We start from the raw sequence: 55,973 nt of genomic DNA, 5'->3' as shown, positions 1-55,973 counted from the left end.
AGCAGCAAATCACGCATTGCTTCCGGTTGGGAAATTGGAACGATCGTGGCGACTTCACGAATTCGCCCAATGTCTTCATCGCGGTAAAGCAGGCGCCGGTCATCGAGCGCCGCCACGCGTTGCCCCCGCCAATCTCTCAGATCATAACAGCGGGCAAATACATTCTCGGCACGCGCCTTGGCGACGCTTGTATGACTGCTTTCCGCCGGAAGAGTAAAAATCGCCGTCTCCAACCCCGACGAATGAACAAGAAAGTCGACAGGAACGATGACATCGCCCCTCCCAATTATCTTAGCGTTTTGCTCATAGTCCAATGAAACATCTTCAATTATGCTTTCAACTTCTTCTTGGAAGCTTCCTTGACTTGCAATTCTATGAGTGAAAATCAGGTCAGCCACTCGAATGCATGCCTGCCCCAATCGGATCACCCCTATCGCCAACTCCTGTGGTGTAACGTTGCAGGAAAGCACTCCCTTTGAATGCGCGATGCCATGCGTTTCCAAAATATCCAACGTCAAGCGCCTGCGCCGGGCTGAACGCAGAGGCCGAATGTCCATCTGGTCGAGCCAGAGGAATGTATTACCGAAGTCTGTTAAGGTCATCGGCATCACTTTCGACAACAGGCACGTCCGGTCTGCGATAAAAACGTCCACCGACGAGCCATCCGGATAGCGAAATGCAGTCGAAATCCGAATATGACCTTTTGGAAGCATGTCGATCTCCTCGACAAGCGGGCAGGATTTGAAGAAGTCCTTTACTTCGGTCAACTCCATCATCTTCCCAGCCCTCCTCACATTCCAGCCAAGTCGGGTGGCAGGATCAACGAGCCATCATGAACTATGTGGGCCATCCGGCAAAACGCGTCAAACACCTCTTTCAGGGAACGACCATCGAGGTCGCCGCGATCTACAACGTCCTGTTTCAGGTTATGCCGCGGACAATCCGGGTGATGCAGAGAGTGCTTGTGGCTTCTGCCTGCCGGCTTGTGGGGGCGGCTGTCGACCTCCAGCCTGCAGATCGGGCCGACGCCCGGAATTTTTACGTTTAAAGTCTTCGCCCCTGTTTCGGCGACCAACTGCACATTGAGGCGCGCTTCCACACCATCGGCATTGATGATCGGAATGTCCCGTGCTTCCCAGGCAACGGAAATTTCGCTGCGTCGTTCCAGACGGATGTCTCCGACGATCCGCTTTCCACGCATATCCCGAAGACGCTCGAATTCGGTGCGATCCATAGGAATCCTGTTTCGGCACATCCGTTCAGACGTGGACCAAGCCGAAAGAGGTACATCAAAAATGATGTTTGGACGACCGCTTTTATCGCATTTTCATGCGTAAAGATGTTTGCAAGGCAGCCGGGATTTTACGGCAGAGAAGTGGCGTCCCCGACGGGAGTCGAACCCGTGTCGCCGCCGTGAAAGGGCGGTGTCCTAGGCCTCTAGACGACGGGGACGTTGTACCTTCAAGCCCGCGCTCACAAAACTCATCCAGCGCGTGGATGGCGTCCCCAAGGGGAGTCGAACCCCTGTTACCGCCGTGAGAGGGCGGTGTCCTAGGCCTCTAGACGATGGGGACGGCGTCCCCAAGGGGAGTCGAACCCCTGTTACCGCCGTGAGAGGGCGGTGTCCTAGGCCTCTAGACGATGGGGACGTCATCGGCGTGGGCGGGTTTCTAACCAAGCCAGCCCCGCCGATCAAGCCTTTTCTTAGAGTCGGCGCAAAATATCCAGCAATCCGTCCACCACGGCCGCCGGCGTGTCGAACGCCGTCACGAACCGCGCCGTGCCGTCGTCCCAGCGGTAGAAGCCGTAGCCCGCCGCCTCCAGCGCCTCCGCATAGGCCGCCGGCAGGCGGACGAACAGCTCGTTGGCCTCCACCGGATGGGCCAGTTCGACGCCGGGCAGCGCCATCAGCCCGGCGGCCAGCCGGTCGGCCATGGCGTTGGCGTGGGCGGCCAGACGCAGCCACAGCCCGTCCTCCAGCCAGGCGTCGAGCTGCGCCGACAGGAAGCGCATCTTCGACACCAGATGGCCGCCGCGCTTGCGGCCGAAGCCGAAATCCTCGGCCATCGCCGGGTTGAAGAACACCACCGCCTCGGCGGCGAGGCAGCCGCCCTTGGTGCCGCCCAGCGTCAGCACGTCGACCCCGGCGCGCCACGTCACCTCGGCCGGCTTGCAGCCCAGCCGGGCGATGGCGTTGGCGAAGCGGGCGCCGTCCATATGCACGGCCATGCCGTTGGCATGGGCGGCCTCGACCAGCGCCTCGACCTCCGCCGGGGTATAGACGGTGCCGGCCTCCGTCGCCTGGGTCAGGCTGAGGGCGGCGGGCTGGACGCGGTGGACGACGCCGACGCCGGCCTTGGCGATGTGCCGCTGCACCGCGTCCGGCGTCAGCTTGCCGTGCGCGCCGGCCAGCGGGACCAGCTTGGCGCCGCCGGTGAAGAACTCCGGCGCGCCGCATTCGTCGATGGCGATGTGCGCCTCGTCATGGCACAGCACCGCGCCATAGGGCGGCACCAGCGCCGACAGCGCCAGCGAATTGGCCGCCGTGCCGGTGGCGACGGGGAAGACGGCGACCTCGGTCTCGAAGATCGCGCACAGCCGCTCGGTCACCCGCGCGGTCCAGGGATCGTTGCCATAGGGCGAGGCGGTGCCGGAGGACGCGGCGGCCAGCGCCGTCATCACCTGCGGGGCGGCACCGGCGACGTTGTCGCTGCGGAAATCATGCATCATCTGTGTCCGGATAGGGGGAAACGCTCACTTGCCGGCGGTAACCGTCGCGGTGACGGCGCCGTTGCGCGGGTCGATCAGATACAGGCGGTCCGGCCCCTGCGGCAGGGTCACCTTGAACAGGACGCGGTTGCCGGCCACCAGCATCTCGCCGATGCGGGCGCCGGCCGGAACGTCCAGCGTCACCTCGGCGGGGCGCTCGGCCGGAACGGGCGCCGGGGCGGTGGCGGTCAGCGAGGCGCGGTTGGGGTCCGACATCCGCTTGTACAGCTCCACCCCCAGAAAGGTGAAGCCGGCGAGGATGAGAACGCCCATGATGACGATGAGTGCCTTGAGGATCTGCACGGTTTGGGGTCCACTCCCGGACGATTGAAACAGGACGCGATGCGCGAAGCCGATGCCAGCCGATATGCCAGATGACCTGTCCGACGATTTGCCCGACGATTTGCTCGATGCGGACGACGACGCCGGCTCCCCCGCCGACACCGCCCCCCGGCTGCTCGCCTGCACCATCCCCGACGAGGCGGCGGGCCAGCGGCTGGACAAGGCGTTGGCAGCGGGCCTGCCGGACCTGTCGCGGTCGCGCGTGCAGGCCCTGCTGGAACAGGGCTGCGTGCGCGGCGACGGCCGGACGATAACGGACGCGTCCCTGAGGGTCAAACCCGGCCAGACCTTCGAGGTGCAGGTTCCCGGCGCGGAGGCCGCCGAACCGGTGGCGCAGGACATCCCGCTCGACGTGGTCTACGAGGATGCCGACGTGCTGGTGATCGACAAGCCGGCCGGCCTCGTGGTGCATCCCGCCGCCGGCAATCCCGACGGCACGCTGGTCAACGCCCTGCTGGCCCATTGCGGCGACAGCCTGTCCGGCATCGGCGGGGTGCGGCGGCCCGGCATCGTCCACCGGCTGGACAAGGACACCAGCGGCCTGATGGTGGTGGCCAAGAACGACCGCGCCCACCATGGCCTGTCGGACCAGTTCGCCGACCGCACGCTCAGCCGCACCTATCTGGCGCTGGTCTGGGGCGTGCCCAACCCGACCCACGGCCGGATCGAGGGCAACATCGGCCGCAGCAGCGCCGACCGCAAGAAGATGGCGGTGGTCACCGGCGGCGGGAAGCCGGCCGGAACCAAGTACCGGGTGGTGAAGAGCTTCGGCATGGCGGCCTCGCTGGTCGAATGCGTGCTGGAGACCGGGCGCACCCACCAGATCCGCGTCCACCTGACCCACATCGGCCATCCGCTGGTCGGCGATCCGCTCTATGGCCGCGGGCGGTCGGGGCGGCCGGGCGGCAAATTCGCCTCGCTGCTTCATGAGCCGGTGCGGTCCAGCCTTGTCGGGTTTCCGCGCCAGGCGCTGCATGCCGCGGCCCTGACCTTCCGTCATCCGGTTAGTGGCGAAATTGTGGCATTCCACTCCTCAATTCCGGCGGACATTCATGAACTAATTGTCACCCTTGAGTCGGTTTAAAACGGTACACCGGAAAATGTTTCTTGGTTAGACTCGGCGTCAATGGCGAGGTTCCTCCGCCCGCTCATTGCGAGGGGCCTATGGAACCCGCGCTGAAGAACGGCGGCGGCCCCTGAAATCCTTCGGATGGGAACGCCGGCTGGCAGGAAAGGGGTTTTACCATGGCGACGGCATCCAACCTTCCGGCGATCGGGTCCGAGAGCAATCTGTCCCGCTATCTCCAGGAGATCCGCAAGTTCCCGATGCTGGAGCCGCAGCAGGAATACATGCTGGCCAAGAGCTGGCAGCAGCATGAGGATTCCGGCGCCGCCCACCAGCTCGTCACCAGCCACCTGCGGCTGGTGGCCAAGATCGCCATGGGCTACCGCGGCTACGGCCTGCCGTTGTCGGAGCTGATCTCCGAAGGCAATGTCGGCATGATGCAGGCGGTGAAGCGGTTCGACCCCGACCGCGGCTTCCGGCTGGCGACCTACGCCATGTGGTGGATTCGCGCGGCGATCCAGGAATACATCCTGCACAGCTGGTCGCTGGTCAAGATGGGCACCACCGCCGCGCAGAAGAAGCTGTTCTTCAACCTGCGCCGGCTGAAGGGCCAGATGCAGGCCATCGAGGAGGGCGACCTGTCGCCCGAGCAGGTCCAGGCCATCGCCACCAAGCTGGACGTGCCGGAGCAGGACGTCGTCAACATGAACCGGCGGCTGGCCAGCCCCGACCATTCGCTGAACGCGCCCCTGCGGGCCGAGAGCGAGGGCGAATGGCAGGATTTCCTGGTCGACGAGACCGCCAGCCAGGAAATCACGCTGGCCGACCGCGAGGAGCTGGGCAAGCGCCGCAAGCTGCTGGCGAACGCCATGACCGCGCTCAACGACCGCGAACGCGACATCCTGACCGAACGCCGCCTGCGCGAGGCGCCGACGACGCTGGAGGACCTGTCGCAGAAATACGGCATCAGCCGCGAGCGCGTCCGCCAGATCGAGGTCCGCGCCTTCGAAAAGCTGCAAAAGGCGATCAAGGCCGCCGCGGTGGAGCAGAAGATGGAGAGCGAGGCGTAAGGCGGGACCGGACCGCAGACGGCTCGAGATACCGGAAATGCAGGTTACACAGGACACACAGGTCACGCTCGCGGTCGTCGAGCCGCACGACCTGCCGGCCTTCAAGGCCGACATGGAGGCCTCCTTCGCGGTCGCCGTCATCGAGGCGTTCGGCTCCCTTCCGGAGGGCTCCATCCCCTCCGGCGACGAACTCGACGAGTCGATGGGCGCGCCGGGCACCGAGCTTCTGCATATCCTGTGCAGGGACGAACGGGTCGGCGGCGCCGTCGTCGTGATCGACGAGGCGACGCACTGCAACTCCCTCGACCTCTTATTCCTGTCCCCGACGCAGCATGGCCGGGGATTGGGCTTCAAGGCCTGGGTGGCGATGGAGCGTCGCTATCCCCGGACGCGGGTCTGGCAGACGCACACCCCCTATTTCGAGAAGCGCAACATCCACTTCTACGTCAACAAGTGCGGCTTCAAGATCGTCGAGTTCTTCAGCGACCGCCACCCGGACCCGCATTCCCCCGGCCCTTCCGGCCTGCCCGGCGGCGGCGAAATGTTCCGCTTCGAAAAGATCATGTGAGACCGGCCTGACGCCTTTACAGCCGCCACCGGCCCGGACATAGTTGCACGATACAACCATGTCCGGAACCGCCATGGCTGCCCAGCCCTCCGTCTCCGCCCCCCTCGCCAACAGGGATGCCGTCCTGCCGATCCGCGACGCGTCGCGCCGGATCGTGCGCGAACTCGGCTTCATGAAGCCGACCCTTGCGGGAACGGAGCTGCCGGCTTCGGCGGTGCATGCGCTGATCGAGATCGGCAACCGCGGCGGCCTGACCGCGACGGACCTGTGCGACCGGCTGAATCTGGAGAAATCGAGCGTCAGCCGGATGCTGCGCAAGCTCATCGACGGCGGGGATCTGGCGGAGGAAAACAGCGATACGGATGGACGGGCGAAACGGCTCACCCTGACCGCCCAGGGGAGGCGGACGCTGGCCGCCATCGACGCCTTCGCCCATGAACAGGTCGGCGGCGCCCTGGCCTGCCTGCCTGCCGCCGACCATGCCATGGTGGTGGAGGGGCTGCGGCTGTACGCGGATGCCCTGCATGCCCGCCGGGCCACACCGGGCAACGAATCGAAGGCGGCGGCTCCCCTGGCGGTGCGCCCGGCCTTGCGCATCGAACCTGGCTACCAGCCCGGACTGATTGGCCGGGCCGTGGATATGCATGCGCAGTTCTATGCGCGCGCCCATGGCTTCGGCGCCGTCTTCGAAAGCAGGGTCGCCGCCGGGCTGGCGGAATTCCTGCCGCGGCTCGACCGCCCCTGCAACGCCGTGTGGACGGCGCTGGACGGCGACCGCATCGTCGGCACCATCGCCATCGACGGCGAGGACCTGTCCGGCCCCGCGCCAGCTCCCCGCATTGCCCATCTGCGCTGGTTCATCGTCGAGGATGGGCGGCGCGGCGGTGGGCTGGGCCGGCGGCTGCTCGATGAAGCGGTGGCCTTCGCCGACCGCGCCGGCTTCGCCGAAACCCGGCTCTGGACCTTCCGCGGGCTGGACGCCGCCCGGCGCCTCTATGAAGCCGCCGGCTTCGTCCTTGCCGCCGAATCGCCGGGCAGCCAGTGGGGCACCGAGGTGACCGAGCAATCCTTCGTCAGGCCCCGCCAGACCTGACGCCCCCTCACGCCTTCACATAGACCCAGGCATCCGCCCCCGACCGCAGCCGGACCATGACACGCCTGTAATCCGCGACCTCGTAGGAATCGGCAGCGGCCAGTTCTTGCCTGGTAACCTCGAACAGGGTCCCGGCGACCTCGTCGGCCGGATCGCCGCTTTCACTGACCACGGGGTGGAAGCGCTTGCCGCTGGTGCGGATCACCTCGGGATCGGTGATCTCCAGCATGTCGCAGCGATAGCCCGGCATGGCGTCCGCCCGCCCGGCGAGCAGCCGGCCGAAGGACGCCAGTTGCACATTCTCCTGCTGCAAAGTGCCGTAGGAGAACAGAAGGACTCCATCGTCAGCCATCGACGCCCCTCCCCGCTTCCGAGCCGACCCGCAGCAGGTTGCCGTCGGGATCGATGTGGGCGAACTCCCGCAGGCCATAGGGCGTGTCGGACACCGCCGTCAGCCGGCCGCCGGCGTTTGCCGCCGTCCACGCCGCGTGCAGGGCGTCGGCGTCGCTGACATAGAGATAGCAGGCGACGACCGAGCGTTCGGGATCGAGGTCCGGAACGCGGGTCAGATGCAGGCCGACCCCGCTCCAATCGAGGAAGCCGTAGACGGGATCCGCGGCGGCCTCGTCATAGGCGGTCACCGTGAAGCCGAGGCTCCAGTAGTGGGCGAGTGCCGCACGCACGTCGCGCACCGGCAGGATCGGCGCCACACGGTTGAACTGGACAGTCATCTTATCCTCACACCCGGATCGAGCCTTCGAGATACAGCACCGCCTGCCCGCCGATCTTCACCCGGTCGCCGGCCAGTTCGCACAGCAGCTCGCCGCCGCGGGCCGAGACCTGACGGGCCTTCAGCACCGTCTTGCCCAGCCGCTCCGCCCAATAGGGCGTCAGCATGCAGTGGGTGGAGCCGGTGACCGGGTCCTCCGGAATGCCCTGGGCCGGGGCGAACAGCCGCGACACGAAATCGACCCCGTCCTCTCCCGAGGCATCGCCGGGGGCAGTGACGCAGACCGCCCACATGTCCAGCTTCGACAGCAGCGCCATGTCCGGCGTCAGCGCCCGCACCGCGTCGGCCGACTCGTAGACCACCAGATAGTCGCGCCCGCTCAGGATCGCGACCGGGGCCGGTCCGCCCAGCGCCGCCAGCAGGGTGGGGTCGGGGCTCTCCGCCGGCTGGGGCGGGCGGTTGGGGAAGTCCAGCGTGTAGCGGTCGCCGTCGCGGGTGACCGTCAGCGTGCCGGCCTGCCGGGTGGCGAAGTCCATGCGCGCGCGGCCCGGCTCCAGGATGGTGGAGATGACGAAGGCGGTCGCCAGCGTGGCATGGCCGCACAGTTCGACCTCCACCGCCGGGGTGAACCAGCGCAGTTCGAACTCCGTGCCGCTGCGGATGAAGAAGGCGGTCTCCGCCAGATTGTTCTCCGCCGCGATGGCCTGGAGCTGCGCATCGGGCAGCCAGGACTCCAGCGGCACCACCGCCGCCGGGTTGCCGGCGAAGACGCGGTCGGTGAAGGCATCGACCTGATAGATGGGCAGGCGCATGGCTTTCCCGGTCATGAATGGGGATCCCTTACGTCTTGGGGGAACTCGGTTCCCGGAAAGAGGAGGAAACTCAGCCCGCTACCAGCGCGGCGAAGCGGGCGAGGTCGACGTTGCCGCCGGTGACGACGATGCCGACACGCTTGCCACGCACGTCAAACTTGCCGGACATCACCGCGGCGGCGGCGAGGCAGCCGGTCGGCTCGACCATCATCTTCATCCGGCTGGCGAAGAAGCGCATCGACTCGACCAGCTGGTCGTCGGTGACGGTCACGATGTCGTCAACCAGCCGCTGGATCACCGGGAAGGTCAGCTGGCCGACCGCACGGCTCTGGGCGCCGTCGGCGATGGTCTTGGGCGCCTCGATGCGGACGATGGCGCCGCTGCGCAGGCTCTGCTGGGCGTCGTTGCCGGCTTCCGGCTCGACCCCGACGACGCGGCAGCCGGGGTTCAGCGTCTTGGCGGCGATGACGCAGCCGGACAGCAGCCCGCCGCCGCCGGTCGGCACCACCAGCAGGTCGAGCGGCCCGCCTGTCCGTCCCGCCTCCTCGATCAGCTCCTTGGCGACGGTGCCCTGGCCGGCCATCACATGCGGATGGTCGAAGGGCGGGATCAGCACGCCGCCCCGCTCCTCCAGCACGCGGGCGACGGCGGCGTCAGGCGGCTCGGCATAGCGGTCGTACAGCACCACGTCGGCGCCATAGCCGCGCGTCGCCGCCAGCTTGGCCGCCGGGGCGTCCTCAGGCATGACGATGGTGGACTTCACCTTCAGCATCGACGCCGCCAGCGCCAGCGCCTGGGCATGGTTGCCCGACGAATAGGCGACGACACCCAGCGCGCGCTGCACCGGGGTGAAGCGCGACACCGCATTGTAGGCGCCGCGGATCTTGAAGGCGCCGGTGCGCTGGAAATTCTCGCACTTGAACAGCAGCTCGCCGCCGGTCAGCGTGTCGGCGGTGCGGCTGGTCAGCACCGGCGTGCGATGGGCGACGCCGGCGATCCGCTCCGCCGCTCCCGCCACGTCGGCATAGGAGATGGCGAGGCCGGCAGTGTCGATTGTGCTGTCGGCCACGGCGCTGTTGCTCATGATATCGGGCATGGCGGCGGTGCTCCCCCTCCCCCCGGTGTCTTCGTCCGGGGTCTTATTCCAGATCGGTGAACAGGAAGGCCTGCTCGTGCCGCTTCAGCCCGGCCTGCTCGTAGAAGCTGATGGCCTTGGGTGCGGACAGCAGCAGGCACATGGTGCCCGGTCCCACCGCGTCGCGGGTGCGGCGCATCAGTTCCTTGCCGATGCCGTGCCCCTGCAGGGCACGGTCGACGGCGAGATCGGACAGGTAGCAGCAATAGACGAAGTCGGTGATCGAACGGGCGACGCCGACCAGCCGGCCTTCGTGCCTTGCGGTGATGATCAGGCCGGCGTTGCGCAGCATCGCCTCCACCCGGGGGCGGTCGCCCACGGGCCGGCGTTCCGCCAGCCCGGAGCGTTCCAGAACGTCGATGAACGCGTCCGCGCTCAGCTCCGGTTCGACCGCATAGTCGATTTGAACGGATTGTCCCTGAATGGATTTGCCGGCCATCGTCTCATCCCCGCCAGAACGGCTTCGACACCTCCTGCTCCGCCTCGGACCGGCTGATTCCGATGTCCTTCAGCAGATAGTCGTCGAGCCCCATCAATGCCTGACGTTGTTTGCGCCGTTCCATCGCGGAAAACAACACGTCGAGCAACCGCCAGAGGGGACGGCGGGCGACACGGGTGACGCGGTTGGCGGCCGGAACGGCGCTCTGAGCTGCCGTGTAAAGGCCGGAACTGCGGGTCACATCGGTCTGGCGCATCGGATCCTCCATAATCTGGCGCACAACGCTCGAACAATCGAGACAATCAGGATTATGGAGACGAAATCAGCGGGGTCAAATGGAACATTGTCACCATTACATTTCCGATATCGGATGTATCTTTTCGGCCACAGGCCGGCATGGGTGTCCCGCGACATGATTAATGAGACAACGACAGAGATAGTGAGACAACGCGACAGAATTAATGAGACTCCTGGGTTTTGAACGCGCTCGCGACCGTCGGGCGGAACGCAGCACACGGCGCCGGAGCGTTCGGCGCCACAAGGGGTACAATCTGCGGCCTCGAAATGAGTTGTCACGCCGAACAGTCAGCGTCGGCCAAGTATCAAGCTCGCGGCGAAGTCCCCTGCACGACCGGCATCCGTTCGATGGCGAACCGCGCACCCATCGGATCGCGTTCGTTCATGCGGACCAGGCTCTCGTAGCAATGCCGGGCCGTCGCCAGGTCACCGGCTTCCTCGCAGGCCTGCCCCAACGCGTAGATCGCCCGCATGTACGGCCGCGTGCCCGGGAAATCCCACCAGGACATTTCCCTGCCGTATTCCTTCTCGACCGGCGTCCAAAGCCTGCTGCCGACCTTAACGGCGCGCTTCAGCACCTCAAGCCTGCATTCCTTGTCCGAGGTGATGTACTCGGCTTTGGCAACCAGTGCCTCGATGTTGTCCGGGTCGGCCTCTAGCGCCAACTTCACAGACGCCAGACGTTGCATCCCCGAGGCCTCCCCCATGGCAGCCACGTACTCATCGCCGGGGCTTTCCACATAGGGGCCGAGCGCTCCGTAGGCGATAATCGACGCAGACTTAAAGGCATAAGGATTCAAAATTTTTCGTTGCATGTCGGCGATCTCTTGGTAGAGGAGCCCCTTCCAGGGCCTTACTCAAGGATTCCTTCTCAGCAGGCAAGACACAAGCCGTCGTCCACACCTGCATGTCCACGGCTGCACTAGAAAGGAGCCAACAGCTCCTTGCCATTGTACGCGTATAAGGGCAGCATCCCACCCCCACAGCAAGGAGTTGAAGAATGGGCACATCGTTCGAAATACCGACAGTCGGGCGCGGGTGGAGCATACTTCTAGGAGACAGCGAGGCATGGTTCTGCCGAGGCATGTCGGGAAATCTGCTAGGCCCCTATCCCACCCCATTTGAAGCGGCCGGAGCCCTAATTCATGATCATGAGCTTTGGCTCAATCAACAGCTTCACGGCAATGAAGCAGACGCTTTCTCACGTTTGCTGCCAGACAACTTTTATGCCGCTGGTTTCTCAGAAGGCATGACAGATCCAGCCGACGATTTACAGTGCTGGCGGGTGCCGCTCCGATCTTTCTCCAGAAACTTCCCTAAAGAAATGTTCCTGCTGACTAACGAGGGGACCGTCACGCCCGACCGATACAGAACTCTTGAAGAGGTCACTGCCGCTCTTTCCTACATTAGGAATGAGATGAGTCCTATCTAAGTCCGGAGGGCAGCAAGGCAGCTGAGATTTCGGGCACAGCTTGTCCTTCTTCAACCAATCGACCAAACGGTCTGCTTTTTGGTTAACCGGATGGTCAGGCTTCACCCAGCTGCCAGCCCCATGAACGGCTTCATGTTCTCTGCCCTCGGCAAGGGCGGTCTGTAGATGTGTGGCGAGTTCCTGGACTACTGGATCGCTCGAACCGGCTGCTTCCGACACCGGGGCACGGGACATTGAGACTTCAAGAGCCCTCAGTTGTCCCATCTCGACTAGCAGTCGGCAAGCTCCCAACCGTACCAGCAGTTGGTTTGGACGTTTCCTGCTCATAGTGCCCTCCCTACGTTTCCTCCTTTATTCTGGATCGGCTGACCTGCCGCCGGGAAGATCGTTGATACCTAATATGTGCGTTTGCCGCCTCATGCATCCCGTCCCTCGCGCTGAGCGCTCTTGCCACCAAGGGTTCGTTTCACGCTGCGCTTTTGGTTCGTTGATATTTTGCGCAACCAATCATTGAACGCAAACCCACAGGATGTGACGCCCAGCTTCATGCTTCCACCGTCACCATCCACGACGGAGAGAGCGATGTCGGAGTACCAGAATGTCACCGAGCGCACGAGCCGGGAGGTCGCCATGATGAAAAGCCTCCTGGAACTTCAGATCGGTCGCCAGAGCACCCTGCGCGAGCGCTAGGCCACCTTCGTACGCAGCCTTATTGAAGCCGACCTGCCGATGCGCACGAGTGAACGCCAGCGTATGGCCGAGAACCTGCACACCATCATTGAAGCCGCCTGCACCGCCACCGCTCCCGGCCGCCGCGCCCGAGTCACCAACCCCAAAGCCACGTGTCGAATAAGCGGAAAGAGATGCCTCCTCGAGGAGGCATCTCAAGGGTAATGCGCTCACTGGGTGTAAACGAGGTCGCTGATTTTGAATCGCTCCCCATCGGCCAGCCGCTCAATGTCGGCACGGTATACGGCCTTAATCCAGTCGCCAACTTCGTCCCTGTAGACCATCAGGGCGGACTTGTAGCGAGCGTGCTCGGATCGAACCTTGTCGGTGTTCCCGCGGCTGAACAAGCGTCCAGTCCTGCCATCGTCCTTCACCTCGGCCAGCGCGATGTTGTCCTCCGACTTCCGCCGAGCATCCACCCCGATGACAAAGTCCGGGTAGTGCAGCCGTCCATTCGGCAGGACGATGGAAACCGCCCAGCGGGTATTTTCAACGTTGCGCAGCCACCACAAGACCGTCCCGGTCGTGTCAGCATCCAGCAAATCGGCGAACGCCCGCTCCTCACGGTTCATAGTCGACGGAAACACCCCATACACGGACTTTGCCGATCGTTGCAGAGTGCCCATTGCTTCGATGTGATCGGGAATGTCGACGTCCTGATGGATCTCGACCACGCTGGCGAGACAGGACCGGCAAGCGTCGTGGAGGAGAGACGGCCGGGTCATTGCGATGAGATTCACCGCCCTGCGCAGGTCCTTCTCCTCGACCTCTTGCCCTCGGTCATCGAGCTCACGCCGGAGGCGATTGACCAATGCAGGCCTGAGTTCGCGCTCGTCGATGCCATCATTGAACCGGAAGGCCATCTGGGCTTCTTGAGCGATCCGGACATTGGAAATGGGAACGCTCTGTGTCCCGACCAACACCTCGTGGCCGAAGACTTCCTCCTCGGTCACGACCACCTTGCCCTTGGTACGGTTCACAAGGTTCACGACGGCATCGTCGATCTGAATGCGCTCGGCGATGCAGGCCACCAACCCGTCCATTGTGCGCGGTTTCACCTCGCGCGAGAGGCGCCGGGGAAACGTGATGTCAGTCCGCAGAGGATAGCGATGCACCTTGAAACTCGAAGTGCCAGGATCGGCGCTGGACAGCCTCTCCTTCCCGGCGCTGCGAGCGAGGGACGGCTCGGGAGCCTCGAGAATGAAGTCGAGCGCCGACTGGACCCGGAGCGCCGCCGCGCGTTGCACCGTTTCCTTGGCGTGTCTGCCCGACGATTCGGGGTCCGATGTGGACTCGGGCTCTTCATGAACGTCTTCGTGGGCACTTGCGGCTTCCTGGGCGCCTTTGTCTCCTGAAGCCGGTGTGGGCGGAATCAGGAGTTCCGCGAAGCCGGACCGCGGATCGAACAGGGCCGCCTTCGACGACCCGAAGTCAACAACCACGACGTTGTCGGTGACCGTTTCGATGCTGTCCTGAATGGTCTTGAGTTCCTCGGCCGCCGCAGTCATCGCAACCTGCTGGTCTGGGTTGGCGAGGAACACGTAGCCATGATCTAGGATATGGTTCGGCAGACGAGGCGGTTCCGACGCGAAGGCGTGCAGGTGCTGAACCCGGGGGTGGACGCGCATAATGCGCCCAAGAACCTGAAGGCCGAACTCCTCGCCCACCGATTTGCGCAGCGACACCAGCGTCCAAGCGCGCGGGGCGTCGAAGCCCGTCGCGGCCGCCATTTTGAAGATCAGAACTTCCTTGGTTTCGTCGTAGGCCAACGTATGGAAGTAAGGGTCCGGCTCACTCGAGGTGTGCCAACCGATTGCCGAATCGGGAACCTTCAGCGTCTTCAGGAAGGTGACGACCTGCTTGACCCGGTCGTCCTCCCCCTCCTTGTCGTTCTCGACCTGGATCAGCAGCAACGGGGTGAGATCGACACCCTCGTCCTTTAAAGCGCGCTTGATGGCCAAGTGTCGTTCCCATCCGGCGTAGATGGCGACCTCTTCCATGTCGAACAGGTTCTTGTCCTTCTCCTCGGCCCGGAAGTGGACCGCGCGGACGCCAGGCTTGTTGAGGCAAGCCCGAACGACCTCCTCCCGGCCGACCTCTACGCGATTCGGCGTGCCGATGCGTGCGATCTTCGCGAATCGCTCGAGCTCCTCGTCCCGGGGCGTCGCGGTCGCAAGGATCGTGAAGTCCGGCTGGAGAACGTCGAGGTAGAACTCCGCCGCCCGTCGCGCACCGGTACCGAAGTTGAGGTGAGCCTCGTCGATGACCACGCCGATGTACCAGCCATCGGCGCGGAGGGCGGCGATGAACAGATCGACGCCCGCCAGCGTCTCCAGGTTCCTCCGGGCCTTCTTCGCGTCCTTCTTCGCGGATGCTACGCTGGCCCAAGTCGCAATGAAGACATCGCCATCTTTGGTTACCTTGAGGTGACGGTCGGTCTTCAGGTCACGCATCCGAATGCTGCGGCACTGCGAGCGCAACGCGTCTTGCGTCTGCGTGACCAAGCCGGAATACGGTGTGAACCAGAACCAGCAAGTCTTTCGGGGCAGCCCGCCTACCATGCGTTCCAGGGTCCGGCCGACAGTGAGGGTCTTCCCGCTGCCTGTTGGCGCCCGCAGAAGGGTGACACCCTGCGCCTTGGCGATGTCCCGGCGCCGGTCGCGAGCAGCCTCCATTTTCGCTGCGGTGTCGCGCACGACGTTCAAAATGGTATCCGACGCTTTCGTCTGAAATTTCCGGAGCGGCAGCAGGGACGGTCCTCCGACAAGGGAGGCGATAGCGGCTTCGGCGGTCATGCGTGGAACCTCTTCATGAACTCGTCCGGCACCGCTCGGACTTCGATGCTGTTGCTGCCACGGAACGCATCTACGACGAGGCCTGGCGTCCAGGTGTAGACAAAGACGCTGTGGTCGGCCGCGAGGCGGCGCAACATATCCTCGGCCTCTTGGGTGAACTTATTACAGTAGGCAACCGCCACCCGGTCGTCGGTGATGGCAGCGTTGACCACCCTGCCCGTGTCGAGCGGCACGATGGGCAGGTCATGCATCGCCAGGATGGAAACCCAGATCTGTTCCGGGGTGAAATCGTAAGCAATGTCCTCTAAGGCGATTCGCTCGGCTCGCAGGTACGCGAAGTCTCCGCCGAGTCCCTCGGTGCCGTTGAAGCCCCCGATGACCTTCCGGATCCGGGCAGCGCAGACATCGCGGCAAAGGTTTCGATTGGGGTCTTCACCAGTTTTCTCGCGCGAGGAGACCAGGATGAACCGACGGTCGTCACCATCCTCAGCGTTTAGAGCCAATAAAGCATGGCCGGTCGTACCCGACCCGGCGAAGAAGTCGAGCACGATGTCCCCGTCGGATGCCACCTGCTTCAGCAGGTCGGTCATCAACGACAGCGGTTTTGGATAATCGAACACCTTCTCGCCGAACATCTTGTTCAGGAGCGTCGTTCCCTCTTCGCCCATGAGCGAGGACAATTCGATCAAACCGACTTCAGCACCGTGCTCATCCACCTTCGTGCGAACCCAGCTGGAGACTGGGCTGAACTCCGACTTGAGCTCGGACTTGTGGCGCCGGTATTTGGGGCTGCCCCAGCCGACAGTTTTGCCGACCCAGAATTCAAGGTTTGGCAATCCCTGACGGAGTACCGGGACACCCCCACGGAACGGCACGTCACGACGGTCGATGGCGTCGAGAAGTTCGTCCATCGTATTCCAGACGGCTGTGCGCTCACCAACGGGAAAGATCACCTTGTTATCGGCAATCAGATCCTCCATCGACGCCTTCTTGAGCTTCTGCCCCTTCTTCAGGAAATGCTTACTCCCGAAACGCCAGACACCGTTCGGATTGCAGGGATACCAGATGCCCGTCTTGGGATCGTGAAGTGGATAGTAAGCGTTGCCCGCGCGCTTATCGGTGTACTTGACGGAGACCGTCAGGTTGTCGGCGAACCAGTCGCCTCGCGGGTCGTTGTCCGAATTGGAATAATGCGCGAGTGCCTTCCGGTTGCCCCCGAAGCGGAACTTCGGACCGCCGTAAACTAGGACGTGCTCGTGGTTGACCGAGAAATAGCAATCTCCGGCATCGTTCCCGCCGATGCGTGAGCGCCAAACGAAGCTCCCCTTGCGCATTCCGGGGAAGACCTCTTCCATCAGCAGATCCAGCTTCGACCGGTTATCGTCGCTGATAGAGACGAGAACGACACCGTCCTCGGTCAGAAGGTCACGAGCCAGCATTAGACGCTGGTAAAGCCACTCCAGCCAGGTCGATTGCGGGTACCGGTCATCGGGGCAGCCGAAGTCATCGTTGTAGACCCAATCCTTGTTGCCGGTGTTGTACGGGGGGTCGATGTAGATGACCTTGATCCGGCCGGTGTGGGTCATCCTCAGCCAGCGAAGGGCGTCGTAATTGTCCCCTTCAATGATCAGGTTCCGGTATGGCGCGCCTCCAGCACAACTATCAGAATCGGCGAGGTTCATCGTCACGAAGTCAGCGTTCATGGCGGAGTCCGGCAGATGGTCCCTGCGCTCCCAAACCAACCCGAGCTTGCTCTGTGCATCGCGTTTCACGAGTAAGTTGACCAATTGCTCGTGCGACAAATCCGTGTACTTCAAGTCAGCCCCCTTAGCGGCGCATTCCCTCCAGCGCGCAATGCGCGCATGGAGTATTATCGCCCGGCCGAGGTACACCTATCAAGCATATCATCACAACAAAAATGTAGACTTAAAGATGTGCATCTGTTCGTAAAAAGCGTTGACAGTGCAGTAAGCATGCTAGAGTTCTCGCATTTGCGGGTGACGAGCCGGTCACCGGCAGGAATGAAGCTAACGCCTGAGACCATATCGAATGCATGATGGCGCGCCATCCATACCGGGGAGGCTCCTGCGCACCTCCGCCGACGGAACCCTGGTGGAAATGCTGACCAAGCTCGGCCATGTCCTGCCCGTCGGCTGCCGCCCGGACCTCTGATGTCCCGCTCAACATGTCGACAGGAGAGCATCCGATGGAAATGGTCGAGAATAAACTGCTGCCGGTTATCTGATCCTGACGGACACCGAGGGACGGCGCTAAGCGGGCCGCAAAATTGGCTCTTCAGCGACCGTGCTGTTGCAGCCTCAAGGTATCGGGAAGTTAACCCAATTTTCGACAACTCCGAAAACTCGCCATCCGAACCTATACAAACCGAAAGCTGCATGTTGTGAGGAGGGCATCACAGATATACAGCCCGGAATTTTTTAAGCATCCCGCATCCTACGCGCGACTAATTGCTTCAAGATGTCCATGCTCCAGACTTAGAAACCTTGGTCATGATCGCGTGCGTGTTGGGCACGACCTCCGACAGCCTGCTGATCTACGACAAGGGTTCAGAACCCGATCAAGTCAGGATTGTTCTTGAGGCGTGGTTTCTTTCTGCTGCACATGCTCTGGTAAGGCTTTGGTGTTTTTCACCTGAGGGCGGCAAGAGGGGGAGGTGACAGGCACCTCCCCCTCTGAGATAGCCGAGCCCTGCCTCGCCGAGGCTTGACATGCCAGAACACGCCCTGCCGGATCCGAGCTTACAATTTCTGTATTCGCCACGGCCTCTACAGAAAACCGGCCATAGCGGGGGCGGAAATCTCCAATACCGAGGAGATCGCCTCCTAATTTCAGCCACTCTTCAACAGAATTCGTGTCAACAACTGAGGGAAGGAATTTGATTTCTATAATCGCTTGCCAATTCGGAAACGCCGGTCGAGTACGCATTACACGCCCTTTTGGCGTCCGAACGGGCATGCGCAACTGGAACCTGGGATCTTTCCAGAGATCGTCCAGCGTGCTTGGCCCTTCGTAAACGAGCGGCGCATTGGCCGTGCAGATGAGGCCTGACCGGGCGTGCCCACCGCGCTTCCGGGTGCGGGCCGCGGCAGCGATCATCCCCTCGATGACATGCGCGGGGATACACGGTCGCCCATCATCCACCCAGACACTGCCGTGCCATTCGACTTGGGCCAAGCGTTCATGGTCGCTGATCGTCTTGTGTCGCTTTCCCGCGATAGCCGAGATCTCGCGTGAGTAGTCGTCCAGAGGATCGACAAGGCGACTGTTGCGCATCAACAGCGGCGCAACTCCGCAAAGGCGGAAACGCAAGGTTTCAGAGAACAACATGGCGCCATCCAGAGGTGCTGTCGATCAGCTGACGCTCCATGGGAGCGCCGACAGGAATGATGGGCGGCAGTCTCTTTCTCGAATATTTCCTCTTGCGTAGCTCTGCCGTAACCATCTCATGACAGTCGTAGCAGAGCGTCGTGAGGTCAGAAACACTCTCCTGTCCAAGTCGAACGTACGTCCGGTGGTGCACCGTCAATCTTTCTCGCCGGTTACAGAGCCGACAACGGCCACCAGACAGCCTGAGCTCGGCTAACCGGGCTGGGTTGGTCGACCACGCCGGGCTCTGAATGTACTTGCTGTACCGAGAGCTTCCCAACATCACCCCCATCAATTGGTGGACGCCGGTGCCGAGTCGCATGCCTTCTCTCCGCGACAAACCTATGTACCGCTTCGAAACAGGCTCAAGCAAGCATGAATCTTCTTATATAAGAAGATTAGTTCTTTTGGGAGAACCTATTTGGTGTGCCTGCATCTTCCGTTGGACATTCAGTCACAACTGGGAATCTTTAGGCGCATGTTGCCGAGCGCTAGCCAGATCCGGGCCGGGCGCGGGTTGCTCGGATGGTCTCGGACCGAACTCGCGTCCAGGGCCAGTGTTTCGAGCAAAACGCTCCAACTCATCGAAGACGAGGCGGTAAACCCGCGCGCTTCAACTCTTGAAGCCCTTGGCCATGCCCTTATCAAGGGCGGTGTTCTGTTTCTTACCCACAGCAAGTCAGGCGGAGAAGGCGTCCGACGTGCCCTATCCGAAGATCCTGAACTCGAATAGCGCCCACTCTCGATTTGGGTCACAGGCGGGTTCTGCGCAGCCGCAGGGCGTTGCCAACCACGGATACTGAGTTGAACGCCATCGTGGCAGCGGCGATCACCGGCAGCAGCGTCTAGCCGAACAGCGTGTTTCAGACGCCCGCCGTGACCGATACGCCGAGCGCGTTGAGATGAACGCCAGAACCGGTTTCTGCCAGATGTTCGCCCTGGTCGCCCGGTTCAGCATGCTGGTTATAGAGCCAAGGTAGGCACTCGCCTTGAACAGCCGCCACAAAGCGGAGGCTCAGGAATTTCGCGGCACCCTGTTCGGCGAAAAAGCCGAAAACTTGGCTTGGCAGGCGGCTGAAGCCGTACCGTTGCTCGGCAGCACTTTCCAAAACTTGGTTGCTGATGGAACAAAGCAGGAACATTATCCCGAAGCCGACATGGGGGAGGGATCAGGGTCAGGCAGACAGTTCGTAGCTCTTGAGCGAACTGTATGAGGACGGAACCCGTCGTCTGGTGACGCTGTCCTGCGGGCAGTTCCTGCCGGTGCCCCGCGCGCTTATCGAAGTCCTTGAGGAATTGAACTGACCAGCTTGCCAACGTTCCAACCGGCTCGAAAGACAACTCCATGGCTCCAACGAGCGACATGAGCAGCGGATTCACCACGAAGCTCCATGGCCCCACGGTGATGGATTCAGGCTTGGATGCCGCGGTCCGCGACGAAACGCCTGACGACCCAGCAGAGGCAGCGGCTTTCGAACTCCTCCGCCGCGCGCTGGACGCTGCACCGCAGCAGAAGGAAATATTGGCGGCCAACGAGCCCATGGCCGTGATTGTCGAGGTTCCCGCGGCTGAGTGGGTTGATCTCATATCTATAGTCTGGGGCGAACTGGTCTGGCCGGATCTAATCAGAGGCGCAACCGGTGATGCCTTAAAGCGGTCATTCGGTTGGGAGCCATTCGAGGGCTCCTGCTGGGTGGCATACAGCCGCGACGGTACTGAGAAGCATCATCGGCCGGATGTGGGGAACGAGGGGGTATCAGCGATTCTCGGTGCAGGATGCTCGGTCGTAGGATTTAGCCAGTCGCCCGAACGACACCTTCCACGTGCCCTGATCCAGGTCGCCGAAATTCGTGTCGTTGTCCCACAGATGGACAGAGAGGCTTTGACCATGGTGGTCGGCATGCTGACCGGCTGTCGTCCATCGGTTGAGATCCCCGATCGACTGCACAGCTTGATCACCATTGAGGACCTGCGTTTAGCTTGGCGCCCCGACCGGAACGCGGATGCCTATGCGGCTCGCTTGCTGCGGCTTCTCGAGCGCAAGGCCAATCTTCGTCCTCAGCTGACCCTGGACCAGATGCATGGAATGGATGAGGCGGTCGCCTGGGGAACAGCGCTGGCGCGCGATCTCGCGGAATTCCGGCGCGGTTGTCTAGCTTGGTCGACAGTCGACCGTGGCGCCCTGCTGTTCGGTCCACCCGGCACAGGCAAGACGACTTTCGCAAGGGCTCTGGCAGGGACGTGTGGCGTTCCGCTGATCTGCGGTTCCTTGTACCTGTGGCAGGCAGCTGGACACTTGGGCGACATGCTCAAGGCGATGCGTGCGACCTTCAACGAGGCGCGCGCCATGGCTCCGAGCATCCTGTTCATCGACGAGATCGACTCGTTCGGTGATCGGGCTTCCTTCATGCATGAATACAGGGATTACAGCACCCAGGTCGTAAACGGCTTCCTTGAAGAGCTCGACGGTGTCGGAGGACGTGAAGGCATTGTCGTGGTCGGCGCCTGCAACGCGCCGGATCGCATGGATCCAGCCATCCTCCGGTCGGGGCGGCTTGACCGAGCCATTCTTGTTCCGCGACCGAACCAGGAAGCGCTGGAGAGGATCCTTCGGCACCATCTTGGTGGTGACCTTCCGAACGTCGACCTTGCCGCCGCAGCGTTGCTGGCCCTGGGCGGCACCGGCGCTGACTGCGAGCGCTGGGTGCGCTGTGCTCGGAGACGTGCCCGTCATAGCAGCCGAGCAATGACAGGAGACGACCTGCTGGAGGAGATCCGCGGGACACGTCATGCCCGATCCACCGAAGAGGTCTACCGTTACGCCATTCATGAGGCTGGGCACGCACTGGTGCTGGCAGTCGAGCGTCCGGGCGCCTTGGTCATCGCTTCGATCCGGGAAACCGGAGATGCCCAAGGTGGTGTCGTGTCCGACCGTAGGCACCTGGGTCTCATGACACGCAAGGAGATTGCCGGAGAGCTCCGAATGCTGTTGGGCGGTCGTGCGGCCGAGGAGGTGGTCTTCGGCGACGTGTCGGCTGGAGCGGGTGGCAGCGCGGACAGTGACTTGGCACGGGCGACTGCTCTGGCGGTTTCGGCACTACACGCCTATGGACTTGACGATGGTGAAGATGGGCTGCTCTGGCGCGGCATGCCAACACCGGATGCATTGGCGGCGATGCTTACTGCCCGCCCAGACCTAGGCAGGCGCATCACCGCTATGTTGGCGACCGCCTATGCCGAGGCCAAAGACCTGATCACCATTCGCCGCAAAGATCTGGATGCCGTGGCCCAACTGTTGATCGATCGGGAGACGGTTGGCGGCAGGGAGATCGACGCGTTGGTCAGCGGCATGCGGATCTGACCGGCCGGTGTGTATCAGGCCTCAGTCCGTTTGGCCGGAAACGAGCGCTTGGCACTGGACCTTGTGAAAAGCAGCATTTATCGGCCGCTGCTGGGACGCCCAATAGGAGATGTCCGGGATGGCCCAGCGCCTGGATCGAGGAGGTCTCGTCGCCATGAGCTTCCCCAGCCGACAGAAGGCATCACGATGCCGGGGCGGACCCAGAGTCGACCGGTGCGCACGCTGCGGTCGGCGCCCGGATCAAGTATGGTTCGGACCCAATCCTCTGGATGGGCGGGACTGGTGGTCAATTTTCGAAATCGTAACGCTCTGCCCGGATTGCGTGGCTCGCTTGTGGCGCCGAGCGCCTGAGAAGGCAAACTGGGGTGACTATGATCAAGTCTGGGCGATGCTGCTACGCCATGCCGGTCTACTGGATGACCACCAGCGACGACCTCCGGGCACTCCAACCATGCTCGACTGAGACCACCTTCTGCTCCCGTTGGGAAAGCCTCCTCCGGAGGATCGTGTCTGTGCATCGACGACTGGGCCGCAACCCGACACATTCCGATGCACGAAGTCCTCGTCGGGCCGGTGACTGAAGCTCGCTGGACAGGGGGGAAGGTGGCCGCAGAACAGAATGCTGCGGCGCGGCGTAAATTTTCTTCATTCATATCAATGTATTATCTTGGGAAAACCGGTAAAATCATAGACTCTAAAGAGGGACCGTTGACGGTTAGGCAACTCTCGAGTTGTGCGCGCTTGGCGCACCGGCCACCCCCTTTGCTTTCACGGGTTCAAGGCCTGTACCACCCTTGGGCAAGATGAAGACCTTCCCGCAGCGGTCAGGCCGATTTTTCCAGAAGCCATTCGTTCAGCTTCGACCACCGGCGCCCCTCCTGCCGTGCCCGCACGGCCATTCCAATCGCCTTCCTTTGGCCCACGATGACGACCAACCTCTTCCCGCGGGTGACCCCGGTGTAGACGAGATTGCGCCTGAGCATCGTCCAATGTTGCATCGCCAGCGGAATGACGACGGCTGGGTACTCGGACCCCTGGCTCTTGTGGATCGTCGTCGCGTAGGCCAGTGACACCCGGTCCAGTTCGCCGAAGTCGTAGGGGACCTCCCGGCCGTCGAAGTCGATCAGCAGTTCGCTGTTCTCCGGATCCATCGCGGTGATGACTCCCAGGTCCCCGTTGTAGACCTCCCGCTCGTGGTCGTTCTCGGTCTGCATCACCTTGTCGCCGACGCAGTAGGTCCAGCCGAAGCGCTCGACCCGGACATCGCCCGGTGGGTTCAGGACCGCCTGGAGTTCCACGTTCAGCGACCGGGCGCCGAGGCCTCCGCGGTTCATCGGACAGAGCACCTGGACATCGCGCACGGGGTCCAGGCCAAAGCGCTTCGGAATGCGGTTCCGAACGACTTCGATGAGCTTGCGAACGCCGTCCTCGGGCTCCGCCGCCTCGACGAAGTAGAAGTCCGAGCCCTCTACGGGTGTCAGATCCGGCATCTGCCCCTGGTTGATGCGGTGCGCGTTGACGATGATGCGGCTGGCCGCCGCCTGCCGGAAAACCTCGGTCAGGCGCACCACGGGCACGGCGCCCGATGCGATCACGTCGGCCAGCACCTGCCCCGGCCCCACCGATGGCAACTGGTCGACATCGCCGACCAGGATCAGGGCCGACCTGTCGGGGGTCGCCTTCAGCAGCGCGTTCATCAGCGGCACGTCCACCATGGACGTCTCGTCGACGACGAGCAGATCGCATTCCAGCCGGTTCTCCTCATTGTGCTTGAAGCCTCCGGCAGCCGGATCGAAGGCGAGCATCCGGTGGATGGTCCTGGCCTCCATACCGGTGCTCTCCGAGAGTCGCTTGGCCGCCCGGCCGGTCGGGGCGCACAGCAGGATCCGGATGTGCTTGGCGGCCAGGATCTTCAGGATGGAGTTGACCAAGGTCGTCTTGCCAACGCCCGGGCCGCCGGTGATGACCATGACCTTGGAAGCTAGGGCAAGCCGGACAGCTTCCCGCTGGCTCGGCGCCAGCGTCAGTCCGGTCTTCCCTGCCACCCACTCCAGCGCCTTCTCCATGTCGATGGCGGGCCAGGGCAGCGTCCCGGCCGCAAGCCTTCGCAGCCGGACGGCGATGGCCTGCTCGGCCCGGTACAGCCCGGCCAGGAAGACGCAGTCCCTGCCCTCCAGCTGGTCGGCTATGACGGTGCCGTCACGAAGCTCGTCCGCCAGCGCCTCGGCCACCAGATCGGTGCTGACTTCCAGGAGTTCGCTGGCCAGCTTCTCCAGTTCCTCCACCGGCAGGCCGCAGTGCCCCTCGTCCATCGCCTCGGCCAGGGCATAGCCGATTCCCGCCCGGACGCGGACCATGGCCGTCTTCTCGATGCCCAGCTTGGCCGCGATGGCATCAGCGGTCTTGAAGCCGATCCCGCGGATGTCCCTGGCCAGCCGGTATGGGTTTTCGGTGATGAGTTGGATGGCCTCCTGCCCGTAGGTCTTGTAGATGCGGACGGCCCTGGAGGTCCCGACGCCGTTGGCGTGCAGGAACAGCATGATCTCCCTGATCGCCCGCTGGTCGGCCCATCCTTTGACGATGCGGTCGGCCCGCCTGGGCCCGATGCCCGTGACCTCGCGCAGGCGACCGGGTTCGGCCTCGATGACGTCGAACACGGCCTCGCCGAACGCCTTCACCAGCTTCTTGGCGTAGACGGGACCGATGCCCTTGATCATGCCGGAGCCCAGGTATCTCTCGATGCCCTCGAGCGTGGTCGGCTGGGTTGCCTTCAGGAAGGTGGTCTTGAACTGGAGGCCGTGGGTGCGATCGTTGAACCAGCTACCGCTCGCCTGGATCCACTCCCCGGCCGAGATCATCGCCGCATGGCCAACGACGACAACCAAGTCCCGATGTCCGCGGACCTTCACCCGGAGCACGCAGAAGCTGGTCTCGGCGCTGTGGAAGGTCACGCGCTCCACCAGCCCGGCCAGGGACTCCGTCGATGACGCGATGGCTTGCCCGCTCATGCCGGGATTGTGCTGGATTCCCGACCGTCGGGCTAGCTGCACTTGCGAAAACGGTCATGCTGGCGAAGTGAGCGCCACGGCATCCGCACCGGCCGCAAGACTCATCGGACAGGATGGATCGTTCGCTACGCGCCACACCGCTTCCGCGACGTCGAGTCCCCGAGTGACAGTGGTGGACTGTTGCCAAGCTACGAAGACGCTCTGCGCCAAAGGCGCATACGGCTCGGGGATGAGGATGCGGGAACGGGCGCTTTCGCCGAACGACGTCTCCGGCGCCCGCCCCGGAAGCACCAGGTGCGCACGCACGTCGAAAGGCTCCAACTCCAGCGCCAGCGATTCGGTGAAGGCGTTTACCGCCGCCTTGCTGGCCGTGTAGACCGACAACAGGTGCAATGGCTTGACGGTCACGGCGGACGTGACGTTGATGATCACGCCCGATCTCCGCTCGCGGAACTGCGGCAGCCCCTCCGCGAACGCCATCAGGAAGATGATGACGCCAGCCCAGTCCGCATGCGTTTCGATAAAGGCCGCGAAATCTGGAAGCCACGTCAGCACGGTCTCTGCGCCCGCGTCGTCTCGCACCCCAATGGGTGCTGGCAGCAGGGGCCGGACCGGTGCAGGTCGATCATGACGAAGGCTGAATCCTTTCAGGGTTCCAGCAGTTCACACCTGAGCCCGGCGCCATGGCCGCACAAGACCGCGCTGTTCGGTTTATGGCGCGAAGACGAAAAGGACGGCGGTCAATGCCAAAGCCCGGACGCACGCCAGCGCGGCCGATGGGTGGGCGGCGCAAGGTGACCAGGAAGCGTGATCGACCGTGCCTCATTAGCCGGTTGTAGGGATGCGACCTGTTGAAGCGAGAGAAGGCGCTCGATACGCTCTTCGGTAGCCGGATGGGTGCGCAGCACGGACGGGTGGGGATTCCTCCGACCAGGGAACAGCATGCGCTCCCAGAAGCCCAGATCGTACCGCTGGAGCTTGGCCAGGGCGGAGGCCAGGCCCGCAGGGTCCCCGGTGATCGCAGCCGCGTCCAGGTCGGCGTCGAACTCCCGCGTTCGCGACAGAGTGAGTTGGATGAGCGTGTTGACGGTGGGTGCCCCAAGAAGCAGGGCGATCAGCAACCAGGGAAATCCCTCCTGCTCCACCAGCATCAACGGCAGGCTGAAGAACAGCAGGATGATGCCGGTGGTCGCCATGGCTCCCGTGACCCGGCTGATGATGTCAGCCAGCCCCATGATGAACAGGTCATGGTTCCGGACATGGCTGACCTCGTGGGCCAGGACGCCGACGAGTTCGCGCAGGTTCATGACCCTCAGGAGGCCATCCGTCAGGACGATGGCGCTGCTGCTCGCGGAGCCTACGGCGAACGCATTCGGCACCGGCGTCGCGAGGTAATGCAATTCGGGGATGCTGGGCAGCCCAGCCTGCTGGGCCAATACGGCGAGGCTCTCCTGGACCTGTGGAAGCTCGGATCGACGAAGACGGCGGGCTCCGTAGAGCCTCAGGATGACTTGAGGCGAAATGGATGGGCTGAACGCCAGCGCCATTCCGATGAGGAGGATAACCCACAGGATCCCTGCCGGTCCGAAGAGCAGCCAGCCGATGGTCGCGGCAAGCAGGGTCAGGCTCCCAACCAGCAGGATGGACTGCATTACGTTTCGGAGCTTGTGTCGACGAAGCTCCTGTTCATTGAGGTGGAGCGCGTACATGGTTGCCCGTGTTCCGGGTTTGCTATGCATGCAGATTTCGGAAAGGCCTACCGTCCGGTCAAGACAGCATGGCATCGTTGCGGCCTGTTCCAAGACCGAGGCCTCGGTCCAAGTTACCCCTGGCGTCGTCACGTCGCTGGACAATCGCAGGACATCGACAGGAAGACGCCTGCGGGGCCGGGCACATCAGCAAGCGCACGGGTTACGGTCATCCGTCCACCGCGAGACAGGCCGATGGGCTACGCGCGCACCCTTTCGCCGTCCTGCGCTGAGCGGGGGCACCATGGTGGCAAGCGGCGACCGCGCATCAGCACGGCCGCCGCCGACCGGTCACGCCGCCTTGAAGGCGCGCTGATTGACCTCGCCCTCGGCAAGCTGGGTCAGCTTCTCATCCGTCGCCTTTTCCTCGCTGAGGGTCTCATCAAGCAGCTTGGCGACATCCGTCATCCCGCACGTCTCCGCCAGCGTCCTGAGGGAGCCATAGCTGGCGATCTCGTAATGTTCGACCTTCTGTGCGGCCATGATCAGGGCGACATCGAGAACCTCCGGCGAGAGCCCCTGCTCCATGATCTCCTCGGCCTCCTCGATCAGCCCCTGGGTGGCTTCGCAGGTGTTGCCCGCGGGGTCGGCCTGGAGGATCTGGAAGATCTGTTCCAGACGCTTCACCTGCCCATCTGTCTCCTTGAGGTGGGTCTGAAATGCCTGCTTCAGCTGAGGAGATGACGCCGCGTCCGCCATCGCGGGCAGCGCCTCAAGGATCTGGGTTTCGGAACTGTATGCGTCCTGAAGTTCCTCGATGAGTAGATCCTTCAATGCTTCTTTGGACATGGGGGTGCTCCTGACGACTGTTTTCGGTAAAGGCGGTTGGCGAGGGCGCCCCAACCTCAACAGGGATGCAGCACATTCCTTGCGAGCAAATCCTCGGATTGGTCGTCGGTACAGCAAGCACCGGTTGATCGCCGTGATTGGACTGCGGGCTTCGGTGACCACAGGTGCGCTGCTGTTGGCGGCTGGAGAGCATCCGCACTGGACGCGCATCGCGGGGTCTGTGCTTGTCGTTACCGTTCCGACGGAATACGCCGCCAGGAGCATCCCATTACCTTAGATGGGCATCGGATTGAGCCGGGCGAAGCCTTCCTGCGTGCGGTACGGGTAATAGGGATAGGCGGGCATCACGTCGCTGGCCGCGTCGAGACGAGTGATCTGCCCGGGCTCGAGCGTCCAGCCGACGGCACCCAGATTGTCCCGCAGTTGCGCCTCGTTGCGGGCGCCGACGATCACCGAGGAGACGGTCGGCCGCGCGAGCAGCCAGGCGATGGCGACCTGGGGAACGCTGCGCCCGGTTTCGGCCGCCACGGCGTCGAGCGCGTCGACGATGCGGTAGAGGCGCTCCTCGTCGACGGGCGGCCCCCACTGGGCGGTGTCGTGGAGGCGGCTGCCCTGCGGGATCGGCTGGCCACGGCGGATTTTGCCGGTCAGCCTGCCCCAGCCGAGCGGGCTCCAGACCAGCGCGCCGACCTTCTGGTCGAGGCCAAGCGGCATCAGCTCCCATTCATAGTCGCGCCCGGTCAGCGAATAATAGACCTGATGCACGACATGGCGCGGCCAGCCATGGCGGTCGGCGATGGCGAGCGACTTCATCAGCTGCCAGCCCGCGAAGTTCGAGGCGCCGATGTAACGCACCTTCCCGGCACGGACGAGCGTGTCCAGCGTGTGCAGAACCTCCTCCACCGGGGTGAAGGCGTCGAAGGCGTGCAGCTGGAGCAGGTCGATGTAATCCGTCCCGAGCCGCTGGAGCGCCGCCTCCACGGCGCCGATCAGCCGATGACGGGAGACGCCCGCGTCGTTCGGCCCGTCGCCCATGGGCAACCCGGTCTTGGTCGAAATCAGCACCTTGTCGCGGCGCCCACGGATGGCAGCGCCGAGCACCTCTTCCGAGCCGCCGTCGGAATAAACATCGGCGGTGTCGAAGAGCGTGACGCCAGCTTCAAGGCAGATGTCGATCAGCCGACGGGCGTCATCGACGTCGCTGTTCCCCCAAGCCGAAAACAGCGGTCCCTTGCCGCCGAAGGTGCCCGTCCCGAAGCTGAGCGCGGGCACCTTGAGGCCCGAGGCGCCGAGTGTCCGGTACTCCATGTCTTATCCTTCCCTGATCGAGGCTGTCGCGGTCGCGCCAATTATGGCGGGTGTTGGGGGCGGCCGCCTGCCAAGGATATAGCCGACGGAGCAGCTGTGAATTAGGCTGCCTCTGGTCTCAGGACTTGTGACGCGGGGTCATCGTCGTGACGCGGATGGATGTCAACCGGGCGGCCGAGATGGAGGTCTTCGCGCGGGTCGTCGATCTCGGCGGGTTCACGGCGGCGGCCCGTGCCTGCGGCCTCACGCCATCGGGCGTCAGCAAGCTCATCATGCGGCTGGAGACACGACTGGACACGCGGCTGCTCCACCGGTCGACGCGCCGCCTTAGCCTGACGCCGGAAGGTCAGGCGTTCTATGCCCGCGCAGTGCGGATCCTGGGAGAGATGGAGGAGGCCGAGCGGGAAGCCTCGGCCGGTGCAACGCCGCGTGGACACCTGCGCGTCAATAGTAACGTCCCCTTCGGCATGCGCTACCTGATACCGCTGGTGCCCGATTTCCTGGCCGCCCATCCCGGTGTCACCATCGACCTCGTGCTGTCGGATGCGGTGGTCGACCTGATGGAAGAGCAGGCCGATGTCGCGATCCGGACTGGGCCGCTGCGCCATTCCAGCCTGATGATCCGCAAGCTGGGGAGCACCCGCATGGTTGTGGTCGCCTCCCCTGCCTACCTGGAGCGGCATGGGACGCCGGGACACCCGGCCGAGCTTGCCCGGCACAAGGGAATCGGTTGGACCTTCCCGCGGACCATCGGCGGCTGGCCCTTCCGGACCGACAACGAGATCCAAGAACACATGCCGCCCATCATCGCACGAGCGAGCGACGGGGAGGCCGCGCGCCTGCTCGCGCTGGGCGGCATCGGGTTGGCGCGACTGGCACGCTTCCAGGTGGACGCCGACATCGCTTCTGGTGCGCTGATGCCGGTGCTGGAGGATGTGCATCCAGGCAGCAGCGAAGACATCCACGCTGTCTATCTCGGAGGTCCAAGTCCCCTGCCTGCACGCGTACGCGCCTTTGTGGATTTCATGGCAAGCCGATGCCGCTTGACCGATAACTAGGGTACAATTTCCCATTTTTGTACCCTTACCGGTCTCCTGGCGCACCCGGCGGCTATGGCCGGTCCTCCGCCCTGCCACCTGACCTGAAACATCTAAATGGGAACCGGACAGCCGCTGCGGCCAGCGCTCGAAGGAGCCTGATTGCGCCATCCGCGAATGATGGCGCATAATAGAATATAAAAAGTGTTCCGCGCCATTATCAGTCAAGAAAACCCGCATCCACGCCAGCCAAAAGACCCTTAACACCGTCTTTATTTAGCAACCTTATGCGATCAGAAATATAAGCCGCTACGCACGGCTTCGTTGCCTCAATTATTTCCAAGGCGGGCTTTCCTTTTTCAGGAACGCCACACGTTAACGGATATGTTTTGATCCATGCACGTTGAGCAGCAAGGGCATCTGGCCATCGGGCAGAGGAGGTACTGCTGCGAAGCTCTTCCCACGCGCTTTGCAGATCGTCAACGAGTGCGATCAGTGCGGGATCTGAACAAATTACAAAATCAACAGGCAGGGTTGCTTTCTTACAATTGAATTTCCGCGCCGAATGGCCGGTCGATTGGGGGACAGGAGCTTGGATTGGTGCTGAAGTAGGCGATGCTACTATAGCCGGGGACGGAGCGGCAACTGGGGGTATGATCGGGATAGGTGCAGATGCAGAAGCCTGGGGTATACCAGCTTTGTCGTATACAGTGAGCGTCTCGACATCAATTACAACTTCTGTAAAATGAAGCGGTGAGTTTGCTGTCTTCAGAGAGCCAGTTACAATTACATCCTTCTCAATTAAATATTCTCTGAATCGAGAATCAAATCTCCCAACCAATTGGATGCTTATTTGATTCTGCTTTTGTACCGTATTATTGTAATTATCCGACGCATAAAGGCAGATACTTGTCTTCAATATCAGCAAATATGCGTATATATTTTGACCAATTTGGTTCTTATGGAGTTCACGAAGGACCTCTCCACGAACACTCACCTTGTTCTGATCACCTCCTATGCAGGTTGTAATCGGCACATATGGTGGTGCTTGCACATTTGAAATGTGAGGGATGATACCTATAGAATCTCCGTAAGATGGATCTACTGTGCTAACATTTCCATTCGGCTTCTTGTGGCCCGGTTCGCCTGTATACGGGTTAATGTTACCTTGCGTTGACCAATTGTCTAGTGCGGTACCATTGGGAGCGGATCTCATGTGCGGTGCGACATACGTTCCATTGCCACGAGTATAGCCGTGGACGGAAACGCTCCCTCCATGCCCGCCACCTCCCCTGGCAAGGGATATTCTCGGAGACAATAATTCAACCATTATCAAGCTGATGAATGTCGCGCCTATTACCGCCTTGCAAATCGATGCCATGTCCAAGAATCCCAACATTATGGTGTCAACCGGCAACCCCCAACCTAGCCAACGTCGCGTTATCCATCACTCCCGTGACCGCCAGCCCCTCAGCGTGCTGGAATGCACGCAACGCCTCCTTGGTCCCTGGCCCCATCTTCCCATCGATCTTGCCCTTGTAGTAGCCGAGCCTCATGAGCTCGACCTGCACCCGCATCGTCATCGCGATCGCGTCCTGCTGACTCGCGCGAGGTGCCGTCGTGGTTCCAGACGAGTTCGAGCCCGCCGCCGGTGCGGACGGCTGGTAAGGAGCGGTCGTTTTCGACGGGCTGGACCAAGATGGCGTCGTCACCGTCGAGGGCGCGTTGTAGACCGGCGCCGGAGGCGGAGGTGGGGGAGGCGAATAGACGGGCGCCGAATAGGATGGTGACGTGTACCCGCCCGCGCTCGAGTAGTGCGAACGATGGCTGCTGTGGCTCCGATGGCTGGAATGGCTGCGGTGACCGATGTAGATCTCCGGGCCTTCCATCCGGTTCGGCATCACGAAGGTCAGCGGCTGAAACCTGGTGTTCGACGGGTGCGCCTCGGGCAACAGGACCGGCAACGGCCCAGCCTGCGCAGGCGACCAGATACTCGACAGGGTGGCCGCCGTCGGGGCGGTCCACCCCAGCACCTGCTTCAGGTAGTCGGTCCAGTTCCTCTTCATTCCGCTGCCTCATCGAACCTGAATGCCTTGACGCCTCGGCTTCGCCATGCCTGGCCATGCGACGCGAAGAACCCGCAGCAGCGCGACCGCATAGAGCAGCCGTCACAGGCGGGGTCGTAGACGTTCTTCCAATCGGAGATGCTCTGACGGGCCAGCGGCCAAGCAGTTTTGGGCAGGACGCAGAGCGGGACGTTGTAGATCGACGTCGTGATTCCACGGTCCTGGAGGCGCCAAGCCGCATCGGCCAGCGCCGGGCCATAGTCCACCGGGTCGACCCACAACAGGTCCCGGTTCACCTTGGCGAAGCCCATCGGCTCCAGCCCCATGAAGGCGACATGGCTGACGAAGGGCATGTTCCGCCAGATGAACTCGGCGAACCGTTGCATGCGCGGCAGGGTCTGCGCGTGCACAACGAAGCGGATCTCGATCGCGTGCCCGCGTTCAGCCAGATTGTAGATGCCGTTGATCGTCGCGTCGAAGGCGCCCGCCGCCTGGACGACATGATCATGTCGGGAGGGCACGTCGGCATAGAGCGGGATCGCCCAGGTCGTGCATCCGGCTGCCTCATGGACGCTGTCGGCGACGGCCGGGTCGGCGAAGTTGCGCCCGTTGGTCAGGATATGCAGGCCGGTTCGCGGCAGCGCCGCCTTACAGGCGCGGATGAGCTCCGGCAGCAGCGGACCGAGCAGCGTCGGCTCGCCGCCGGTGAAACCCAGTTGCGGTAGATTCCGGTCGATGAGCGGAATGAGGTCCAGGAGTTCTCTGACCCGCCAGAGGTCGTCCTCGTCGCGCGGCGGCTGGCTGCACATCAGGCAGCGGCTGTTGCATTGTTCGGTCAGGAACAGGGAGTTCGCGTTCGCCCCGCGTCGGTAGAGCACGCTCAGCTGCCCACTGTCCTGCCGCACCCGGATGACGTCGCCGGGATTCACGACGTCAATGTTGCTCAGCCCGCAGATGACCGGCAGGGCATCGTCTGGCCGCATGTCGGTGGCACCCGGCCGCATCACAGCGGCGAAGCCCAGGTCGCGCAGGACGCCGGTGTCAACGTCGATACCGTCATCCAGCTGCACGGCGACCTGCTCATGAGGCACGTCTCCCCGCAACGCCTCAGCGAGGTCGAGGACCTTCAGCAACGGCCGGGAGAGGTCACCCGAGATCACCGCCCGTGTGTGAAGGGGAAGCATCAGGCGGCCTCCGCGTCCGGCAGGCGCCGAACCGGCCGCTGGGTCACCCAGGACGTGAAGGTCCTCACGACGTGCGGGTCGGCTTCGGCCAGGTAACGGAACAGGATCCGGAACAGGCCGGTGTGTTTGACACAGTGGGCGTTCGTTGGCCGATGGCCGACGGGGTCACCCTCGCGCGCCAGGTTGAAGACCGGGTCAGCGCCGCAGTAAGGCAGGAAGGCGCAATCGGAGCAGCCGGGCAGCGCCTCGGCGACGCCGGTGGCAAGCAGCAACTGCATGCCCTCGGATCGCATCAGGTCGGCATGGCTGTCGTGGACGGTGCCGAGCCGCAGGCTATGGTCGCCCATCTCCGCCAGCATCCGACCTTCATCGGAGGCGTAGACGCCACCGTCGTAATTGTAGACCCGGGCGCCCAGACCGGCGCCGGTCGGCGAACGCAGGTCGACGTAGCCGGTCGGAAACGGCGTCAGGATATGGCTGAGGAGGAAGCCCGTGTACGCCTCCTGGATCGCAACGCCCATGCGGTTGAGCTCGAGGATGTAGGCCAGCGCCCGTTCGTAGAAGGGCAGGAACTCCTCCATCCCGTAGCCAATCCGCTGCGCCGCCTTGGCGGCGAAACCGAACGGGCTGAGAGGCCGCAGGAAGATGGACGGAAACCCAAGGCGGACATATTCGTCTACGATGGCCTCGGGGTACTTCAGGCTCTCACGGGTGAGCGTCGTCAGGGCCGAGAGGCTGCGCTCGCCCAGAGCCTCCCGGACGCGGCCGATACCGTCCAGGGTGCGCCGGTGGGACTCTCGGCCGGGCCGGGGCCGGTTGGCATCGTGCAAGGCCTCGGGACCGTCCAGCGAGGTGGAAAGCTGGAAATCGTGGCGCCGGAGGAACTCCAGCACCTCGCCGTCGGCCTGATGCAGGGTCGACGTCATCGAGTAGGTGATGGCGCGACCCTCGACCAGATTGCGCTCCTCAATCGCTTCCACGATCTGCCGGATGCGCGGGAACGCAAGAAGGGGTTCGCCACCCTGGAACTCGACCGTCAGGGATGGCGAAGGCGTCTGGAACATCAGGTCGATGGCCGCCGCGGCCGTCTCGGCCGACATGTCGAATCGTGCCTGGTCTGCCGTCTGCCTGGAGACCTGGCAATATCGGCAGCTGTGGTCGCACCGGAGGGTCACCACGAACACGTGAAGGGCCGGTCCACCCTTCAGGAAGGACTTCCGGGTTCGGTACTTCGCGGCGACCATCCTGAGGGTGCTCGAGTAATCACCCTCGGCAAGGAAATGCTTCCCTTGGAGGTCTGCGTAGGTATCGGTGGCCGGACTCAGCGTCCCGGCCGCGAAAGCCATGAAGTCTACCTCGTCCAGGAACTCGAACTCGCCGACCTCGGACGTAACCAGCACCTTTCCGTCGACGCCAGGGATGCGCGCGAACCGAAAGGGCATCGGTTGGTAGCCCGGTTCCTTCGACTGGAAGTCAGCCAGCGGTGCAAAGGAAAGACGCCCTGCCAACCCGACCTCTTACCGCTTCGCAGGCGCGGGCACGCTGGCCTCGGCCAGGGCTGCGGAGACGATGGCTTCGCGGACGGCTCGTGTCTTCTCCTCGATGCTGGCGCGCAGGCCGAAGTCGATCAGCGCGTTCCCGAACTCGCCCCTGATGGCATCCGGGTCAGCCGATGAGGCCTTAAGCCTGAAGCCGACCAAGATGCGTGCGCCCTCCTCTGACTCGAGCCAACAGTGGCACCTGTCGGTGAAGGCGTAGCAGGTGCGGAGTACGACTTCCCTGGGGAAGATCGCTGTGTCTACCGACACCGTGAAATCGAACGGGAATGCCGTGCCCCGCGGGACATCCGATGGTTGGGTGACGGCGGAGGCTGGCATGGCTGGGGACCGTAGCTGGCGCACTATCCATTAGAGGTAGTCCAGCCTGTCAAAGCACAGACCCAGTTTCAACCTATTTTTGAGATATTACCCACGCCCATGTAACTCCTGCGAGCATACTATGGTATGCTCAAAACTCGGTCTTCAGCTGGTCGGAGGGAAGCGCACCCCTGCCAGAAGCTCGTAAAAGAACTCGGCGTGTGGCTCCGGCAAGGTGCCCGCGACCCAGTAGGCGAAGGCGTCGCAGTACCACTCCTCGGCGATGGCGTTGTGGTTGGACAGGAGTTTTCGCGAAACCGGGTCGGCGAGCCACCCGAGGTGGCTCATCCGGCGCAGAAAATCAGCGTGTCCGGCCTCGATACGTCGGCGCGTTGCGCCGGGGCTGACTTCCCGGGCCTCCAGAAGTTCGAGGACGAAATGGGCGTATTCATGCAGGATGACGAAGGCGACTTCCCACTCGGGAGCGGTCTCTTGCTGCGCCAGTTTGGCAAGCCAAGCGAGATTCAGCCGGACGTTTGCCCTGCCCTTGCTGTGCAGACCGATCGCAGCGCCCGGCCGATGAAGCTCCTCAATGAAATAGCTGACGCTGCACGGCGGCAGGCCGCCTAGGCCCTTGGCATCCAACAGACGGTTGGCCAGCACCGCCGCGGGCGCGACGAACTCGTCGGCCACTCGCGACTGCTCGATGAACTGCACCGACGGCAGGAACCGCATGTGACGTCTCCGTTTCCATAGGAAGCACATGGTGACGGATTGCGATCTTCCTACGGCTTGATTCGGAGATCTGCGGGGCGCACCGTGTCCGCTGGCTCGGTCGCGGCGGTGAGGATGCGCTGTCCAACATGGTGTTGCTCTGCCCGAATCATCACCGAGCTATTCACGGTATAGATGCGCCGTTCGATTTCGCGAACGGAGGGTTCCTCGTGCGCGGCCTCATCGAGCAACTCGCAGTGACTCATCACGAACTCGTCGCCTGACCGTCGTCGTCACGCTGCCTGCCATACCTTGTTCAGCACCTGTGCCGCGAGCGAGGCCTTGTCCGTTGGCAGGAAGCGCCCGTAATGCTTTGCCACCACATCCGGCGTGTCCTGGATTGCATAGCTGGCCTGCTCGTAAGATCCAGTCTGCTTCAATACGTGCGTGGCGAGCACATCGCGAACGTTGTGAGGACCATGGGGGAGAAGGCCTTTGATCGCCCCGCGGCCGGTGTAGGGATTGTAGATCCCAAAGCGCTGGATCGTGAGGCGCCATGCCTCATAAAAGGTCGTCTGATTGTAACTGGGATCGGCCGACGTTGCCTTGACGGTTTTCACGAAAAACGTGCCCGGATCGCGTGCGTTGCGGAGCAACCTGCCTCGATGCCGCCCCAGGTAGGCGTCGATAAAGCCATAGAGTCCGCTGAGGTCGGGAAGCGGAAGCCGGAAAGGGTTCTTCCCGAAGAAGGAGGACGTTGCGTTCTTGAATGCAGAGGCAGGGATAAAAAGCTCCCACGCGCCATCGCGGTCATTCCAACGGAGTTCGCCGCATTTTCGATTGGCCAGTTGGCGCTCAGTCAAATGAACTTGGCCGCGTGGGCAAACCAGCAGTTGCCGCAGGTTCTTCTGGCGCAGACCGGTGTGGAGGCCAAGCCGAAGCATTAAGATTGATCGGACAGATTCGGCGGCGGAGATCGGATAGCGCTTTTCATCAGGCATAAGCCGGATGATCTCGTCGACGATTTTCCTGTATTCGGCGAGTGGGCTATCGGCCTCCAGTACCGGCAGGATTGGCTCGAAGGGATCGCGATGGACCCGAGCGACCCGATCGAGTTCCTTCGACCGAATGAGCGCGTGCTGATGCAACTGGGTACAGGCCTCACCCCAGTCTGCCCGGGCGCGATCGATTTCCTGGAACGACACCAACCCCTTGATCGGCTTCAGCCTGTTGGCCAATTCAGGCGTCTGACGCAACCACCCGGTCTTTTCACGGGTGAGTGCGGCAGCTACCTGAAGCATGTCGATTTCCCAGTTGGTATAGAAGCCACGTCGGCGCTCCCGCCACTGGATGTACCAGTCCCACACAGCCGGGAAGACCAAGTGTGCGAAGGACATGTCGGTCAGCCGCATGCCGAAGCCCTGGACCGGGCCAGTCGGCTTTGCGGCGAGCGCTCCGAATAGCAAGCCCAGGTGTTCGACCTTCTGGGCTGCCGTCTCTTCCCCCCAGACGCCATTGCGTTGATAGCCGATAGTCGTCAGCGTGGAGGTCTTGAACTGTACTAGGCGCGCCATCTCCTCATCGAGCGCTGGTGGCGCATTGACGCCACCGCCCGCGAGTTCGGGGTCGAGATCAGCTTGCGGATCGTCTTCATCAAGGTCCACCGCGTGAACAGCCTCCTCTCGTCGATGCGCAGATGAACCGCAGGCGAAGCGCACCCCGTATCGGTTCTTAATGGCAGCGGCTTGAAAGCGCCGGTAGTCCGTAGAGCCCGAGATGACCTTATCACGCACCCATTGCAGGATTTCCTCTTGCTCAGTTTCAGGACGGACGTCGAAGTCGTCCGGAAGGTGCCAGGCGAGCCTGCGCCGCTCAGATGTAGAGATGCCCGGCATCGACAGACCCGAGGTAGAGCGCGAAGGATGCGGTAGCTTGGCTTTGAAATAACCTGATGGGAGCCGGTATCGCGCTTCAATTCGCGTGAGCATATCGAGGCTTTCAGCGTTTCGTGGGGCTTTCGTCCCACGACGCCAAGCGTAAAGGGTAGTCTGGTGAAAGGATTCACCCGGCTGGATGATGGATGCCCACAGAGCGTAGCTTCCTTCACCGTGACGATGCATGTGAAGGTCCAAGGCCTCGTGAAAGGCATCCGGCTCCTCCCACGCATCCCAAAGAGCAGGCGGTGAATGCACACGCAGCTTCCGCTTAGGACCTGTACGCTTTCTGAGCACTTTATTGGAGATACCGCCGGTCGATTCAGTCGGATTATGCTCTGTTTTAGGATCAATTATAGGATCTCTGATCTCACCGCGCCCCGCTCCCTCACCAGTTCTTTTGCCCGTCCCGGACGCCGTACCATTCTTTCTTGGCCTCCCCGCACCGGTCGTCGGTTGAGAGGAGGAGATCGGTTTAGGCGCCTCCCTGTACGGCGCCCGTTCGAGTTCGCGTTTCAGCGCGAGTAGCAGCGGCGCCACGCACTCCTTTTTGGCGCGCAGATGCTCTGGCTCGATCCCGCATTTGGTAGCGATCTCGGTCCAAGCCCATCCTGTGGAAACCATAGGCGGACGTTTTCCCGACCTGAAGCAGTCTACGAGGTATTCTTCGAGCCTTTCCACTTCGCGAGGCGGGAAGGCAGCGGCAGCGCGCTGGCGACAAAACTGAGCGATGATGCGGGGAAAACGAGCGTTAGGTCGATTGGGCATAGATATGAACTCAAAAGCGTTGCTGACCACACGGTCGCCGGTCAACAGGAGGAGCCGTTGATGGGGGATGTCGTGATGCCTTCGCAGCAGAGAGCCGCCAACAAACTTTCCTATGACATCGTAGAGTGCAGGCCCGACATTCGACCGTGTAAGCGCCTCTATACCTATTCAGAAGCGATGAGATCCACCGGTGGAGCATGACCAGCGTTGTCCTGCTCTCCACAAGACAATGACCCGGAACGCCCCGTTCAAGCAGTACCCAATGACCCTAAAGGCCTAGAGTAGGGTTAGATTACTACAATGCTGATTCCCAATCAGAAGAAGACGAGGGACCAGCTTGGGGGCCGCTCCATTCCGGCAGTTGCTGCGTCGCTCTGAGCATCAACCGTTTCGCTGCAAGCGCTTCCAGGACTTGGGCTGGGCCAACATGCCCGTTTAACGCCGTCTCGACCGGCAATGACGCCGCCGCCTCCCGACCAAACCGGCGCGCAAGGAGATCCTCGCGTTGCAGATAGGCTCGCTCCCACCAACTCGAGATTTGGTCCGCCGACCGGTCCAAAAGCTCCGCGCTGATGAGCCGGTCGACTTTCTGGTGCCGGTTCACGCGCGCGTCGGCAGGCATCAGGTTCCAGAGATCGGCGTTCGGCCATGCGGAGAACGGCAGGCAATGGTCGATGTCCAACCTCTCCTGCCGTAGCTTCCGGCCCGTCCACACGCAGAAGACCGGCTGCCCGGCATCGAACATGGCGGCGGTAAGACGCCGGACCTCTGCGGTGCCACGCTGGGGATCGAGCCAAGCAAGGGCCTCGGCGATATGGCCTTCAGCCACGGAGCGACCTTGACGGGCCAGATACTGCTGCATCAGCCGCGTCCACTCCATGGTTAGCGCGGGCTCGATCCAAGTGTTCAGCCGCGTCAGGGCATACCAGACGTTCAATGGGATTCGGAACTCGCCTACCGACCACAGATAGGCTGCGTCCAGCACCAGCCGTTCACCGATGCGCGGGCCGCGCCGGGTCACGGCTCCGAACACTTGGCGGTCGCTACCTGGGTACGTGATGTAGTGCGCGGGCATCTCGGTGATCGTCCTCGCCGCATCCCGGATGGCTCCGGCCAGCGCCTGGCCAGTGTCGCCCAGGAACTCTGCGCCGACCCGGAGTTCGGGCGGCGCGGTGCCAGCGAGCCGTCGGAAGGGTTCCTTGACGAAGCCCAGCCCAGTCCCGCTCCGGCTGGTCGGCGTCTGCGGCAAATCAGCCGCGATCAGCGGCAGGAACATCCTGATCCAGTAGAGGGCGATCAGCCCTAGGGGGAGAACCACACCATCATCGCCGTCGGCCATGGCGAGGCCGGGGGAGGCATCCGCAGCCCGTGCGACGACGCGCAGCAGGGCCAGCTTGTAGCTGCTGGATTTCGCGTCATTGAGGACGATGTGCCGGATCAGCGGCAACGCGCCGGTGCCATCGTCCGCCAACTGGACAACGACGGTCTCCCAGCTGACGTCCGACCGGCCGAGGCGGTCTGGCGTCTTGATGACCCGGCTGACCATGGCGCCATGCTCGGCCGCGAGACGCTCGATCTCGGCGCGAGTGACGGGGAGCATCGGGCGCTCCGGATCGCTCGGCCCATGGCGCAGGCTGACGATCATCCGGCCACCCGGCTTCAGCAGCGTCACCAGTTTCCGGAAGGCGCGCCGCCGGTCGGCCGGGGGAATGTGCATCCACACGGCGGCCAGCAGGATGAGATCGAACACCATGCCGGTGCGGTGGACGCGCTCCAGGCCGGGCAGTCGGTCATCCATCCATCGGATGCCTACACCCGCATGCCTACGAGCCCCCTCCTCACGCATGCCCGCGGCGGGCTCGACGGCGACAACGGAATGACCACGACCTGCCAACCAAGCCGCATCACGGCCGGACCCGGCGCCGACATCCAGCACCGCTGACGGCTGGGACGGCATCAGATCGAGGACGTCGGCGTAGAGTTCCTCGAAGGCGACGGTCTCGTACTGGGCGACGAACTCCTGGGCGCGGCGGTCGTAGGTCGCCACGGTGCCCCCGTTCGGCGTCGTATCACATAGCTCCGGTGCCGTGGGGTGGGGATCGGTCATGACCAAACACTGCCGTGCTGGCAGGGAAGATAGGTGCCCCGCCGACACCATTGCCGAGACGCGGGACCATCCGGCTCGCCGCAGCCGACGGAAAGCAGGTGCCGAATCATGCCGCCTTGGCCCTCACCGAAGACAGCCTCGAGCGGAACCCCCGCCAAAGGCGCATCGCCGATCTCACCTTGATGAAGAGGCCGATCAGGAACGACATCGCGCCGAGGATGGCGGCGATCAGGGCCAATATCAGCTTCGCGGTGATCTTTACGATATGGGCCATCGCCGAAAACACGCGCTTCCCGGCAAGGCGGAATGCGCCGCTTATCGGCTTTCCCAGGGCGTTTGCCGCCCGCTCTGCATCTTGCAGTTCCTTGACGTTGTCGACATGGCGCAAGATGGCAAGCGTCCTGGAAGGCGACGTCACCCTGCTGACCTGGGCCACCGAGGCGAGTACGCTCTGAACCTCCCTCGTGTCGACACGGGCGGCGTGGCTGCGGGCGGCTCTCGCCAGATCGTCGACCCGGTACCAAGGGATCCCAGCCACCGATTGCCGAAACGCAGAGGTGTTGACCGCGCGGGCGACGATCCAGGAAAGCTCATCCTGGAACCGGGCGGTCAGCTTGCCGGTCTTTTTTGCCAGCTTGGCCAGGGAGATGCCCGTCTTGATCGGCAGAGCGCCGCCCGCCGTCACCACGGTCGCCGCTGACATCGACACCCCAGCTATCGACAGCCCCAGTACCAGATCATCGACCGGCTCGTCCCTGACGATGCGTGACGCCTGCTCCGTCAGGTCACGAATGTCGCCGACCACCGTCAAATCCGAGGCGATCGCGGCAGCCATTCCGACAGTCCCCTCCCCTTCGCCGGTCACGAAGCCCATCGCGGCCCGCCGGATGTTCCTTTCCGCAGCCCGCAGGCCCGAGTTCTCGTCCGCGAAACGGGTGCGCAGCGCCGGGTCGACCGGCACCTGGAGGAGATCGGCGACGTCGAGATAGTCTTCGGCCTCCTCGGGTGCGTCACGGTCCAACGCCGACGCGATCTGCTGCTCAAGGCGCTCCTTGGGAACGACCTGCTTCAGCATGGTGATGAGAGCGTCCCGTACATCGGCGTCGGTCGGAACGGTGCCGGTCAGCGAAACGGTAAACGGCGTCACGACTATGGCGACCGAAAGCCCGGCGACCATCATTCGACGCGTCAGCCGGGCCGTGGCCGCCAAGCCCATTTGCGAGCGGCCATTTGGGTTGGCGGGGACTGAAGATGGAAACCGATTCACTGGACGATCGCCGTGGAACGCTGGCGGGCAGATGTCATGGCTAGGCTGCCTTCCTGAACCGCTCGAAGCGAACCGCAAGCCGGTCAGGATCGGGCTTCATCAGGTCCTCGCGCGGCATCCGGATCAGCTGTCCCTTCAGTGCTTTCAGGCCGAGCTCCAGCATCGGTCCGTCATGCTGCTCGAGCAGGCGCTCGGAGATGTGGATGCGGTGGTCGGGGTCGATGCTGATCAAATCTGCGTCGTACGCAGCGTGATGCAGCCTACTCATGCAGATGCCATTGCGGATGTCCGGCTGCCCACGCTCGACGTCGCCGTCGGGAATGATGTGGGCGGCGTCCACCAGCCTCACTTCGGGCAAGCCGGTCAGCGCGCATCGACCGCCATAGGCCGCTACCACGCGCTCCCGGAACGCCGACTGGTGCAGCCGCTGCTTGACCTGCCTCAGCGCGTACCGGCGCTCGTCCGGATTTGGCGGCGTCCAGAGGGTGGCGGCGTCTGCGATAGGCTTCGGGGCGAGCTTCACCGACAGGGCCTTCGGATCCCACTCTACGACGTAAGCCGGGAAGATCGGCTCGTATATCGCTGGGGCGACGCCAAAGAAGTAGATGATCGGTAGTTGCCTGTCCCTGGCGTCGCGAAGAAGCTGATTTTGCCTGCTATCGGGATCGGTGCCGTTGAAGGCATAGGACAACCCATCCGCCGCCATCGCCAACTTGGCTTCGGATTCAAGCTGGTCGTGGTACCAGGCCCGCCGCCCGGCACGCGGAACCACCGTTGTAACGCTCAGCACGCCCGTCATTGAGGCCGGTTTGAAGATTCCCTCGGCCTTCGTAGCGAAATGAATTCGCGCACCCTCGTGGACGAAGCCCTCGTTGACCACGCTCCATGGCAACGAACCGCCATGCAGCTGCACCAACAGCCTCAGGCGCTCGAAGGCTGCAAGCCGGAAAGAGGCGTCGGGATCGTTCATCGGTCCATGGGCGTCAGTTCAGACGTCGAAGGGTAGCAGCTTCCTCGCAGCCGTACAGGCGGATTGTACTCTCTCGAGAGGGCTCCCGCGTCGGATGTGAACTGCTCCCACATCAGCGATGTATCGCAGCCCATGGCTGACCGTATAATCGAACGACTGCGGGCCTTTTAACGGAACTTGCGCTTCTGAAGGAGCCCATCAGCCTCGAACAGCGCTCTTGAAGGCTGCCGACAGGGCAGCGAGCGCGGCACGCGGTTGTCCATCTCTGACCCTGGTGTGCAGGATCACGGGCAGGCGCGGCAAGGCCGGAAGCCCCAGCCGCGGGCCGACGTCGATGGCGCCGAACGGTACCATGCGCGGGGACAATGCCGCGATGCCGAGACCGGCCGTCACGGCTGCCGCCACAGCGGTCACGCCGCCGCCGACAAAAATCTCCGTCCACGGCAAGCCTGCCGTGTCGAGGAGTTCCCCCGCCAACACCCGCACTCCACAGGGCTCGGCCATGGTGGCGATCGGCAACGGTTCGTCCGCCCGATGTTGCCAGCTTGGCGCCGCGAACCAGCCGAACTGCTCCTCGGTAATGAGTTCCCCGTCATCACGCTCGGCGTGCAAGCGGACGATCACCGTGTCGAGTTCCCGACGGTCGAAACTCTGGAGCAGGTCACCCGATGACCCAATCCGGATCTCGATCACCAACTGCGGATCCTGTGCGTTCATCCGGGCGATCAGCGCGGGGAGCTCCGGTCCCGCCACATGGTCGCTGATACCGATGGCGATGCGCTGGCGTTCCCGCGTCAGCGAGGCAAGCGCACGATCATGCGCTTCCAACAGGTCGCGGGCATGATCCAGGAAGGCGGCGCCGCGTGCCGACAGCTGAACATAACGCGGCGTCCGCTCGAACAGGCGGCAGCCGAGCCGCTCTTCGAGGCGCTTCAGCTTCAAGCTAACTGCCGCCTGCGTCGTCCCGGTGGCCTCTGCCGCGCGCGTGAAGCTCTCCAGTTCGGCGATGCGTACGAAAGCCCGCACCGCATCAAGGTCGAGAGACGGCCCAATCATTTCAAAACGTTATCTCAGATATTGAAAATCATAGCATATGAAAATGACTGACCCATGGCTATTGTCAAGTCGGACATAACGGAAAGGACTTGCAATGCCACTCGTTCACATCTCACTGCGCGCCGGAAAACCGGAAACGTATCGGCAGGCAATCTTCGATGGTCTGTACCGCGCCATGCACGAGACCTTCAACGTGCCCGAAGACGACCAGTTCATGACCATCACCGAGCATGACGCCGCAAACTTCCGTTACAGCGCATCTTATCTTGGAGTCGATCGAAGCGACGACCTCGTCTACATCCAGATCACCGCGAACAACACTCGGACCGTGGAGCAGAAGAAGGCGATGTTCCAGCGGATCATGGTGCTGCTCGGCGAGAACCCCGGCATACGACCACAGGACGTCTTCGTGAACATCGTCGAAGTGGCAAAGGAAAATTGGTCGCTCGGGAACGGAGCCGCGCAATATGCTTGAAGCGGAGAGCCTGTTCCCATCGCAAGGCTGATAAAATCGAGCGCTTCGAAGACGGCCGCATCCCTGCCGGTAGCGGCTGCCAATCCTGCACGAGCTGGCCAAACGCCGTCGGGTGGCCGACCGCTTGTGGGAAGTCCGCCGTAGGTGGTGCAAAGTGCCATCGGTCGAGTCCATCAAGCGCGAGTTGGCCTCCACACTCGAGGTTGCTCGCGAGCCAGTCTCGAGCCGGAACGGGTCAGCTTGGTGCTTGTTCTGGGAAACGGTATCCTTTGCCCCCACACCGTTTTCCGCCGGAGACGTCGATGTTCGAAGGCTTCCGTCTTGAGATGGTGAATCTGCCGGAGGCTACCTTGCGTATGCGCCATGGCGGGAATGGCCCGCCTGTGCTGCTTCTCCATGGACATCCCCGCACCCATGCCACATGGCACCGCGTCGCCCCGCTGCTCGCTGCGCATCACACCGTCGTCTGCCCGGACCTTCGCGGCTTCGGGCAGTCGTCGAAGCCCGCCGATACGCCGGATCATGAAGGATCGTCCAAGAGAGCCAAGGCCCGTGACTGCGTCGCACTGATGCACCGCCTCGGCTTCGACCGCTTCGCCATCGTCGGACATGACCGGGGTTCCTACACGGCCTTCCGCACAGCAATGGACCATCCCCAGGCGATCACGCATTTGGCGGTGCTGGACGGCGTGCCCATCGCCGAGGCACTGGGACGTTGCGATGCCCGCTTCGCCCACGCTTGGTGGCACTGGTTCTTCTACGGCCAGCCAGACAAGCCGGAGCGGGCGATCCTTGCCGATCCGGACGCTTGGTACGGCGGCTCGTCTGACATGATGGGGGCCGAGGCCTACGCCGATTACCGGGCGGCCATCCACGACCCGGACACGATCCACGGCATGATGGAGGACTACCGCGCAGGCCTCGGCATCGACCGGGAGCATGACGAAGCGGACCGGCAGGCGGGACGGACCCTCACCTGCCCGACCCTCGCCCTGTGGTCACGGCGCGATGACCTCGAGGCGCTCTATGGCGATGTCCTCTCGGTCTGGCGGCCGTGGGCGCCAGATCTGCGTGGTCGAGGCCTGGACTGCGGGCACCATATGGCCGAGGAGGCGCCGGAGGAGCTTGCTCGGGAACTCCTGGAGTTCCTGACGACTGAGAGTGAAAGATGAGAGACTGGCCCAAGCAGCAGACGAATACGCCTCGAAGAACCACGAATAGGGCACTCCGGCACGCTTGACGTCGGATAAAGCGCCTGGGAGGCCGATGGAACGTGCCGAAGCGGTCGAAACTGCGTGGCTTTGGCGGACATTCTCGGCACATACGGCGAAAATCCGCGTCCAAGAGAGCATTTAGGCCGAATGCATACAAACATACTCACACAATCCTCAACCAGTCCTCATCGTTTTGCCTGCCGAGAGGGCTTTGACTCGATAGCTGGCTTACGTGTCTGCCCGGCCGTCCTTCGCCTCATGGTGCCGCGCCGGTGGATCAGCGGGAAGGGTGCGCCAGGAGGCGATGGCCCTGACCGCCTGCAAGGCGCTGGCGTTGTCAGCGATGTGGACGTGGCGGCGCAGTTCCGCTACGGCGGGCCATTCACCCTGCTCATGGAAGACCCGCTGCACGGCTTCCGCCATCTCCTTGCTCACGACGAACACCAGCAGACCCCGCGAAAATGCACGCCTGGACAATGAACAGGCCCCGGCAGCCAAGCAAGCGACCTTTCGGCGGGCGCTTGGCGGGAAGGGGAAATTCCTGCATGACGAGGACGTGGCTGTTCGGTAGCATTAAGCTACAGCCCTTCCCTCATGAGTAGGCGCATGAACCTGCCATCCGCAGCGCTCCGCGGATTTTACCGAATTGCTCTTGCCGCCCTGTTGATGCCTTTGGCCGGTCACGCAACCCTCGCGGCCGAGATCTCCGTGATCGCCGGAGACCGGATCGAAGTGGAAGGACGGGACATCCATCTCTGGGGCGTCCGGGCGCCGGAGGCCGATGCCCTATGCTATGGAAATGGCCAAGGGGAGCCGTGCGCCAGGGTGTCCCACCGCCTGCTAGAGGCGCTGATCGGCAAGGAAGAGGTCATCTGCATCGTGAAGGACGGCAGGCCGGACAAGCCGGTCAGCGCCCAATGCTCGGTCGACGGCGCCGATCTCGGCCACCTGATGATCACCTCGGGATGGGCGACGGACAACCGGGCCGAGAGCGCCGGGTTCTACGAACTCCAGGAACAGGCGGCGCGAACCGAACGGGTGGGAATGTGGAAGTACCGGTGAGCCAGCACCCGATCAGACGTCGATTGGGATCCTGGTCTCATACTTGACCCGGCTGATCACCGTCAGGGTGATGAACCGCTTGATCAATGGGTTGGCGTAGAGCGTTGCCCGGGCAAATTTCTCGAATTCGCTCATGTTCTTGACGCAGACCATCAGGACATAGTCGGTCGATCCGGTGACCAGATAGCACTGCATCACGCAGCCCTGGGCGTGGATCGTCTTCTCGAATGCATCCATCAGAACCCGGTCGTCGCCCTTGAGCTCGACGGTCACGATCAGCTGGATGTGGCTGCCGAGCTTGCTGGGATCGACGATCGAGACATCCTTGGCGATGACCCCGGCCTCGCGCAACCGACGAACCCGACGCAGGCAGGTCGGGGGCGACACGGCAACCGCGTCGGCAAGCTCCAGATTGGTGATCTGGCTGTTCCCCTGAAGCAGGTTGATGATCTTCCGGTCGATCTGGTCGAGTTCGATGTCAGGCATCTGGCGAATGCTCGTTTGAGGCGATTTCACACTTATGAGTGTCGCGCCCTGCGTCGTCAATTTTTCCATCGTGACAAACCGGGTGGCAGAATTAGAAATTTCATACCGTCCAGATGGCGCTACAGTCTGCTCATCACGACGCAATGAACTGCGCCGCGGCGCAAACAGCTTCCTAGTAGTAGCTAATTATCCTCGTTAGGTCGGGGACACCCGCCTAAACATCAACAATAGAAACTGACCCATTCAGCGAAGAGGTTTCGAATGCCTGGAGATGTGATCTCTCGGTTTGCCTCCGTGCGCCTTGGCACCAGGGGAAATCAGCGAAAAGAGCACGGTTTCGGCCAAGTCAACGGCCATCACGGCGAGATCCTCCAGGGAATCTTCCCGGACGACGCAGGACATCTGCACCGCGGTCTCGTCACGCTCCCGTGCAACATCGTTTCATCCACCGCCGTCTTCCGCCCGGCGCCGGGAAATCTGGTCACCGTCCCGGACGACAAGCTCAAGGCGGCCGAGGCCGCGCGGCTGACGCTGGATAGCCTGGGCCTGCATGACCAGGGCGGCCACCTGACGGTGGAGAGCACCATCCCGGTCGGCCTCGGCATGGGGTCCTCGACCGCTGACGTCGTGGCCGCGATCCGCGCCGTCGCCGACGCCCACGGCGCGGCCCTCGGGGCTGACGAGGTCGCCCGGCTGGCAGTTCGAGCGGAGACGGCCAGCGACAGCATTATGCATGGCGACCTCACCGTCCTCTTCGCCCAGCGCGAGGGCATCGTGCTGGAGCATCTCGGCCCCGCCCTGCCGCCGCTGGAAGTCCTCAGCGTCAACACGGCTCCCGGCGCTCTTGTGGACACCGTGAAGCAACCTCCCGCCGAATACGACGAGTGGGAGATCCAGGCGTTTCGGCCACTGCGCGGCATGCTGCGGCGGGCGATCCGCACCGGCGACGCGGCTCTGCTCGGCCGGGTTGCCACGGCCAGCGCCCGCATCTCCCAGCGCCATCTGCCCAAGCCCGCCTTCGAGGAGATCAACGCCATCGCGGCCTCCACTGGGGCGCTCGGCATCCAGGTCGCCCACAGCGGCACCGTCGTCGGCCTGCTCTTCGATCCCCGCAACCCGGCCACGGTCCGCCGGGTCGCCGAAGCGGCCGCCCGCCTCGAGGCCTTCGGCCTGCCTCCCGCTTTCCATTTCCGTACCGATGCCGTCGAGGTCCGCCATGTCGCTTGAGATGACGATGTCCCAGTCCCGCGAATCCCGTGGCTTTCCCGACTATGAACTCCCGCGTCTGGTGCGGCTGACGGACAACCTGCACGGCGCCGCCTTCTTCCTGATGAAGCTGCTCCCGGCCCGGCACATGCTGGACCGCGCGGCGGCCGACGGGCGCCTGAAACCAGGCGGCACCATCTGCGAGACGACGTCGGGGACTTTCGGGCTGGCGCTCGCCATGCTGGCGGCGGTGCGCGGCTACAAGCTCATCCTGGTCAGCGACCCGGCCATCGACGAGCACCTGCACAAGCGCCTGCTGGAACTGGGCGTCACGCTGGAGATCGTCGAGAAGCCCTATGAGATTGGCGGCTTCCAGACCGCCCGCCTCGACCGGCTGCGCGCCGCGCTGGAGGCCAATCCGGGCAGCTTCTGCCCGTCCCAGTACGGCAATGCCGACAATCCGCGGGCCTATGCCGAGGTCGCCGAGCAGATCGCCGAGCGCCTCGGTCATGTCGACTGCCTGGTTGGCACCGTCGGGTCCGGCGGCTCGATGTCAGGCATCGCCCGCTTCCTGCGTCACCTCAACCCCGATCTCCACGTCATCGGCGTCGACACCCCCAACAGCGTCGTCTTCGGCCAGCCCGACGGCAAGCGGCTGCTGCGCGGCCTCGGCAACAGCCTGGTGCCGCCGAACGTCGACCACCGCCAGTTCGACGAAGTCCATTGGGTCGGCGCCGCCGAGGCGTTCCTGGCCACCCGCCACCTGCACCAGCACCACGCGCTCTACCAGGGCGGCACCAGCGGAGCAGCCTACCTGGTGGCCGACTGGTGGGCACGCACCCATCCCGACCGCAGGGTGGTGACGCTGTTCCCCGACGAGGGCCACCGCTACGTCGCCAGCATCTACAATGACGACTGGCTCGCCACGCTGCCGGGCTGGACCGGCGTTCTGCCCGAAGCCCCGCAGCCGGTGGCGCACCCCAGCGACGTCCGGCCCAGCTGGAGCAGCTTCCGCTGGGATCGCCGGACGCTGGACGAGGTGCTGGCGGCTGGCACCCCGGTTGCGCGCGACCTCGCGGAGGCCGCGTAATGCCGCGCCTCCTGCTGTTCATCGAGAGCAACACGTCTGGCACCGGCCGCCTGTTCGCCCAAACCGCCCGTGCCCTCGGCTTCGAGCCGGTGCTGATCAGCCGCCAGCCCGGACGCTATCCCTATGTCGCCGAAGACGCCATCCGCAGCGTCGAGGCCAATACCGCCGACCTGAACGTCTTGCGCTCGCTTGTGCGGCAGCTGGCGCTCAGCGAGGGGGTGGCCGGGATCACCTCCAGTTCGGAATATTTCATCGCCACCGCGGCCCGCCTGGCCGCCGATTTCGGCCTGCCGGGGCCGGATGCTGACGCAGTGGCCGCCTGCCGCAACAAGGCGACCCAGCGCCGCCGCCTGGACGAAGCCGGTATCGACCGCGTGCGCCATGCAGAGGTCACCGACGCCGCCGATGCCGTCCAGGCCGCCATCGGCATCGGATTGCCCGTTGTCCTGAAGCCGGTGGCCGGATCGGGCAGTGTCGGCGTCCGGCTCTGCGCCACGGTGGCCGAGGTGGCAGCCCACGCCAGATCGCTGCTCGCCGACCCGACCTGTGGCGCGCTGCTGGTCGAGGAAGCGGTCAAGGGCGACGAGTATTCGGTGGAGATCTTCCACGACACGGTCATCGGCGTGACCCGCAAGCACCTGGGCGCCCTGCCCCACTTCGTCGAGATGGGCCACGATTTCCCGGCGCCGCTGGCCTCGACAGTGGCAGATCGGATCGCGGGCTTCGCGCTGGCCGCTACGCGGGCGCTCGGCCTCACCTGGGGGCCGCTGCATGTCGAGCTTCGCCTCGGCGAGGACGGCCCGCACCTGATGGAGGTCAACCCACGGCTGGCTGGGGGATTCATCCCCGAGCTCGTCCGCCAGGCCACCGGCATCGACCTCATCCAGGCGACCGTCGAACTGGCCGTCGGCCGGACGCCGGAGGTGACGCCGACCCGCCAGGAGCACGCGGCGATCCGCTTCCTCACGCCACCCGACGATGGGCTGTGGTTCGCCACCGAGGGTCTCGAGGCGGCACGGGGTGCGCCCTTCCTGCGCGACCTGCGGCTCTACCGTGCTTACCCACTGCTGATCGCCCGCCGCGGCGATTTCCAGGACCGCCTCGGCCACGCGCTCACCAGCGCCCCCACCCTGGAGGGCGCAGTGGCCGCCGCCGAACTGGCGCGCCGCGCCATCCGCTTCCGTGTCGCGGCCAACGGCACCGGAACCCTTGCCACCGTCGCCTGACCGGAACAGCAGCAGGAGCCTCCTTCGATGTCTTCAACCTCCCTTGCGGCGGCCGGACCGTCGCGCGCCGGGGCGAACCCGGCGCTGCTCTCCCTGCTGGCGGGCGCACTCGCCATCGCGCTCGCCCCCATCCTGGTGCGGGTCAGCGAACTGGAGCCGATCGCCACCGCCTTCTACCGGCTGGTCATCGCGCTGCCCTTCTTCTGGCTCGGCATGCTTGCCGAACGGAAGGCGCCCCAGGCTGCCAGCGCGCGCGTCACCGCCGCCGATATGGCGCTGATGGGGGTGGCCGGGCTGATGTTGGCGGGCGACCTCGCACTCTGGCATCTCAGCATCACCATGACCTCGGTGGCCAAGGCGACGCTGTTCAACAACTGCGCCCCTGTCTTCGTCGCTCTGCTCGGCTGGCTGCTGTTCGGCGAGCGGATCGGCCTCGGCCTGATCGTCGCCCTGGCGGTCTCGCTGTCCGGCATGGCGCTGCTGATTGGCGACGGGCTGTTCGCGTCGGTGGGAAGTGCGGCGGAGGGGCAATGGCAGGGTGACGCCATCGCAGTCAGCACCGCCGCCTTCTACGCCGTCTACCTGATGGCGGTGAAACGCCTGCGGGCCAGCCACTCGACCAGCGTCATCATGGCGGGATCGAGTGCTGCCGCCGCCATGGTTCTGGCGGTGGCCGCCTGGATTGAGGGCGGCCCGCTGCTGCCCGCAACCGCTTGGGGTTGGGCCGTGGTGCTGGCGCTGGGCGTCGCCTGCCATGTCATCGGCCAGGGCCTGATCACCCATGCGCTGGCCCACCTTCCGGTCACCTTCTCCTCAATCGGCCTGCTCATCCAGCCGGTCGCGGCGGCGGCGCTGGCCTGGATGCTGTTCGGCGAGGCTCTTGGCCCGCTCCAGTGGCTTGGCGGCGCGCTGGCGCTGGTCGGCATCACGCTGGCCCGCCGGACCTCCAGCCGCTGATCCGGCAACCAGCCACGCTCCGACCAGCCATACACCCGAAACCCTTCTCACCGGGAGCCACCCTCATGGTGATCAGCAACGCCCAGATCCTGGCCCACCTTGGCGACACCGGCCGGGTGGCTGGGACGCTCAACCCGACGGCCCAGTCCATCCTGTTCGGCGACGTCGCCGACGACGCCATCGACCGTGACCTGCCCTGGATCACCCAGGTCGACCGGGCGCACTTGGTGATGATGGCGGAGACCGGCCTTCTGCCGGTGGCGCAGGTCTCCCCCCTGCTCCGGCGCATCGACGAGATGGAAGGATCGGGCTTCGCCGTCCTGCGCGGACGTTCGGCTCCGCGTGGCGTCTACCTGCTCTACGAGACCTATCTCATCGCCGACCTCGGCGAGGAGATAGGCGGTGTCCTCCAGACGGCGCGCTCGCGCAACGACCTGGGCGCCACCGTGCTGCGCCTGCGGTTGCGCAACGTCGTCGCCGACCTGCTGACCGGCCTGACCCGTCTCCAGGCCACGCTCCTGCGCCGGGCAGAGGCCTGCACCGACGCCGTGTTCCCGATCTACACCCACTACCAGCCCGCCCAGCCTGTGACGCTGGCCCACTATTACGCCGGGGTCGCCGCGGCGCTGGACCGCGACGCCGAATCCCTGCACGCCGTGCTGGCCGATCTCGACCGCTGCCCGCTCGGCGCCGGTGCTGTGGGAGGCACGGGGCTTCCCATCGACACCCGACGGACGGCCGCCCTGCTCGGCTTCTCGGGCCCCTGGACGCACTCTATCGACGCCGTGGCCTCGCGCGACGCCGTCCTGCGCCTGCTGGCAGCGCTGGGCATTCTCGGCGTGACGCTCAGCCGCCTTGCCCAAGACCTCCAGCTGTGGACCACCGGCGAGTTCGGCTTCCTGACGGTGGCCGACGATCTGGTCGGCACCAGTTCGATGATGCCGCAGAAGCGCAACGTCTACATGCTGGAGCACGTCAAGGGCTTGGCAGCGGCGCCGATGGGAGCGCTGACGTCGGCAGCGATGGCGATGCACGCCACCCCCTTCTCCAACTCCATCGCCGTCGGCACCGAGGGCGTCAAGCCGGTGTGGTCGGCGGCCTCGGGAATGCTGGACGCCCTGACGCTGGTCCGGCTGATCGTGGCCGGGGCAGAGCCGAATCAGGGCGCCATGCGCCTCAGGGCGGTGTCCGGCCAGACCAATGCCACCGCGCTGGCCGATTGGCTGGTCCGGGAGCATGGCATGCCGTTCCGCCGCGCCCATCATGAGGTCGGGGACATCATCCGCTCGATGATGGTCCAAGGGGTGGTCGATCTGGAGACCGCCGCGCGCGAAGCCCGGCCGGAGTGGTTCCGCGGTACCCGGTCGCCCGTACTGCGGCCGGTCGACATCGCCGCCGCCCAGGAGCATGGCGGCGGTCCCGGTCGCGACTCCACCGCCCGCGAGGTCGAGCGGGTGCGGGCCTCGCTTCACAGCCGCCGCGCGGCGCTGGTGGAGCAGCGGCGGCGCTGGCGCCAAGCACGCCGGTCCTTGCGTGCGGCGGTCGACGGCGTCCTCGGTATCGCCGTTCTCGACCGGACGGGCCGTGGCCGCTCCGGCCAAGCATAATCAGGAGTGAGAGGTCGACCATGCCGAGTACGGCCAAGGCCTCGCCCCGGGCGAAGGCCGGGAGACTGGCAGCCGCCGACAGCCCCCGGCCGTTCCCGCTGATAAGAGATCCGCGGGTCGGCGGCAGCCTGGAGGGGATGCCGGACGAAGCCCTGCTATCCTCGTTGCTGACGATGGCTGCCCCGGACGCCAACGGGGATGTCCTGGCCCTGCGCCTGCTAAGCGGGCATGGGTCGTTGGAGACGGCCATCGCAGCGGCATCAGCGGGCAAGCTGCCCGGCGGCATACCCTGGGACGATCATGCCGCCGTCCGCTTCCGGGCCGTCATCGAACTGGCGGCACGGTTGGTGCGCCCTACGCTGGAGCAACGCCCGCTCCTGTCTTCCCACGAGGATCTGGTGACCTATGCCCGCCTCCGCGCCGCCTGCTCGGCGGTCCAGACGCTGCGCCTGCTGTTCCTCGACCGCCAGCGCCAGCTGATTGCCGATGAGCTTCACCGGACCGGGTCTGTTGGTGACGTCGCCTTGTATGTCCGGGAGATCATGAGTCGCGCGCTGACCATGGACGCCCGTGGCTTGGTGATCGTCCACAGCTGCCCCAGCGATGAACCACCAAACCCGGCCAGCGTCAGGGTGTCCTGCGCGGACATCCAGAAGGCCGGGAACTTGCTCGGGGTCGAATTGGTCGAGTACCTCCTCATCGGCAGACGCTCTTACGTCACCCTGCTGGGCGAACCTGTCGTGAAGCGGCTGGCCCGCCTTGTTGCAGCGGAAGGGGACGGTGCAACGGCGTCGTCGGAAGCCGCCGTCCGTTAGGCGTCGGTGGCGGCCAGAAAGGCGTCTGCCGGGGCGTCTGCTGCGGCAACCGCCCTGATCAGGTCCAGCAGCCGTCTGCGCAGGCCTCGGTCCTCGATGCGGTAATAGGCTCGGACGAGCTCGAGCGTCTCTCGCCTTGCCATCGGGTCCGGCTCTCCCGGTGTGCAGAGGTCGGGTTCGAGGATCACGTCTGGTAGATCGCCCTGGTCGGTAAATCCGTCGAAGAAGAAGGAAACGGGCACGTCCAGCGTCGCGCCGAACTGCCACAAGCGGGATGCTGAAACCCGATTGGCTCCCTTTTCGTACTTCTGGATCTGCTGGAACGTCAGGCCGACGGCTTGGCCCAGCGCCGTCTGGGTCATGCCCAAGAGTGTGCGGCGCAGCCGGATGCGACTTCCAACATATCGGTCAACCGTTGTGGCCTCTGCAATTTCGTCTTTAGCCTGGGTTCCATTTCTTAGACGCACCATGCTACACAACCGATCCGATTACGTGAGCGAATTCGATCTTATACAACCTTTCTTCCTGCGCATCCAAATGCACTTTTCCAGACCGGGGTCCGGCACGGTAGGCAAGGAGTGCTTGATGGCATGCGCCGAGGGTCAGCGGGACAGGAAGGCTGTGAACTCTGTACCCGCTGCCGTTCACCTGAACGGGTTGGAGTCGGGATGCAAGCCATCTATCACCAACTTTGAGCGCTTCCCTCCAGCACCGCGGTTTCGTCTCACGCCCAGGAGGTATGACGTATCTTCTGTCCGACGCCTGCGCGATCCCATTCCCCGACTCACGGTGCCCGAGGATCGTCGCTCCGGCGAAGCTGCGCAAATATCTCGGCCTGTCCGATCAGAACCTTCAGATCGTTGAGGTCCAAGGAGCGCGAAGCGGAGAGGAGACGCGCTTCAAGAGCCGCCCTGGCTGCGTCGGTTTCTGAACCTGAGTCGCCGGTCAGCAAGCTGTCGGTGGTTGCCCCTAACACCCGCGCGATTCTGACCAAGGTGTCGAGATCGGGCGCATGAACATCTCGCACGTAATGGCCATAGCGCTGCTCACTGAGCCCGGCCCGCCGTGCAACCTCGGCGTCGCTTAGCCCCAGCGCCTGCGCACGCGCCCGCAGTCTTCCACCGAATCCTTCCATACGGCGGGTGTGCCCGCAGTGCGCTGTTCGGTCTATAAAGACATCCTTGCTGACAAAACAGGATTTCTTGTTTATATGTCGCTGGACGCAACTCAAGCAGAGGTCGGTATGCGGACGTTCCACATGTGCATTGCTGCGATTGCGTTGGCGACCTCACCGGCCATGGCATTCGAGTGCACCATTGGCAAGGGAGCCTCCATCTACGACGGTGCCCCTGGCGGGAAGCTGCGCGCCGAACCTCGTGACGATGCTCCGATCATCGCGAAGTTGAATGCTGGAATGGCAGCCGTTGCTGTGCTGGAGGTCGCACCCACCTGCCGTCTTCCGAAAGGCTGGGTCCGTGCTGACCATAACGGTAAGAGCGGCTATGTCCGCGAATCCGATCTCAGGCCTCGCCTCCGGCCCGGACTGCCTGAGTAGCTGCGAAAATCATCAATCAATTCTAAGCAGCGGGCTCAGTGAATTCAAAGTCCGCTTACGGTATGTCGAGGAGCAATCGAAAATGACTTTGCGTCATTATCCGTTTTCCATCAACAACGACACCTTCGAGTTCAATATTGTGTCCGGAACTGTCCTCAGCACCGACCAGCGGAGCGATACCAGGGTTTGGGGTGGTGGAGCGACAATCGTCGTCGATGGAACAGGTGGGGGCGGAACAACCATTGATTCGAGGGTCGACGTGGTATGCGACCTTTGGCTCCGTGCCGACAACGGTCAAGAACATCATTTCAGGTTCAATCAGGACATTCCACTTCGCGAAGGGCATCGCGTTTACTGCATTTTCCTCGAGCTATGCGGGAAATTGGGTGACGGGCGGGTCAGGCGGCGTTCTGTGACGCGGTGTCGGTGACCTCGATGCCGTC

At 63.6% G+C, this 55,973-nt stretch carries 55 protein-coding genes and 3 tRNA genes (1 of these 58 running past the window's edge); 17 read left to right on the top strand and 41 right to left on the bottom strand.

What is annotated here, in order from left to right; translation table 11 throughout:
* The 7 genes from CRT60_RS06900 to CRT60_RS06870 all read right to left on the bottom strand — a co-directional run.
* Positions 1-776, bottom strand: the 5' portion of a protein-coding gene (locus CRT60_RS06900) for a DUF1828 domain-containing protein (protein WP_098735698.1). Its footprint begins 10 nt before the window's first position; 776 of the gene's 786 nt are visible here — the first part of the coding sequence; it begins with the start codon at positions 774-776; its stop codon lies off the left edge, out of view.
* A 14-nt stretch (positions 777-790) separates the two neighbouring features.
* Positions 791-1,234, bottom strand: a complete 444-nt coding sequence (locus CRT60_RS35565) for a hypothetical protein (protein ID WP_143273148.1) — start codon at positions 1,232-1,234, stop codon at positions 791-793.
* 142 nt (positions 1,235-1,376) lie between these two features.
* Positions 1,377-1,452, bottom strand: a tRNA-Glu gene (locus CRT60_RS06890).
* Between the two features lie 46 nt (positions 1,453-1,498).
* Positions 1,499-1,574 (bottom strand) — tRNA-Glu (locus CRT60_RS06885).
* Positions 1,575-1,576: 2 nt separating this feature from the next.
* Positions 1,577-1,649, bottom strand: a tRNA-Glu gene (locus tag CRT60_RS06880).
* 55 nt (positions 1,650-1,704) lie between these two features.
* The gene (locus CRT60_RS06875) at positions 1,705-2,727 is read right to left on the bottom strand and encodes a threonine aldolase family protein (protein ID WP_098736238.1); all 1,023 of its coding nucleotides are present in this window, start codon (positions 2,725-2,727) and stop codon (positions 1,705-1,707) included.
* 27 nt (positions 2,728-2,754) lie between these two features.
* On the bottom strand, positions 2,755-3,072 hold the full coding sequence (locus CRT60_RS06870; RefSeq protein WP_098735696.1) for a hypothetical protein: 318 nt from the start codon (positions 3,070-3,072) through the stop codon (positions 2,755-2,757).
* A 64-nt stretch (positions 3,073-3,136) separates the two neighbouring features.
* On the opposite strand from CRT60_RS06870, the gene CRT60_RS06865 reads away from it, so the two are divergent.
* The 4 genes from CRT60_RS06865 (at position 3,137) to CRT60_RS06850 (ending at position 6,908) form a co-directional block, all read left to right on the top strand.
* Positions 3,137-4,195: an RluA family pseudouridine synthase gene (locus CRT60_RS06865; protein WP_244592326.1), complete on the top strand. Its 1,059-nt coding sequence runs from the start codon at positions 3,137-3,139 to the stop codon at positions 4,193-4,195.
* A gap of 161 nt (positions 4,196-4,356) precedes the next feature.
* Complete coding sequence (gene rpoH, locus CRT60_RS06860) at positions 4,357-5,247, top strand: RNA polymerase sigma factor RpoH (RefSeq protein ID WP_098735694.1); 891 nt, start codon at positions 4,357-4,359, stop codon at positions 5,245-5,247.
* Positions 5,248-5,284: 37 nt separating this feature from the next.
* Entirely contained in the window at positions 5,285-5,815 is a 531-nt protein-coding gene (locus CRT60_RS06855; RefSeq protein ID WP_098735693.1) for a GNAT family N-acetyltransferase, read from the top strand.
* 73 nt (positions 5,816-5,888) lie between these two features.
* The gene (locus CRT60_RS06850; RefSeq protein ID WP_098736237.1) at positions 5,889-6,908 is read left to right on the top strand and encodes a MarR family winged helix-turn-helix transcriptional regulator; all 1,020 of its coding nucleotides are present in this window, start codon (positions 5,889-5,891) and stop codon (positions 6,906-6,908) included.
* Positions 6,909-6,915: 7 nt separating this feature from the next.
* Here CRT60_RS06850 and CRT60_RS06845 read toward each other — a convergent pair whose 3' ends face one another.
* From CRT60_RS06845 to CRT60_RS06815, 7 genes are all read right to left on the bottom strand, one after another.
* Positions 6,916-7,260 (bottom strand): gamma-glutamylcyclotransferase family protein, encoded by a 345-nt coding sequence (locus CRT60_RS06845; RefSeq protein WP_098735692.1) that lies wholly within the window; start codon positions 7,258-7,260, stop codon positions 6,916-6,918.
* Positions 7,253-7,639 carry a bleomycin resistance protein gene (locus CRT60_RS06840; RefSeq protein ID WP_098735691.1) on the bottom strand — a complete coding sequence of 129 codons (387 nt, stop codon included), beginning with the start codon at positions 7,637-7,639 and terminating at the stop codon, positions 7,253-7,255. Before CRT60_RS06840 ends, CRT60_RS06845 begins: the two co-directional genes overlap by 8 nt.
* A gap of 7 nt (positions 7,640-7,646) precedes the next feature.
* On the bottom strand, positions 7,647-8,465 hold the full coding sequence (locus CRT60_RS06835; protein WP_244592325.1) for a PhzF family phenazine biosynthesis protein: 819 nt from the start codon (positions 8,463-8,465) through the stop codon (positions 7,647-7,649).
* Between the two features lie 55 nt (positions 8,466-8,520).
* Positions 8,521-9,546 carry a threo-3-hydroxy-L-aspartate ammonia-lyase gene (locus CRT60_RS06830; protein WP_098735689.1) on the bottom strand — a complete coding sequence of 342 codons (1,026 nt, stop codon included), beginning with the start codon at positions 9,544-9,546 and terminating at the stop codon, positions 8,521-8,523.
* Positions 9,547-9,589: 43 nt separating this feature from the next.
* Positions 9,590-10,024: a GNAT family N-acetyltransferase gene (locus CRT60_RS06825; RefSeq protein ID WP_098735688.1), complete on the bottom strand. Its 435-nt coding sequence runs from the start codon at positions 10,022-10,024 to the stop codon at positions 9,590-9,592.
* Positions 10,025-10,028: 4 nt separating this feature from the next.
* Positions 10,029-10,280 (bottom strand): DUF1127 domain-containing protein, encoded by a 252-nt coding sequence (locus tag CRT60_RS06820; protein WP_244592324.1) that lies wholly within the window; start codon positions 10,278-10,280, stop codon positions 10,029-10,031.
* Positions 10,281-10,626: 346 nt separating this feature from the next.
* Positions 10,627-11,136: a hypothetical protein gene (locus CRT60_RS06815; RefSeq protein ID WP_098735686.1), complete on the bottom strand. Its 510-nt coding sequence runs from the start codon at positions 11,134-11,136 to the stop codon at positions 10,627-10,629.
* 185 nt (positions 11,137-11,321) lie between these two features.
* Here CRT60_RS06815 and CRT60_RS35560 point away from each other — a divergent pair, with 185 nt between their 5' ends.
* On the top strand, positions 11,322-11,753 hold the full coding sequence (locus CRT60_RS35560; RefSeq protein ID WP_143273145.1) for a hypothetical protein: 432 nt from the start codon (positions 11,322-11,324) through the stop codon (positions 11,751-11,753).
* A 416-nt stretch (positions 11,754-12,169) separates the two neighbouring features.
* On the opposite strand, the gene CRT60_RS35555 is transcribed toward CRT60_RS35560, so the two are convergent.
* The 6 genes from CRT60_RS35555 to CRT60_RS37485 all read right to left on the bottom strand — a co-directional run bounded on the left by CRT60_RS35555 (position 12,170) and on the right by CRT60_RS37485 (position 19,806).
* Positions 12,170-12,385, bottom strand: a complete 216-nt coding sequence (locus tag CRT60_RS35555) for a hypothetical protein (protein WP_143273143.1) — start codon at positions 12,383-12,385, stop codon at positions 12,170-12,172.
* A gap of 267 nt (positions 12,386-12,652) precedes the next feature.
* A complete protein-coding gene (locus CRT60_RS06810) occupies positions 12,653-15,277 on the bottom strand; it encodes a DEAD/DEAH box helicase family protein (protein WP_098735685.1) in 2,625 nt (874 codons plus the stop codon).
* Positions 15,274-17,094 (bottom strand): site-specific DNA-methyltransferase, encoded by a 1,821-nt coding sequence (locus CRT60_RS06805; protein ID WP_143273140.1) that lies wholly within the window; start codon positions 17,092-17,094, stop codon positions 15,274-15,276. The genes CRT60_RS06810 and CRT60_RS06805 overlap by 4 nt, the downstream gene beginning before the upstream one ends.
* A 766-nt stretch (positions 17,095-17,860) precedes the next feature.
* The gene (locus tag CRT60_RS35550; RefSeq protein WP_143273137.1) at positions 17,861-18,625 is read right to left on the bottom strand and encodes a hypothetical protein; all 765 of its coding nucleotides are present in this window, start codon (positions 18,623-18,625) and stop codon (positions 17,861-17,863) included.
* Positions 18,612-18,947 carry an HNH endonuclease gene (locus CRT60_RS37745; protein ID WP_425290403.1) on the bottom strand — a complete coding sequence of 112 codons (336 nt, stop codon included), beginning with the start codon at positions 18,945-18,947 and terminating at the stop codon, positions 18,612-18,614. The genes CRT60_RS35550 and CRT60_RS37745 overlap by 14 nt, the downstream gene beginning before the upstream one ends.
* A 580-nt stretch (positions 18,948-19,527) precedes the next feature.
* Positions 19,528-19,806 (bottom strand): hypothetical protein, encoded by a 279-nt coding sequence (locus CRT60_RS37485; protein ID WP_143273134.1) that lies wholly within the window; start codon positions 19,804-19,806, stop codon positions 19,528-19,530.
* A 221-nt stretch (positions 19,807-20,027) separates the two neighbouring features.
* Between CRT60_RS37485 and CRT60_RS06790 the strand changes: the two genes are divergently transcribed.
* Positions 20,028-22,025: an AAA family ATPase gene (locus tag CRT60_RS06790; RefSeq protein WP_161957994.1), complete on the top strand. Its 1,998-nt coding sequence runs from the start codon at positions 20,028-20,030 to the stop codon at positions 22,023-22,025.
* Positions 22,026-22,849: 824 nt separating this feature from the next.
* On the opposite strand, the gene recD2 is transcribed toward CRT60_RS06790, so the two are convergent.
* The 5 genes from recD2 to CRT60_RS06765 form a co-directional block, all read right to left on the bottom strand.
* Complete coding sequence (gene recD2, locus CRT60_RS06785; RefSeq protein WP_098735682.1) at positions 22,850-25,033, bottom strand: SF1B family DNA helicase RecD2; 2,184 nt, start codon at positions 25,031-25,033, stop codon at positions 22,850-22,852.
* A gap of 54 nt (positions 25,034-25,087) precedes the next feature.
* On the bottom strand, positions 25,088-25,588 hold the full coding sequence (locus CRT60_RS06780) for an SDR family NAD(P)-dependent oxidoreductase (RefSeq protein ID WP_244592322.1): 501 nt from the start codon (positions 25,586-25,588) through the stop codon (positions 25,088-25,090).
* Positions 25,589-25,773: 185 nt separating this feature from the next.
* Complete coding sequence (locus tag CRT60_RS06775) at positions 25,774-26,742, bottom strand: zinc metalloprotease HtpX (protein ID WP_161957993.1); 969 nt, start codon at positions 26,740-26,742, stop codon at positions 25,774-25,776.
* 330 nt (positions 26,743-27,072) lie between these two features.
* Positions 27,073-27,570 carry a YciE/YciF ferroxidase family protein gene (locus CRT60_RS06770; protein WP_098735680.1) on the bottom strand — a complete coding sequence of 166 codons (498 nt, stop codon included), beginning with the start codon at positions 27,568-27,570 and terminating at the stop codon, positions 27,073-27,075.
* A gap of 273 nt (positions 27,571-27,843) precedes the next feature.
* Positions 27,844-28,878, bottom strand: coding sequence for an aldo/keto reductase (locus CRT60_RS06765; protein ID WP_098735679.1), 1,035 nt, complete (start codon positions 28,876-28,878; stop codon positions 27,844-27,846).
* Positions 28,879-29,033: 155 nt separating this feature from the next.
* Between CRT60_RS06765 and CRT60_RS06760 the strand changes: the two genes are divergently transcribed.
* Complete coding sequence (locus CRT60_RS06760) at positions 29,034-29,936, top strand: LysR family transcriptional regulator (RefSeq protein WP_204561771.1); 903 nt, start codon at positions 29,034-29,036, stop codon at positions 29,934-29,936.
* Positions 29,937-30,135: 199 nt separating this feature from the next.
* Here CRT60_RS06760 and CRT60_RS36660 read toward each other — a convergent pair whose 3' ends face one another.
* From CRT60_RS36660 to CRT60_RS06700, 11 genes are all read right to left on the bottom strand, one after another.
* Complete coding sequence (locus CRT60_RS36660) at positions 30,136-31,296, bottom strand: hypothetical protein (RefSeq protein ID WP_204561731.1); 1,161 nt, start codon at positions 31,294-31,296, stop codon at positions 30,136-30,138.
* 25 nt (positions 31,297-31,321) lie between these two features.
* Entirely contained in the window at positions 31,322-31,981 is a 660-nt protein-coding gene (gene hxsA / locus CRT60_RS06750) for a His-Xaa-Ser repeat protein HxsA (RefSeq protein WP_098735677.1), read from the bottom strand.
* Entirely contained in the window at positions 31,978-33,165 is a 1,188-nt protein-coding gene (hxsC, locus tag CRT60_RS06745; RefSeq protein ID WP_098735676.1) for a His-Xaa-Ser system radical SAM maturase HxsC, read from the bottom strand. The genes hxsA and hxsC overlap by 4 nt, the downstream gene beginning before the upstream one ends.
* Positions 33,165-34,673: a His-Xaa-Ser system radical SAM maturase HxsB gene (gene hxsB / locus CRT60_RS06740; protein ID WP_204561727.1), complete on the bottom strand. Its 1,509-nt coding sequence runs from the start codon at positions 34,671-34,673 to the stop codon at positions 33,165-33,167. Before hxsB ends, hxsC begins: the two co-directional genes overlap by 1 nt.
* A gap of 9 nt (positions 34,674-34,682) precedes the next feature.
* The gene (hxsD, locus tag CRT60_RS06735) at positions 34,683-35,042 is read right to left on the bottom strand and encodes a His-Xaa-Ser system protein HxsD (protein WP_098735674.1); all 360 of its coding nucleotides are present in this window, start codon (positions 35,040-35,042) and stop codon (positions 34,683-34,685) included.
* Positions 35,043-35,186: 144 nt separating this feature from the next.
* A complete protein-coding gene (locus tag CRT60_RS06730) occupies positions 35,187-35,756 on the bottom strand; it encodes a hypothetical protein (RefSeq protein ID WP_098735673.1) in 570 nt (189 codons plus the stop codon).
* A gap of 272 nt (positions 35,757-36,028) precedes the next feature.
* Positions 36,029-38,482 (bottom strand): hypothetical protein, encoded by a 2,454-nt coding sequence (locus tag CRT60_RS06720; protein ID WP_244592321.1) that lies wholly within the window; start codon positions 38,480-38,482, stop codon positions 36,029-36,031.
* Between the two features lie 250 nt (positions 38,483-38,732).
* Complete coding sequence (locus tag CRT60_RS06715) at positions 38,733-40,544, bottom strand: class I SAM-dependent methyltransferase (protein ID WP_161957992.1); 1,812 nt, start codon at positions 40,542-40,544, stop codon at positions 38,733-38,735.
* 106 nt (positions 40,545-40,650) lie between these two features.
* On the bottom strand, positions 40,651-41,724 hold the full coding sequence (locus CRT60_RS06710; protein ID WP_143273129.1) for a hypothetical protein: 1,074 nt from the start codon (positions 41,722-41,724) through the stop codon (positions 40,651-40,653).
* 127 nt (positions 41,725-41,851) lie between these two features.
* On the bottom strand, positions 41,852-42,781 hold the full coding sequence (locus tag CRT60_RS06705; protein ID WP_098735669.1) for an HNH endonuclease: 930 nt from the start codon (positions 42,779-42,781) through the stop codon (positions 41,852-41,854).
* Positions 42,782-42,979: 198 nt separating this feature from the next.
* On the bottom strand, positions 42,980-43,837 hold the full coding sequence (locus tag CRT60_RS06700; protein WP_098735668.1) for a LysR family transcriptional regulator: 858 nt from the start codon (positions 43,835-43,837) through the stop codon (positions 42,980-42,982).
* A 94-nt stretch (positions 43,838-43,931) separates the two neighbouring features.
* Here CRT60_RS06700 and CRT60_RS06695 point away from each other — a divergent pair, with 94 nt between their 5' ends.
* Positions 43,932-44,312: a tautomerase family protein gene (locus CRT60_RS06695; protein ID WP_098735667.1), complete on the top strand. Its 381-nt coding sequence runs from the start codon at positions 43,932-43,934 to the stop codon at positions 44,310-44,312.
* Between the two features lie 302 nt (positions 44,313-44,614).
* A complete protein-coding gene (locus CRT60_RS06690; protein WP_098735666.1) occupies positions 44,615-45,484 on the top strand; it encodes an alpha/beta fold hydrolase in 870 nt (289 codons plus the stop codon).
* 270 nt (positions 45,485-45,754) lie between these two features.
* Here CRT60_RS06690 and CRT60_RS36400 read toward each other — a convergent pair whose 3' ends face one another.
* A complete protein-coding gene (locus CRT60_RS36400; RefSeq protein WP_167421642.1) occupies positions 45,755-45,970 on the bottom strand; it encodes a hypothetical protein in 216 nt (71 codons plus the stop codon).
* 162 nt (positions 45,971-46,132) lie between these two features.
* Between CRT60_RS36400 and CRT60_RS06680 the strand changes: the two genes are divergently transcribed.
* A complete protein-coding gene (locus CRT60_RS06680) occupies positions 46,133-46,588 on the top strand; it encodes a thermonuclease family protein (protein WP_098735664.1) in 456 nt (151 codons plus the stop codon).
* Positions 46,589-46,600: 12 nt separating this feature from the next.
* Here the strand turns inward: CRT60_RS06680 and CRT60_RS06675 are convergent, their stop codons facing one another.
* Positions 46,601-47,074: an Lrp/AsnC family transcriptional regulator gene (locus CRT60_RS06675; RefSeq protein ID WP_244592320.1), complete on the bottom strand. Its 474-nt coding sequence runs from the start codon at positions 47,072-47,074 to the stop codon at positions 46,601-46,603.
* 294 nt (positions 47,075-47,368) lie between these two features.
* Here CRT60_RS06675 and CRT60_RS06670 point away from each other — a divergent pair, with 294 nt between their 5' ends.
* The 6 genes from CRT60_RS06670 to CRT60_RS06645 all read left to right on the top strand — a co-directional run bounded on the left by CRT60_RS06670 (position 47,369) and on the right by CRT60_RS06645 (position 53,975).
* The gene (locus CRT60_RS06670) at positions 47,369-48,301 is read left to right on the top strand and encodes a GHMP family kinase ATP-binding protein (protein WP_204561724.1); all 933 of its coding nucleotides are present in this window, start codon (positions 47,369-47,371) and stop codon (positions 48,299-48,301) included.
* Entirely contained in the window at positions 48,291-49,370 is a 1,080-nt protein-coding gene (locus CRT60_RS06665; RefSeq protein ID WP_204561721.1) for a cysteine synthase family protein, read from the top strand. Before CRT60_RS06670 ends, CRT60_RS06665 begins: the two co-directional genes overlap by 11 nt.
* The gene (locus CRT60_RS06660) at positions 49,370-50,596 is read left to right on the top strand and encodes an ATP-grasp domain-containing protein (protein WP_098735661.1); all 1,227 of its coding nucleotides are present in this window, start codon (positions 49,370-49,372) and stop codon (positions 50,594-50,596) included. Before CRT60_RS06665 ends, CRT60_RS06660 begins: the two co-directional genes overlap by 1 nt.
* Before the next feature lie 27 nt (positions 50,597-50,623).
* Positions 50,624-51,553, top strand: coding sequence for a DMT family transporter (locus CRT60_RS06655; RefSeq protein ID WP_098735660.1), 930 nt, complete (start codon positions 50,624-50,626; stop codon positions 51,551-51,553).
* A gap of 65 nt (positions 51,554-51,618) precedes the next feature.
* Complete coding sequence (gene argH / locus CRT60_RS06650) at positions 51,619-53,160, top strand: argininosuccinate lyase (protein WP_098735659.1); 1,542 nt, start codon at positions 51,619-51,621, stop codon at positions 53,158-53,160.
* 137 nt (positions 53,161-53,297) lie between these two features.
* Entirely contained in the window at positions 53,298-53,975 is a 678-nt protein-coding gene (locus CRT60_RS06645; protein WP_161957991.1) for a JAB domain-containing protein, read from the top strand.
* Here the strand turns inward: CRT60_RS06645 and CRT60_RS06640 are convergent.
* Complete coding sequence (locus CRT60_RS06640; protein ID WP_098735657.1) at positions 53,972-54,445, bottom strand: helix-turn-helix domain-containing protein; 474 nt, start codon at positions 54,443-54,445, stop codon at positions 53,972-53,974. The genes CRT60_RS06645 and CRT60_RS06640 overlap by 4 nt on opposite strands.
* A gap of 314 nt (positions 54,446-54,759) precedes the next feature.
* Positions 54,760-55,110: a helix-turn-helix domain-containing protein gene (locus CRT60_RS06635; RefSeq protein WP_098735656.1), complete on the bottom strand. Its 351-nt coding sequence runs from the start codon at positions 55,108-55,110 to the stop codon at positions 54,760-54,762.
* Between the two features lie 18 nt (positions 55,111-55,128).
* Between CRT60_RS06635 and CRT60_RS35540 the strand changes: the two genes are divergently transcribed.
* Positions 55,129-55,530 carry an SH3 domain-containing protein gene (locus tag CRT60_RS35540; protein WP_143273123.1) on the top strand — a complete coding sequence of 134 codons (402 nt, stop codon included), beginning with the start codon at positions 55,129-55,131 and terminating at the stop codon, positions 55,528-55,530.
* 55 nt (positions 55,531-55,585) lie between these two features.
* Here the strand turns inward: CRT60_RS35540 and CRT60_RS35535 are convergent, their stop codons facing one another.
* Positions 55,586-55,876 carry a hypothetical protein gene (locus CRT60_RS35535; RefSeq protein ID WP_143273120.1) on the bottom strand — a complete coding sequence of 97 codons (291 nt, stop codon included), beginning with the start codon at positions 55,874-55,876 and terminating at the stop codon, positions 55,586-55,588.
* Between the last annotated feature and the right edge of the window lie 97 nt (positions 55,877-55,973).

The sequence above is a fragment of the Azospirillum palustre genome (assembly GCF_002573965.1).
Lineage (GTDB): Bacteria > Pseudomonadota > Alphaproteobacteria > Azospirillales > Azospirillaceae > Azospirillum > Azospirillum palustre.
The sequence above is the reverse complement of the archived record's forward strand: the minus strand, read 5'-3'. Positions and strand labels throughout refer to the sequence as shown.

Coding starts and splice junctions, on each gene's coding strand:
- CRT60_RS06760 (WP_204561771.1), top strand. CDS start 29,034: ATGGATGTCAACCGGGCGGCCGAGATGGAGGTCTTCGCGCGGGTCGTC.
- CRT60_RS06660 (WP_098735661.1), top strand. CDS start 49,370: ATGCCGCGCCTCCTGCTGTTCATCGAGAGCAACACGTCTGGCACCGGC.
- CRT60_RS06710 (WP_143273129.1), bottom strand. CDS start 41,724: ATGATGGTCGCCGGGCTTTCGGTCGCCATAGTCGTGACGCCGTTTACC.
- CRT60_RS06635 (WP_098735656.1), bottom strand. CDS start 55,110: ATGGAAGGATTCGGTGGAAGACTGCGGGCGCGTGCGCAGGCGCTGGGG.
- CRT60_RS35550 (WP_143273137.1), bottom strand. CDS start 18,625: ATGTTGTTCTCTGAAACCTTGCGTTTCCGCCTTTGCGGAGTTGCGCCG.
- argH (WP_098735659.1), top strand. CDS start 51,619: ATGGTGATCAGCAACGCCCAGATCCTGGCCCACCTTGGCGACACCGGC.
- CRT60_RS06695 (WP_098735667.1), top strand. CDS start 43,932: ATGCCACTCGTTCACATCTCACTGCGCGCCGGAAAACCGGAAACGTAT.
- hxsA (WP_098735677.1), bottom strand. CDS start 31,981: ATGAAGAGGAACTGGACCGACTACCTGAAGCAGGTGCTGGGGTGGACC.
- CRT60_RS06845 (WP_098735692.1), bottom strand. CDS start 7,260: ATGGCTGACGATGGAGTCCTTCTGTTCTCCTACGGCACTTTGCAGCAG.
- CRT60_RS06700 (WP_098735668.1), bottom strand. CDS start 43,837: ATGATTGGGCCGTCTCTCGACCTTGATGCGGTGCGGGCTTTCGTACGC.
- CRT60_RS06705 (WP_098735669.1), bottom strand. CDS start 42,781: ATGAACGATCCCGACGCCTCTTTCCGGCTTGCAGCCTTCGAGCGCCTG.
- CRT60_RS06690 (WP_098735666.1), top strand. CDS start 44,615: ATGTTCGAAGGCTTCCGTCTTGAGATGGTGAATCTGCCGGAGGCTACC.
- CRT60_RS06855 (WP_098735693.1), top strand. CDS start 5,285: ATGCAGGTTACACAGGACACACAGGTCACGCTCGCGGTCGTCGAGCCG.
- CRT60_RS06775 (WP_161957993.1), bottom strand. CDS start 26,742: ATGTACGCGCTCCACCTCAATGAACAGGAGCTTCGTCGACACAAGCTC.
- CRT60_RS06770 (WP_098735680.1), bottom strand. CDS start 27,570: ATGTCCAAAGAAGCATTGAAGGATCTACTCATCGAGGAACTTCAGGAC.
- CRT60_RS35565 (WP_143273148.1), bottom strand. CDS start 1,234: ATGGATCGCACCGAATTCGAGCGTCTTCGGGATATGCGTGGAAAGCGG.
- CRT60_RS06675 (WP_244592320.1), bottom strand. CDS start 47,074: ATGCCTGACATCGAACTCGACCAGATCGACCGGAAGATCATCAACCTG.
- CRT60_RS06765 (WP_098735679.1), bottom strand. CDS start 28,878: ATGGAGTACCGGACACTCGGCGCCTCGGGCCTCAAGGTGCCCGCGCTC.
- hxsD (WP_098735674.1), bottom strand. CDS start 35,042: ATGCCAGCCTCCGCCGTCACCCAACCATCGGATGTCCCGCGGGGCACG.
- CRT60_RS06645 (WP_161957991.1), top strand. CDS start 53,298: ATGCCGGACGAAGCCCTGCTATCCTCGTTGCTGACGATGGCTGCCCCG.
- CRT60_RS35555 (WP_143273143.1), bottom strand. CDS start 12,385: ATGGCGACCTCCCGGCTCGTGCGCTCGGTGACATTCTGGTACTCCGAC.
- CRT60_RS06810 (WP_098735685.1), bottom strand. CDS start 15,277: ATGACCGCCGAAGCCGCTATCGCCTCCCTTGTCGGAGGACCGTCCCTG.
- CRT60_RS35560 (WP_143273145.1), top strand. CDS start 11,322: ATGGGCACATCGTTCGAAATACCGACAGTCGGGCGCGGGTGGAGCATA.
- CRT60_RS06865 (WP_244592326.1), top strand. CDS start 3,137: ATGCCAGATGACCTGTCCGACGATTTGCCCGACGATTTGCTCGATGCG.
- CRT60_RS06680 (WP_098735664.1), top strand. CDS start 46,133: ATGAACCTGCCATCCGCAGCGCTCCGCGGATTTTACCGAATTGCTCTT.
- CRT60_RS36660 (WP_204561731.1), bottom strand. CDS start 31,296: ATGGCATCGATTTGCAAGGCGGTAATAGGCGCGACATTCATCAGCTTG.
- CRT60_RS06840 (WP_098735691.1), bottom strand. CDS start 7,639: ATGACTGTCCAGTTCAACCGTGTGGCGCCGATCCTGCCGGTGCGCGAC.
- CRT60_RS06715 (WP_161957992.1), bottom strand. CDS start 40,544: ATGACCGATCCCCACCCCACGGCACCGGAGCTATGTGATACGACGCCG.
- CRT60_RS06850 (WP_098736237.1), top strand. CDS start 5,889: ATGGCTGCCCAGCCCTCCGTCTCCGCCCCCCTCGCCAACAGGGATGCC.
- CRT60_RS06830 (WP_098735689.1), bottom strand. CDS start 9,546: ATGCCCGATATCATGAGCAACAGCGCCGTGGCCGACAGCACAATCGAC.
- recD2 (WP_098735682.1), bottom strand. CDS start 25,033: ATGAGCGGGCAAGCCATCGCGTCATCGACGGAGTCCCTGGCCGGGCTG.
- CRT60_RS06640 (WP_098735657.1), bottom strand. CDS start 54,445: ATGGTGCGTCTAAGAAATGGAACCCAGGCTAAAGACGAAATTGCAGAG.
- CRT60_RS06875 (WP_098736238.1), bottom strand. CDS start 2,727: ATGCATGATTTCCGCAGCGACAACGTCGCCGGTGCCGCCCCGCAGGTG.
- CRT60_RS37485 (WP_143273134.1), bottom strand. CDS start 19,806: ATGTTCCTGCTTTGTTCCATCAGCAACCAAGTTTTGGAAAGTGCTGCC.
- hxsC (WP_098735676.1), bottom strand. CDS start 33,165: ATGCTTCCCCTTCACACACGGGCGGTGATCTCGGGTGACCTCTCCCGG.
- CRT60_RS06790 (WP_161957994.1), top strand. CDS start 20,028: ATGAGCAGCGGATTCACCACGAAGCTCCATGGCCCCACGGTGATGGAT.
- CRT60_RS06825 (WP_098735688.1), bottom strand. CDS start 10,024: ATGGCCGGCAAATCCATTCAGGGACAATCCGTTCAAATCGACTATGCG.
- CRT60_RS06820 (WP_244592324.1), bottom strand. CDS start 10,280: ATGCGCCAGACCGATGTGACCCGCAGTTCCGGCCTTTACACGGCAGCT.
- CRT60_RS06815 (WP_098735686.1), bottom strand. CDS start 11,136: ATGCAACGAAAAATTTTGAATCCTTATGCCTTTAAGTCTGCGTCGATT.
- CRT60_RS35535 (WP_143273120.1), bottom strand. CDS start 55,876: ATGCCCTTCGCGAAGTGGAATGTCCTGATTGAACCTGAAATGATGTTC.
- rpoH (WP_098735694.1), top strand. CDS start 4,357: ATGGCGACGGCATCCAACCTTCCGGCGATCGGGTCCGAGAGCAATCTG.
- CRT60_RS06835 (WP_244592325.1), bottom strand. CDS start 8,465: ATGACCGGGAAAGCCATGCGCCTGCCCATCTATCAGGTCGATGCCTTC.
- CRT60_RS06655 (WP_098735660.1), top strand. CDS start 50,624: ATGTCTTCAACCTCCCTTGCGGCGGCCGGACCGTCGCGCGCCGGGGCG.
- CRT60_RS37745 (WP_425290403.1), bottom strand. CDS start 18,947: ATGTTGGGAAGCTCTCGGTACAGCAAGTACATTCAGAGCCCGGCGTGG.
- CRT60_RS06665 (WP_204561721.1), top strand. CDS start 48,291: ATGTCGCTTGAGATGACGATGTCCCAGTCCCGCGAATCCCGTGGCTTT.
- CRT60_RS06730 (WP_098735673.1), bottom strand. CDS start 35,756: ATGCGGTTCCTGCCGTCGGTGCAGTTCATCGAGCAGTCGCGAGTGGCC.